General features: G+C 66.3%; 51 protein-coding genes and 3 pseudogenes (2 of these 54 only partly in view). 23 read left to right on the top strand and 31 right to left on the bottom strand.

All coding sequences use genetic code 11. The annotated features are described in order from the left end of the window. Nucleotides 1-387 carry the 5' portion of a phosphate-starvation-inducible PsiE family protein gene (locus U5S82_12230; GenBank protein ID MDZ7752410.1) on the bottom strand. 36 nt of this gene lie to the left of the window's left edge, so the window shows 387 of its 423 coding nt (coding positions 1-387); it begins with the start codon at nt 385-387; the stop codon falls past the left edge of the window. Between the two features lie 403 nt (nt 388-790). Here U5S82_12230 and U5S82_12225 point away from each other — a divergent pair, with 403 nt between their 5' ends. Together U5S82_12225 and U5S82_12220 are read left to right on the top strand one after the other, a co-directional pair. After that, on the top strand, nt 791-1,066 hold the full coding sequence (locus tag U5S82_12225) for a cupin domain-containing protein (protein MDZ7752409.1): 276 nt from the start codon (nt 791-793) through the stop codon (nt 1,064-1,066). Between the two features lie 9 nt (nt 1,067-1,075). Next, nucleotides 1,076-2,065: a lytic murein transglycosylase gene (locus tag U5S82_12220; GenBank protein MDZ7752408.1), complete on the top strand. Its 990-nt coding sequence runs from the start codon at nt 1,076-1,078 to the stop codon at nt 2,063-2,065. Between the two features lie 414 nt (nt 2,066-2,479). On the opposite strand, the gene U5S82_12215 is transcribed toward U5S82_12220, so the two are convergent. The 5 genes and pseudogenes from U5S82_12215 to U5S82_12195 form a co-directional block, all read right to left on the bottom strand. Beyond that, a complete protein-coding gene (locus U5S82_12215) occupies nt 2,480-3,538 on the bottom strand; it encodes an esterase-like activity of phytase family protein (GenBank protein ID MDZ7752407.1) in 1,059 nt (352 codons plus the stop codon). 1 nt (nt 3,539) lies between these two features. Continuing rightward, nucleotides 3,540-5,513, bottom strand: a complete 1,974-nt coding sequence (locus U5S82_12210; protein MDZ7752406.1) for a bifunctional aldolase/short-chain dehydrogenase — start codon at nt 5,511-5,513, stop codon at nt 3,540-3,542. Between the two features lie 346 nt (nt 5,514-5,859). Then, nucleotides 5,860-6,747 carry a formyltransferase family protein gene (locus tag U5S82_12205; GenBank protein ID MDZ7752405.1) on the bottom strand — a complete coding sequence of 296 codons (888 nt, stop codon included), beginning with the start codon at nt 6,745-6,747 and terminating at the stop codon, nt 5,860-5,862. Nucleotides 6,748-6,751: 4 nt separating this feature from the next. Next, on the bottom strand, nt 6,752-7,309 hold the full coding sequence (gene def / locus U5S82_12200) for a peptide deformylase (protein MDZ7752404.1): 558 nt from the start codon (nt 7,307-7,309) through the stop codon (nt 6,752-6,754). A 22-nt stretch (nt 7,310-7,331) separates the two neighbouring features. Next, nucleotides 7,332-7,451: pseudogene (locus U5S82_12195) on the bottom strand (SAM-dependent methyltransferase). 61 nt (nt 7,452-7,512) lie between these two features. Here U5S82_12195 and U5S82_12190 point away from each other — a divergent pair. After that, entirely contained in the window at nt 7,513-7,857 is a 345-nt protein-coding gene (locus U5S82_12190; GenBank protein ID MDZ7752403.1) for a hypothetical protein, read from the top strand. A gap of 126 nt (nt 7,858-7,983) precedes the next feature. Here the strand turns inward: U5S82_12190 and U5S82_12185 are convergent, their stop codons facing one another. Next, nucleotides 7,984-10,899: an insulinase family protein gene (locus U5S82_12185; protein MDZ7752402.1), complete on the bottom strand. Its 2,916-nt coding sequence runs from the start codon at nt 10,897-10,899 to the stop codon at nt 7,984-7,986. Nucleotides 10,900-11,031: 132 nt separating this feature from the next. Between U5S82_12185 and U5S82_12180 the strand changes: the two genes are divergently transcribed. The 3 genes from U5S82_12180 to U5S82_12170 all read left to right on the top strand — a co-directional run bounded on the left by U5S82_12180 (nt 11,032) and on the right by U5S82_12170 (nt 14,175). Then, nucleotides 11,032-12,474 carry a protein kinase gene (locus tag U5S82_12180; protein MDZ7752401.1) on the top strand — a complete coding sequence of 481 codons (1,443 nt, stop codon included), beginning with the start codon at nt 11,032-11,034 and terminating at the stop codon, nt 12,472-12,474. Nucleotides 12,475-12,650: 176 nt separating this feature from the next. Next, on the top strand, nt 12,651-13,445 hold the full coding sequence (locus U5S82_12175) for a GNAT family N-acyltransferase (GenBank protein ID MDZ7752400.1): 795 nt from the start codon (nt 12,651-12,653) through the stop codon (nt 13,443-13,445). Next, nucleotides 13,429-14,175 (top strand): lysophospholipid acyltransferase family protein, encoded by a 747-nt coding sequence (locus tag U5S82_12170; protein ID MDZ7752399.1) that lies wholly within the window; start codon nt 13,429-13,431, stop codon nt 14,173-14,175. Before U5S82_12175 ends, U5S82_12170 begins: the two co-directional genes overlap by 17 nt. Nucleotides 14,176-14,265: 90 nt before the next feature. Here the strand turns inward: U5S82_12170 and U5S82_12165 are convergent, their stop codons facing one another. Beyond that, the gene (locus U5S82_12165; GenBank protein MDZ7752398.1) at nt 14,266-14,754 is read right to left on the bottom strand and encodes a hypothetical protein; all 489 of its coding nucleotides are present in this window, start codon (nt 14,752-14,754) and stop codon (nt 14,266-14,268) included. A gap of 258 nt (nt 14,755-15,012) precedes the next feature. Here U5S82_12165 and U5S82_12160 point away from each other — a divergent pair, with 258 nt between their 5' ends. Together U5S82_12160 and U5S82_12155 are read left to right on the top strand one after the other, a co-directional pair. Then, entirely contained in the window at nt 15,013-16,404 is a 1,392-nt protein-coding gene (locus U5S82_12160) for a PAS domain S-box protein (protein MDZ7752397.1), read from the top strand. A 115-nt stretch (nt 16,405-16,519) separates the two neighbouring features. Continuing rightward, nucleotides 16,520-17,743, top strand: a complete 1,224-nt coding sequence (locus U5S82_12155; protein MDZ7752396.1) for an argininosuccinate synthase — start codon at nt 16,520-16,522, stop codon at nt 17,741-17,743. Between the two features lie 167 nt (nt 17,744-17,910). Here the strand turns inward: U5S82_12155 and U5S82_12150 are convergent, their stop codons facing one another. The 3 genes from U5S82_12150 to U5S82_12140 form a co-directional block, all read right to left on the bottom strand. Further along, complete coding sequence (locus U5S82_12150; protein MDZ7752395.1) at nt 17,911-19,329, bottom strand: cytochrome c peroxidase; 1,419 nt, start codon at nt 19,327-19,329, stop codon at nt 17,911-17,913. A gap of 288 nt (nt 19,330-19,617) precedes the next feature. Next, the gene (locus tag U5S82_12145) at nt 19,618-21,183 is read right to left on the bottom strand and encodes a cation:proton antiporter (protein ID MDZ7752394.1); all 1,566 of its coding nucleotides are present in this window, start codon (nt 21,181-21,183) and stop codon (nt 19,618-19,620) included. A gap of 545 nt (nt 21,184-21,728) precedes the next feature. Continuing rightward, nucleotides 21,729-22,727 (bottom strand): haloalkane dehalogenase, encoded by a 999-nt coding sequence (locus U5S82_12140; protein ID MDZ7752393.1) that lies wholly within the window; start codon nt 22,725-22,727, stop codon nt 21,729-21,731. Nucleotides 22,728-22,906: 179 nt separating this feature from the next. Here U5S82_12140 and U5S82_12135 point away from each other — a divergent pair, with 179 nt between their 5' ends. From U5S82_12135 to U5S82_12120, 4 genes and pseudogenes are all read left to right on the top strand, one after another. After that, nucleotides 22,907-23,755, top strand: a complete 849-nt coding sequence (locus U5S82_12135; GenBank protein ID MDZ7752392.1) for a formylglycine-generating enzyme family protein — start codon at nt 22,907-22,909, stop codon at nt 23,753-23,755. A 332-nt stretch (nt 23,756-24,087) separates the two neighbouring features. Beyond that, entirely contained in the window at nt 24,088-24,342 is a 255-nt protein-coding gene (locus U5S82_12130; GenBank protein ID MDZ7752391.1) for an AbrB/MazE/SpoVT family DNA-binding domain-containing protein, read from the top strand. After that, on the top strand, nt 24,336-24,713 hold the full coding sequence (locus tag U5S82_12125; GenBank protein ID MDZ7752390.1) for a type II toxin-antitoxin system PemK/MazF family toxin: 378 nt from the start codon (nt 24,336-24,338) through the stop codon (nt 24,711-24,713). The genes U5S82_12130 and U5S82_12125 overlap by 7 nt, the downstream gene beginning before the upstream one ends. 161 nt (nt 24,714-24,874) lie before the next feature. After that, nucleotides 24,875-25,006 (top strand): annotated as a pseudogene (locus tag U5S82_12120) (VapC toxin family PIN domain ribonuclease). A 487-nt stretch (nt 25,007-25,493) separates the two neighbouring features. Here the strand turns inward: U5S82_12120 and U5S82_12115 are convergent. From U5S82_12115 to U5S82_12100, 4 genes and pseudogenes are all read right to left on the bottom strand, one after another. After that, nucleotides 25,494-25,616: pseudogene (locus U5S82_12115) on the bottom strand (AAA family ATPase). A 44-nt stretch (nt 25,617-25,660) separates the two neighbouring features. Then, complete coding sequence (locus U5S82_12110; protein MDZ7752389.1) at nt 25,661-25,801, bottom strand: hypothetical protein; 141 nt, start codon at nt 25,799-25,801, stop codon at nt 25,661-25,663. 68 nt (nt 25,802-25,869) lie between these two features. Next, nucleotides 25,870-26,133: a type II toxin-antitoxin system RelE/ParE family toxin gene (locus U5S82_12105; protein ID MDZ7752388.1), complete on the bottom strand. Its 264-nt coding sequence runs from the start codon at nt 26,131-26,133 to the stop codon at nt 25,870-25,872. Then, entirely contained in the window at nt 26,120-26,353 is a 234-nt protein-coding gene (locus tag U5S82_12100) for a CopG family transcriptional regulator (GenBank protein MDZ7752387.1), read from the bottom strand. The genes U5S82_12105 and U5S82_12100 overlap by 14 nt, the downstream gene beginning before the upstream one ends. A gap of 87 nt (nt 26,354-26,440) precedes the next feature. Between U5S82_12100 and U5S82_12095 the strand changes: the two genes are divergently transcribed. Continuing rightward, nucleotides 26,441-26,605, top strand: a complete 165-nt coding sequence (locus U5S82_12095) for a hypothetical protein (GenBank protein ID MDZ7752386.1) — start codon at nt 26,441-26,443, stop codon at nt 26,603-26,605. Between the two features lie 315 nt (nt 26,606-26,920). Here U5S82_12095 and U5S82_12090 read toward each other — a convergent pair whose 3' ends face one another. Further along, entirely contained in the window at nt 26,921-28,198 is a 1,278-nt protein-coding gene (locus U5S82_12090; protein ID MDZ7752385.1) for a DUF1499 domain-containing protein, read from the bottom strand. Between the two features lie 185 nt (nt 28,199-28,383). Here U5S82_12090 and U5S82_12085 point away from each other — a divergent pair, with 185 nt between their 5' ends. The 3 genes from U5S82_12085 (at nt 28,384) to U5S82_12075 (ending at nt 32,799) form a co-directional block, all read left to right on the top strand. Further along, complete coding sequence (locus U5S82_12085) at nt 28,384-30,459, top strand: 3'-5' exonuclease (protein ID MDZ7752384.1); 2,076 nt, start codon at nt 28,384-28,386, stop codon at nt 30,457-30,459. Nucleotides 30,460-30,575: 116 nt separating this feature from the next. Then, nucleotides 30,576-31,451 carry a D-hexose-6-phosphate mutarotase gene (locus U5S82_12080; protein ID MDZ7752383.1) on the top strand — a complete coding sequence of 292 codons (876 nt, stop codon included), beginning with the start codon at nt 30,576-30,578 and terminating at the stop codon, nt 31,449-31,451. Nucleotides 31,452-31,566: 115 nt separating this feature from the next. Beyond that, on the top strand, nt 31,567-32,799 hold the full coding sequence (locus U5S82_12075) for an MFS transporter (protein MDZ7752382.1): 1,233 nt from the start codon (nt 31,567-31,569) through the stop codon (nt 32,797-32,799). Nucleotides 32,800-32,821: 22 nt separating this feature from the next. Here the strand turns inward: U5S82_12075 and ybaL are convergent, their stop codons facing one another. Beyond that, entirely contained in the window at nt 32,822-34,528 is a 1,707-nt protein-coding gene (ybaL, locus tag U5S82_12070) for a YbaL family putative K(+) efflux transporter (GenBank protein MDZ7752381.1), read from the bottom strand. Nucleotides 34,529-34,669: 141 nt separating this feature from the next. On the opposite strand from ybaL, the gene U5S82_12065 reads away from it, so the two are divergent. Beyond that, nucleotides 34,670-35,284 carry a histidine phosphatase family protein gene (locus U5S82_12065; protein ID MDZ7752380.1) on the top strand — a complete coding sequence of 205 codons (615 nt, stop codon included), beginning with the start codon at nt 34,670-34,672 and terminating at the stop codon, nt 35,282-35,284. Nucleotides 35,285-35,361: 77 nt separating this feature from the next. Here U5S82_12065 and U5S82_12060 read toward each other — a convergent pair whose 3' ends face one another. The 6 genes from U5S82_12060 to U5S82_12035 are packed head-to-tail and all read right to left on the bottom strand — an operon-like array spanning nt 35,362 to nt 40,369. After that, a complete protein-coding gene (locus U5S82_12060) occupies nt 35,362-36,171 on the bottom strand; it encodes a hypothetical protein (GenBank protein MDZ7752379.1) in 810 nt (269 codons plus the stop codon). A gap of 24 nt (nt 36,172-36,195) precedes the next feature. After that, nucleotides 36,196-36,513, bottom strand: a complete 318-nt coding sequence (locus U5S82_12055) for a hypothetical protein (protein ID MDZ7752378.1) — start codon at nt 36,511-36,513, stop codon at nt 36,196-36,198. After that, nucleotides 36,506-36,757, bottom strand: coding sequence for a MoaD/ThiS family protein (locus U5S82_12050; protein ID MDZ7752377.1), 252 nt, complete (start codon nt 36,755-36,757; stop codon nt 36,506-36,508). The genes U5S82_12055 and U5S82_12050 overlap by 8 nt, the downstream gene beginning before the upstream one ends. A 5-nt stretch (nt 36,758-36,762) precedes the next feature. Then, a complete protein-coding gene (locus tag U5S82_12045) occupies nt 36,763-37,992 on the bottom strand; it encodes an FAD-dependent oxidoreductase (GenBank protein ID MDZ7752376.1) in 1,230 nt (409 codons plus the stop codon). A 39-nt stretch (nt 37,993-38,031) separates the two neighbouring features. After that, nucleotides 38,032-39,882, bottom strand: coding sequence for an aldehyde ferredoxin oxidoreductase family protein (locus tag U5S82_12040; GenBank protein ID MDZ7752375.1), 1,851 nt, complete (start codon nt 39,880-39,882; stop codon nt 38,032-38,034). Between the two features lie 16 nt (nt 39,883-39,898). Beyond that, nucleotides 39,899-40,369 (bottom strand): 4Fe-4S dicluster domain-containing protein, encoded by a 471-nt coding sequence (locus U5S82_12035; protein ID MDZ7752374.1) that lies wholly within the window; start codon nt 40,367-40,369, stop codon nt 39,899-39,901. Nucleotides 40,370-40,628: 259 nt separating this feature from the next. Here U5S82_12035 and U5S82_12030 point away from each other — a divergent pair, with 259 nt between their 5' ends. Continuing rightward, a complete protein-coding gene (locus U5S82_12030; protein ID MDZ7752373.1) occupies nt 40,629-41,291 on the top strand; it encodes a protein-L-isoaspartate(D-aspartate) O-methyltransferase in 663 nt (220 codons plus the stop codon). A 54-nt stretch (nt 41,292-41,345) separates the two neighbouring features. Here U5S82_12030 and U5S82_12025 read toward each other — a convergent pair whose 3' ends face one another. The 3 genes from U5S82_12025 to U5S82_12015 all read right to left on the bottom strand — a co-directional run bounded on the left by U5S82_12025 (nt 41,346) and on the right by U5S82_12015 (nt 43,917). Beyond that, on the bottom strand, nt 41,346-41,822 hold the full coding sequence (locus U5S82_12025) for a cytochrome P460 family protein (GenBank protein MDZ7752372.1): 477 nt from the start codon (nt 41,820-41,822) through the stop codon (nt 41,346-41,348). A gap of 64 nt (nt 41,823-41,886) precedes the next feature. Next, the gene (locus U5S82_12020) at nt 41,887-42,480 is read right to left on the bottom strand and encodes a MarR family winged helix-turn-helix transcriptional regulator (protein MDZ7752371.1); all 594 of its coding nucleotides are present in this window, start codon (nt 42,478-42,480) and stop codon (nt 41,887-41,889) included. A 177-nt stretch (nt 42,481-42,657) separates the two neighbouring features. Continuing rightward, nucleotides 42,658-43,917 carry a hypothetical protein gene (locus U5S82_12015; protein MDZ7752370.1) on the bottom strand — a complete coding sequence of 420 codons (1,260 nt, stop codon included), beginning with the start codon at nt 43,915-43,917 and terminating at the stop codon, nt 42,658-42,660. Between the two features lie 356 nt (nt 43,918-44,273). On the opposite strand from U5S82_12015, the gene U5S82_12010 reads away from it, so the two are divergent. Further along, a complete protein-coding gene (locus tag U5S82_12010; GenBank protein ID MDZ7752369.1) occupies nt 44,274-44,888 on the top strand; it encodes a hemolysin III family protein in 615 nt (204 codons plus the stop codon). A 43-nt stretch (nt 44,889-44,931) separates the two neighbouring features. Here the strand turns inward: U5S82_12010 and U5S82_12005 are convergent, their stop codons facing one another. Next, nucleotides 44,932-45,837, bottom strand: a complete 906-nt coding sequence (locus U5S82_12005; GenBank protein MDZ7752368.1) for a patatin-like phospholipase family protein — start codon at nt 45,835-45,837, stop codon at nt 44,932-44,934. Beyond that, a complete protein-coding gene (locus U5S82_12000; protein MDZ7752367.1) occupies nt 45,834-46,331 on the bottom strand; it encodes a histidine phosphatase family protein in 498 nt (165 codons plus the stop codon). The genes U5S82_12005 and U5S82_12000 overlap by 4 nt, the downstream gene beginning before the upstream one ends. Nucleotides 46,332-46,680: 349 nt before the next feature. On the opposite strand from U5S82_12000, the gene U5S82_11995 reads away from it, so the two are divergent. The 3 genes from U5S82_11995 (at nt 46,681) to katG (ending at nt 50,236) form a co-directional block, all read left to right on the top strand. Continuing rightward, nucleotides 46,681-47,148: a dirigent protein gene (locus U5S82_11995; GenBank protein MDZ7752366.1), complete on the top strand. Its 468-nt coding sequence runs from the start codon at nt 46,681-46,683 to the stop codon at nt 47,146-47,148. Between the two features lie 148 nt (nt 47,149-47,296). Continuing rightward, the gene (locus U5S82_11990) at nt 47,297-47,890 is read left to right on the top strand and encodes a hypothetical protein (GenBank protein MDZ7752365.1); all 594 of its coding nucleotides are present in this window, start codon (nt 47,297-47,299) and stop codon (nt 47,888-47,890) included. 183 nt (nt 47,891-48,073) lie between these two features. Then, nucleotides 48,074-50,236 (top strand): catalase/peroxidase HPI, encoded by a 2,163-nt coding sequence (gene katG / locus U5S82_11985; GenBank protein MDZ7752364.1) that lies wholly within the window; start codon nt 48,074-48,076, stop codon nt 50,234-50,236. Between the two features lie 283 nt (nt 50,237-50,519). Here the strand turns inward: katG and U5S82_11980 are convergent, their stop codons facing one another. The 3 genes from U5S82_11980 to U5S82_11970 form a co-directional block, all read right to left on the bottom strand. Beyond that, nucleotides 50,520-51,551: a hypothetical protein gene (locus U5S82_11980; GenBank protein MDZ7752363.1), complete on the bottom strand. Its 1,032-nt coding sequence runs from the start codon at nt 51,549-51,551 to the stop codon at nt 50,520-50,522. Nucleotides 51,552-52,287: 736 nt separating this feature from the next. Then, nucleotides 52,288-55,326, bottom strand: a complete 3,039-nt coding sequence (locus U5S82_11975; GenBank protein ID MDZ7752362.1) for a cyclic nucleotide-binding domain-containing protein — start codon at nt 55,324-55,326, stop codon at nt 52,288-52,290. A gap of 364 nt (nt 55,327-55,690) precedes the next feature. Further along, a complete protein-coding gene (locus U5S82_11970) occupies nt 55,691-56,386 on the bottom strand; it encodes a rhomboid family intramembrane serine protease (GenBank protein ID MDZ7752361.1) in 696 nt (231 codons plus the stop codon). Nucleotides 56,387-56,620: 234 nt separating this feature from the next. On the opposite strand from U5S82_11970, the gene U5S82_11965 reads away from it, so the two are divergent. Further along, nucleotides 56,621-56,665 carry the start of a DUF2892 domain-containing protein gene (locus U5S82_11965; GenBank protein ID MDZ7752360.1) on the top strand. It continues 159 nt past the right edge of the window, so the window shows 45 of its 204 coding nt (coding positions 1-45); it begins with the start codon at nt 56,621-56,623; its stop codon lies off the right edge, out of view.

Below are 56,665 nucleotides of genomic sequence, written 5' to 3'. Positions count from 1 at the left end.
GCCGTACCTGATCACCAGGATCGCCACGGCGACCACCAGTGCCGCCACCGCCACCCCGATCATCTCGAGGTAGTCCATACTCTTCATGTCCAGGATCAGGTAACGGGCCAGGGCGACGATGGCGATGTAGAGCGGGATCCGCACCGGCAGCTTGCCCGACTGGAGATACACCGCCACCATGGTCAGGATCTCCAGGTAGATGAACAGCAACAGCAGGTCCGCCAACGTGACCTTGCCGGCGCTGAACATCACGCCGATCTCGTCGCCGATGGCCACCACGGTTGCAATGGCAATGATCAATAGCCCAATATCCTGGAGCCAGGTCAGCGCCACCCCGCCTGCAGTCTGGAAGGACTTGATGCGATTACCCGAAGTCTTGGTGTCCATGGTGCTGTTACCTGTTCGTTAACGTGAAAGTCGCGAAGCACGATCTCCCCCTCTCCCTTTGGGACAAATCCGTCGGGAACGGATTTGAACGCGCCTTGGCGCGGCCCGCAGGGCGAAGGGCAGGATGCCCGGAGTATAGCGATGGGGTGAGGGAACGAACATGGCGATACGCGCTCCTCTTTGATCATTTCGGGTGGCGCGTATCGCCATGAGAGTTAACGGTTGGATTCTTATTGATTGCAGCGGCAACGAGCCCGTTGCCCCGGAAGGGGTAAAGGCGTGAGCTGCCGCGCCCCCCGAGCCCTGACCCTTCAGCCGGTGACCCTTGCCAATCCGGGCTTTTCCGCCGCACTGGAACAAGGGACACTATGCCCCCTGACCGATAACCCGCTGGAGCAGGATGATGGACAGCATTACCGTCGAGAGCAAGCCCTCCCCCGCCAAGCTCGACGTGATGGGCGTGGAAGACTGGCCACTGTGGGAAAAAGAGATCTCGGTGTTCCCCTGGACCTACGACGAAGCCGAGACCTGCTACATCCTGGAGGGCGAGGCCGTGGTGACCCCGGAGGACGGCGCGCCGGTGACCCTGAAACGCGGTGACCTGGTGCGCTTCGACGCCGGGCTCGCGTGTACCTGGGACATCCGCTCCCCCGTCAAGAAACACTATCAACTGGGTTAGAGGCCGCTCATGTTCCGTCCCTTTATCGTCAAGGCCCGCCCGCTGCGCGGGCTGGGCCTTATCCTGCTACTGGCGGCCCTCAGCGTCACCGGCCACGCCCAAGACTTCGACACCTGGGTCGCGGGGCTCAAGCAGGAGGCCCGTGAAGCGGGGATCTCCGAGTCCGTGCTGGAGGATGCCTTCGCCGGCGTCGCCCCCATTCCCCGGATCATCGAGCTGGATCGCAGCCAGCCGGAGTTCACCCTCACCTTCGAGGAATACCTGGAGCGGGTGCTGCCGCCGCGGCGGGTGCGCATGGGCCGCGAGCGGCTGGAGGCCCACGGGCCGTTGCTCGAGGCCATCGGCAATAAATACGGGGTGCAGCCCCGGTTCATCGTCGCCCTGTGGGGCATCGAGACCGATTTCGGCCGCATCACCGGGGGCTACCCGGTGATCGCCGCCCTCGCCACCCTCGCCCACGACGGTCGCCGCAGCGCCTTCTTCCGCGGCGAACTGCTGAAGGCCCTGCGGATCCTGGACCAGGGGCACATCGACGTCGCCGCCATGCAGGGATCGTGGGCGGGGGCCATGGGGCAGGTCCAATTCATGCCCTCCAGCTTCCTCAACTTCGCCCAGGACTACGATGGCGACGGCCGCAAGGACATCTGGACCACCACCGCCGATGCCTTCGCCTCCGCCGCCAACTATCTGGCGCGTTCCGGTTGGAACCCCGAGCAGACCTGGGGACGCAAGGCCCGCCTGCCAGCCGACTTCGACCCGGATCTGGTGGGGCGGGATATCGGCAAGAACCTGCAGGAATGGCAGGCCCTGGGCGTGCGCCGGGCCGACGGCCGGGATCTCCCCGCGGTGGACATCAGGGCCTCCGTGGTCCAACCCGGCGGCCCCGACGGCCCCGCCTACGTGGTCTACAACAACTACCACGTGCTCCTGAAGTGGAACCGCTCGGACTACTTCGCCACCACCGTGGGCACCCTCGCCGATCGCATCGCCGAACGGTAGGACCGCGCTTGCGTGCGAACCCCGGGCTCTGCGGGCTGTCGGGCTGAAGCCCGACCTACAGGTACGCCACCACCGCACGTTCCCGGGGCACGAATGTAGGTCGGTTGCTCCTGGCAACCGACATCCGCGCCCGCAAAGCGCCGAGTTTCCGTCGGCTGCCAAGAGCAGCCGACCTACGCCTCTGTCCTTCTCCCCAGGGGAAATGGGAAATGGGAAATGGGAAAAGATTACCACCCGCGCGTCCGCTCTGCTGACGCCGAAACGGTGGATCCGCTGCGCCTTTTCGAACTGCCACTCCTCCCGGACCTTCTCCCTTTTCGCGTCATTTCGCGTCTTTCGCGGTTACGCTTTTTGTAGGTCGGGATTCATCCCGACATCCAAACCCCGCCGCACGCACCCCGGGCCGGGTGGGCTTCAACGGCGCTCCTGCGGAGGGTTGTCCGCGGCGACGTGGGGCACCTGGTCCGGGCGCGCCAATAGCTCGAAATACACCAGCAGGGTCTTCTGCAGGCCGCGCTCGTTGTCGTCGCTCACCATGAACCAGCGATTATCCCGATGATGGGCGAGGCCCTCGAAGTTGTCGATATTCCAGCCGCGATGGCTGTCCAGCAGGGCCACCTCCTCTACCGCCAGGGTGGTTCCGTCGGCGTGATCCGGGAGTTCGGCGCGGCGCAGGCGGATGCGCAGGGGGTGGAACGGCGATACGAAGCTTCGTTCCAGGGTGAGAAGGTCCCGCTCCGGCAGGTATTCCATGGCCACCAGGGAGGCGTCGGTGTCCGGGGACAGGGGGTAGCGCCAGTGATTCCCCTCGAGGTCGTAAAGCCTCAGCCCTTCCCCGGCCTCGTTCCAGAAGGGGCGCTCCGGTCCCGTCAGCGGCCCTACGCCCGCGACGAAGGCCACGGCCTCCAGAGCCCGGTTGGGATGGTTGTAGTTGTCCACCAGCCTGAGGGGGGTGGGCAGGGCATAGCTGGCGGCCCAGTGGCCGTCCGGCCTGAACACCATCAGGCGCGGGGTCTGTTCGAAGCCGATCACCAGCCGCGTATCGCCGCGCACGCCGTTGTCGGCATTGAGGGCCACCATGCCCTCGGAATCGGCGTGACGCCGCGGGATGTAACGCCCGTTGGCATTGCGCAGGTGAAACCCTCGCAGCCCCTCCACCGCCTTCAGCATGCCGTCCGCCATGTGGGGCCGCAGGTGGAAGATCCGCCCCCGGTCGGACAGGGCGTAGAGCAGGTCCTCATCCGCGTCCCAGGCAAGCGCGGAGAGGCCCGCCACGCCGACGCCATCGAGGTCCACCGCCTCCAGCTCCACGGCGCCCCGCAGCCTGATCCCCTCGAACTCCTCCCCCGGCCCCAGCTCATGGTGTAGGACATGGGACCGGCTGATGACCTCCCCGGCCACCGCTGCCGCCAGCCAGGGCAGGAGCATCAGGGTCGTCAGAGCACGTCCCGGCCATGGGGCCACCGGCGCCATGTCAGATGACCCGCTCGTTGCCCCCGTCCACCGGCAGCTGGGCACCGGTGGTACAGGCGTAGTCCTCGCCGCACAGGTTCGCCGCCAGCTCCGCCACCCGCCGGCTGGTGATGTCCGTCTTCAGCAGGTTGCGCCGACGGTAGGCCTCCACGGACAGGCCGTAGTGGGCGGCCCGCGCCGCCAGCACCTCGGCGGTCCACAGCCCGGTGTCGAAGACAGCGTCGGGGTGCAGCATGTTGACGCGGATGCCATCGGGCGCCCACTCCAGGGCCGTGACCCGGGCCAGTTGCAACAGGGCCGCCTTGGAGGCGGAATAGGCGGCCGCCCCCAGTCCCGGCGCCGCCACGTTGCGGGAGCCCATCACCACCACCCGGCCATGGCGGGGCGCGAGCCTGAGGAGCCCATGGGCGTGCTTCAACAGGAACAGGTTGGCGTCGAGATTCACCGCCATGACGCGGCGCCACTGCTGTGCCGTCTCGGCGGCCACGGGGGTGCCCCCGGGGAATAAGCCGGCGTTCAGCACCAGCATGTCCAGGCCTCCGAAGGTACGTTCCGCCAGGGCCAGGGCGGCGGCGACCGCCGCCTCGTCGCTGACATCACAGCGCACGGCGAGTACCCCCACGCCGTCGTCCAGCGCCTCCACCGCCGGCGCCACATCCACCGCCACCACCGCCGCGCCCCGGGCCCTGAAGGCCTCCACGCAGGCCCGGCCGATGCCGGATGCCGCGCCCGTCACCAGCACCACCTCGCCACGGAAGGCGGGCCCGCCGGCACCCCGCGCCAGCTTGGCCTGCTCCAACTCCCAGTACTCCATGTCGAACAGGTCCTTCTCCGGCAGGGCGCGGTAGCCGCCCAGGGCCTCGGCGCGGCCGATTACGCCCATGGTATGGCGATAGATGTCCGCCACCGCATCGGCCTCGCCGGCATCACGGCCCACGGCCACCAGACCCAGTTCCGGGTCCAGCACCACCCGCGGCGCGGGGTCCAGCAGGGTGACGGGGGTGCGCGCGGCGCCGGCATGGCGCTCGAAGTAGGCGCGGTAGGCCTTGCCATAGGCAGCCACGTCCCGCCCCCACAGAGGCACGGCCTTGGTGCGGATGACATGATCCGGCGTGGCGGGCCCGCGCTGGGTGATGCGCTCCACGTCGGGGCGGGCCAGGAAGGCGGCCACCGCCGGCCCGGCATCGCGGCGCAGCACGCAGGGCCGGCCCATGGCGTCCGCCACATCGCGGCGCAACCGGGCCAGGGCCAGGAACGGCGGCGACGCTAACCCTGCGGGTTCGGCGGGCGGCCCCGCCCACGCCCCTCTGGCCTTCAGGAATGCCTCGGCCCGGCTCACCAACTCGATCATGGTGTCGTAGGAGTCCCGGGCGCTGGCGCCGAAGCTGAAGATGCCATGGTTCATGAGAACCATGCCACGGGTGGCGGGTCCGGCCCGGCGGGCGAACTCGGCGGCGCAGCGGCGGGCCAGGTCGAAACCCGGCATGACATAGGGGATGACCACCACCTCGTCACCGTAGACCTCTCGGATGTGCCCTTCGCCGCCGGGGGTGTTGGTGATGCTCACCACGGCGTCGGCGTGAGTGTGGTCCACATAGCGGTGGGGCAGCACGGCGTGGAGGATGGCCTCCACCGACGGCGTGGGCGCCTCGGCCCGCAGACACAGGCGCTTGAGTTCGGCCATCATGTGCAGATCCGAGAGACGCTCCAGGGTCGCCAGCCGCGCCGTGCCGGCGAGGTCCAGGGGCGCGAAACCGGCGGCCTCGATGCGGGCCAGGTCCCAGCCGCTGCCCTTGACATAGAGCACTTCCCGGGGCTCGCCGTAGAGATCGGGCTCCGTCACCTTGACCGAGGTGTTGCCGCCACCGTGAAGCACCAGCTCCGACTCCGCGCCCAACAGCCTGGAGCTGTAGACCCGCGGCCCGAGGGGCCCTTCGAACGCGACCACAGACTCATCGTCCCATTGGTTTTGCATGATCTCCCGGTTCGTCAGCAGAATTCATGAGTGTATATGAAAAGAATTTTTCTCTCGCCGAGGCGCCAAGATCGCCAAGTTAGCCCATCATCCTTGGTACCGGATGCCGTACTCCTTGCTCCCTGGGCCACCGGATATGGAACAGGTCACGAATACAACGAAAACAATTGGCTAAGGTTTTCTTGGCGTTCTTGGCGTTCTTGGCGAGAGTCTGTTGTTCGTGGCGGAAAGACCAACCCGAAGGTCCCCACGCCGCTACCATTTATACATGCCCATCATATGCTTGGCGCTCGCGGCCATTATCAACCAGGCCACGGCGGCGAAAAATGGCCCGTCCTGCGCAGGTCTAACGAGCCCCCGCCCTGGGGGGCTCGGGCACGGCCCGCAGTATCCCCGGGGCGCACTGTACCAGCACCGTGTCCCCCGCCGGCCGCCACGGCATCCCCAGGGCCCCCGTATCCCGGAAGGACACGGCGCGGGACAGCAGCAGATCGCCCGCACCCCGCACCCGAAACGGCTGGCGCCAGTCGCCACATCCGGTCATGAAGGTATAGGCCCGCCGCGCGCTGCGGGATGCGTCCACGGCGAAGTCTGGGGGTGCGGGCCAGGGCTGGCGGGTGGCCGCCGCGGGATCCTGACGTTCGTCGCTAAAGGCGCCGTCGGGGTGGGCCGCGAGCAATCCCAGGAGGCCGGTCACTCCGAGGGCGACCAGTCGGCGGTCCAGGGCGGCGCCGCCGGCACCCATGGGCAGGGGTCCCGTCTCCCGCGCCACCACGTCTCCGGCATCCAGCTCCGGCACCACCCGATGCAGGCTCACATGCAGCCGCTCCACGCCGTCCCGCAGTTGCCAGAACAGGGGCGCCGGCCCCCGGTACAGGGGCAACCGCGAGGGATGGATGTTGAGGGTGCCCCAGGGCGGCAGATCAGCCACGGCCATGGGCAGGGGGCGCGGGAAACAGGCCATGATGCCGAGCACGGGCCGTAGTTCCGAGACCCGCTCTACCGCGCTCTCGGGGGCATGGGGTGGCAGGTGGATCAGGGGGATCCCCCGGCGGCGGGCGAGTTCGGCCGTGGAGCCAGCGGCGCAGGCGGGCTGCTCGTAGAAGGTCCCCGCCTGTCCCGGCAGCACCAGGACCCGGGGGATCAGTCCGCCGCCGATCAGCCCCTCCAATACCGCGGCGGAGAAGCGGCCGTTGGTGGCAAACAGCACCAGGGGCGGAAAAGGACCCGCCATGGCATCACTCGGGGGGATCGTCGCAGGGCGCGCCGCCGCTGAAGCGACCCGCCCGGGCCAGGGGGTCCGAGAAACCGAAATCCTTCAGGTCCTGTACCCGCTGGGGATAGAGCACGCCGTCCAGATGGTCGCACTCATGCTGCACCACGCGGGCATGGAAATCCGTGGCCTCGACCTCGATGGGCCGCCCACGCTGGTCGAAGCCCCGGTACCTGACATGCAGATGACGTGGCACCAGGCCGCGCATGCCGGGCACGCTGAGGCAACCCTCCCAGTCCGTCTCCATGGCCTCGTCCAGGGGCTCGATCTCCGGGTTGATGAGGATGGTGGGGGGCACGGGGGGCGCGTCCGGATAGCGGGGATTGATATCGTAGCCGAACACCACTACCCGCAGGGGCACGCCGATCTGGGGGGCTGCCAACCCGGCGCCGTTCTGGGCCGCCATGGTGTCGTGCATGTCCACCAGCAGGGCCCCCAGTTCCGTGGAACCGAAATCGGTCACCGGCCGCGCCACCTCCGCCAGCCGCGGATCGCCCATTTTCAAGACCTCGCGTACCGCCATCGCCGTCTCGCTCCTGTTCGGGTTATAGCTCTCGCTTGCGGGCCAGGGCGTGGCCGTCGCCGATGGGTACCAGGCTGATGTCCACCCTTGTGTCGTCCCGCACCCTCTCGTTGAAGGCACGGATGGCCATGGTGTCTTTATCGCCCGCAATCCCCCGGCCACTGCTGGTAAAATGCCCGGCCCATCGCCATTATCCTGAAATCATGCAGATCAAGATCCTCATCAACGAACGCCAGTTCGACATCGACGTCACCCCGGAACACATCGCCATGGGACGACCCATGTTCGCCAAGATGGACAAGGACATGGACCGCGGCTGGCGCATGGGGCCCCAGTTCATCGAGCACCCCGACCGCGTGACGCGCGCCCAGATCGTCGCCGACCGCCTGCTCACCGCCCTGGAGACCGGGGACGACAACATGACCAAGGCCATGTCCGCCTACATCGCCGATCGCCTGCCCGAGGTGCGCACCATCCACATCGATACCGGTGGCGAACCCCTCAATACCTCGCTGCAGGACGAGCGCGGAGGAGAGATCCGGACCTGACGGTTCCTCGAATCAGGGCCGGCGCCAGGGGGTTGCGACAGCGTTCCCCCTGAAGAGGCCCGGGCCGGGACCCGGGACAAGGCACCCGGGAGTCCACCGCCATCGTCCGCAGCGTCGCCGCGCCTGTCACAGGGACTGAATGTTCAGCCCCAGCTGCGGGGCCACCCGCTCCAGGGTACCGCGGTCGCTGACCACGGCGGTATGGGCGGCGGCGGGCGTCAACCAGGTCTGCGCCACGCGCCTGAGATCCTCCAGGCTCACATCGAGCAGGCGCGAGCGCAGGCGTCGGCGCTGCCCGGCATCGCGGCCATGGAGCTCGCCATAGAAGGCCTTCACCGCCTCGCCGGCCGGGGATTCGGGCCGGTCGATGGCGCCGATGACGCCGAGGATGGCCTCCTCCACCTGGCGCGGCTCGTGCCTGGCCGACAACAGCCAGTCCACCGAGCCGTCGAAATCGGCCAGGGTGCCTTCCAGCCGCGGATCACGATAGGAGAAGAAGCGGAAAGCCCCGGCATCGGAATCGTAGCCGGCGCCGGAGCCATAGGCCCCGCCCTGCTCGCGGATGGCGCGGTGCAGGAAGCCATTGGTGAGAAAGCGGCCCAGCACCATCAGGGCGGCGGCATCGGCGTGGTCCACGGCCACCGTGGGATAGGCCTTGGCGCAGAAGTTCACCTGGGTGTTCACCGCCCAGCCCTCTTTGACCACACCCTCGGGCTGGGGTGGCACCAGGGGGCGGAAGGAGCCGGTCTCCACCGGTCCGCGCCACACCCGGCTCACGGTCTCCAACACCTCGTCCCGGACCCCGTCCTCGGCCACCACCAGCAGGCGGCGCGGGCCCGTGAGCAGGGTGTCCCGGATTGCCTCGAGATCTGCGGACAGGCGTTTGATGCCGTCCTGCTCCTTGAGGGCCGTGTCCAGGCGCTTGAGGGTACGGATCCCCTCGAGACCGTTCCAGCGGTGGGCCAGGGTGGCGGATGGGGACAGGCCCGCCGCGGCGGCGGTCATGGCCAGGCCGTGACCGTGGTCGGTGATCCCCATCTCCCGCTGCAGGCGCAACTGGGACACCAGTTCCTTGAGGCGCGCCAGCTCATCGAAGCGGGGCCGCTCATAGACCGCCTGCAGCATCTCCACCATGGGCGCGGTGTTGCGCACCAGGGCCTTGGAGCTCAGGGTGTAGAAGCCGCGGGCGCGGGACACGTCGTCCACCGCGCCGCGCATGGAAAAGCCGGCGTTCAGACTCCCCGTGACCGCGGCCTGGCGTCGTTGGGTCTCGAGATAATCCTGCTCCCCCGCCCCCACCTCGGTGACACAGTCGCAGAACACTGGCAGGAGATCTTCCTGGGCCTTGGAGAGTTCGGGCAGCTCCACCACGACATGGCTGTATACCAGGCCGTTGGTGCCCTGACCGAACCACGTGGCGGTAAGGTCCCCGACGCGCGCCTCGCTGCCCTCGGCCACCACGAGGTCGGGGGCCACGTCCTCGAGGCCCACCTTGGGCAGCAGAGACGGGTCGTCCTCCTTCATCTGCCGGGCCTCCAGGGCAGCGGTACGTTCGATGACGGCCTGGCGGGCACGTTCGTCGAGGGCCTCTTTCATCAGGGCCAGTCGCGCCTTCTCCCGCTCCTGCTGATGGCGGACCAACTCCTTGTCCGGTGCCATCACCACCCGCACCCGGTGGGGGTTGTCCAGCAGCAGGCGGCGGGTGAGGAGGGGAATGAAATCGGTATCCTTGATGTCCTCCCGCAGGGTGGCCAGGGCCCAGTCGAGGTCCAGCACCGCCGCCGCATCGCCACCGTGGATGGCGGCCCCGAGGGCGTTGATCATCAGGCGCAGGCCGTAGGGGAAGCGCCCGCCGCTGATCTCCCGCTGGGAGAGTTCCAACTGGTGGAGCACCGATTCCACCATATCCTGCGCCACCCCTGCGGCGGCCACCTGCTCCAGCACGCCGAGGATGAGCCGCTCCACGGCATCGGCGGACTCCGGGTTGGAGCCCTCGAGACCGCACATGAAAGCGCCCTCCATGGTGGAATCACTGAAGCCGCAGAGTTCCGAAGGCGCCGCCCCCAGGTCCGTGGTCTCCAGGGCCTGGCGCAGGGGCGAGGCGCTGTTGTCCAGCAGTACACCGGACAACAGATGGGCCTCCAGGGTGGCCTTGAGATCGGTGGTGCGGTCCAGCAGCCAGCCCATGACGATGTGGGTACGGTCGCGGGTGTCCTCCTCGCCCTCCAGGGGGTAGGCAGATTCCACGGCGACGGGCGCGGTGTAGCGCTGCTCCGCCGGCACCCTCAAGTCGATGTCGAGGCGGTCGAACTCCTTGAGGGCCCGTTCCTCGAAGCGCTCCTGGTGCCAGGAGGCCGGCAACGTGCCATAGGTCAGAAAGATGGCATTGGACGGATGGTAATGACGGCGGTGGAAGGCCAGCAGGTCCTCATAGCCGAGATCCGGGATGTGCTCGGGCTCACCACCACTGTTGTAATGGTAGGTATTGGTGGGAAACAGATGCTCCTGCAGCAACTGCCACAGGCGACTCACAGCGGAACTCATCGCCCCCTTCATCTCGTTGTACACCACCCCCTTGAACACCAGATCGGAGTCGGGGTTGCGGGGCTCGGCGAATTCCACCCGGTGGCCCTCCTGGGCGAAGTCCAACTCGTGGAGATTGGGAAAGAAGGCGGCGTCCAGGTAGACCTGGAGCAGGTTGTCGAAGTCCTTCTCGTTCTGGCTGGCGAAGGGGTAGGCGGTCCAGTCGCTGCTGGTGAAGGCGTTCATGAAGGTGGACAGGGAGCGCCGGGTCATCATGAAAAAGGGGTCCCGCACCGGATAATGGCGGCTGCCGCACAGCGCCGTATGCTCGAGGATATGGGCCACCCCTGTGGAGTCCTGGGGCACCGTGAGGAACGCCACCATGAAGGCGTTGTTGGTATCTTCCGAGACCAGATGGAGATGGCGTGCGCCGGTGCGGGCGTGCCGGTATTCCTCGAAGGTCACGTTGAGTGACGGGATGTCACGGCTGCTCAGTTTCTCGAAGGTGGAATCATTCATAATGCGGGTCCGCGTCGAAACTTCTGGTGAGTGTCTGGAACCGATCTTTATAACAGTTCCGGAGAGGGAGATTTACCCGTTCTTAATGGGTTTCATGGGTAATTAGCACCATGTTCCCCCTATAATCCGCCCATGGAAATCCCAGGCTACAAGATCGAGCGCCAGATCGGTAAGGGGGGCATGGCCACGGTCTATCTGGCCACCCAGCAATCCCTCAAGCGACACGTGGTGCTCAAGGTGATGGAGGCCCGTTCCGACGACGGCGCGGAATTCGCCCGGCGGTTTCTCAACGAGGGTCATCTGCTGGCGGCGGTGAACCACCCCAACGTCATCACCATCTATGACATCGGTATCACCGAGGACTTTCCATACATCTCCATGGAATACCTCGGCGGCCAGGATCTCACCGGCCGCCTGGCCACGCCCATGCCACCGGCCATGGCCCTGGACATCGTCTACCAGATCGCCGGCGCCCTCGCGGTGGCCCACGCCAAAGGCATCATCCATCGTGACGTCAAGCCTGCCAACATCCTGTTTCGCGACGACGGTACACCGGTGCTCACGGATTTCGGCATCGCCAAGCACCTGGGGGATACCGAACTCACCTCCACGGGCACCATCCTCGGCAGCCCGTATTACATGAGTCCGGAGCAGGTAGAGGGCAAAACGGTGCTGGACGGCCGTTCCGACATCTACAGCCTGGGAGTGATCCTCTACGAGATGATCATGGGTCGACGCCCCTTCGAGGGCGAATCGGCCATCAACATCGTCCTCCAGCACCTGCAATCCCCGGTCCCTCCGCTGGACCGGGAGCTGAGGCCCTATCAGCCGCTAATTAATCTCATGCTGGCCAAGAACCGGCACGAGCGCTTCCCCGATGCCGAACGCCTGCGCCAGTACATCCGTGATCTGCGTCCTGCCTCCGGGGCCTACACCCACCGCGATGAGGACTCTCGCGCGGATACCGGTCAAGAGGAAAGGAACGGCTCCCCGCGCCGCTATATGGGCGGTCATGTCACCCAGCAACTGGAACTCGTGAGGCGCCGGCGGCGCGTCACCTGGTCCATTCTCGGCGTTGTGGTGCTGGCCATTTCCACAGTATTGACCTGGTATTTCATTACCGAACTCGAGCGCTACGAGAACATCTCCGTGGCCCCCATCGACAGGCCGGTGCGGCCCGCCCCGGCTACCGAAGGTCTCTCCGCCGCTGACGGCCAACTCGCCCATCTGCGTTCCCAGGTGACCACGGCCCTGGGCTGGCTCGCCCGGCGCAGCCTCGCCGACAAGCGGCTGACCTCGCCACCGGGAGACAACGCGTACTATTACTTCAACCGCCTGCTGGAAGTGGAGCCAGGCAACCCCGTAGCCCTGCAGGGCATCGCCCAGGTAGCCTCCGCCTATGCCGACATGGCGGAGCAGGCGGTCAAACAGCGCGATTACCCCAAGGCCGAGCAATACCTCGCGCTCGGTCTCCAGGTGGACCCCGACAACAAACGGCTGCAGGTTCTTCGATCGAACGTTCAGTTACGCGAACGGTCGATTTTAGAGAGCTTCTTCGGGCTTCTCGGCGAGTGAGAGCAATGCCCGGTGCGGCACATATCCGAACCGGTCCGGCTTATCAATCACTGACGCGTGTAGCGGGTTAAATCCGCCGCGTTGTCATGATAATGTCATAATCCATTCATTCCTTTGACACGGCGAAGACATACACTCGTAGCAACTCCAAACCCACCTTCAGGAGATCCCGCCCGATGTCGAGCGAACAAATGGAAAAATCCGGCGTCTCCCGTCCCAGGCTGCAGGTCAAACTGGCCCACAGTGACGAAGAGATCCTCGCGACCCAACGCCTGCGCTACCGGGTATTCGCCGAGGAAATGGGGGCGGAGGTGCACACGGTGGCCCCGGAAGTCGAAGCCGACGGCTACGATCCCCACTGCCAGCATCTGCTGGTGCTGGATGGAGCCTCTGGGAGGGTGGTGAGCAGCACCCGCATCCTGACTAGTCAGATGGTGGCACGCACGGGGGGCTTCTATTCCGAGAGCGAGTTCGACATCGGCGGCATCCTGCGCATGCCCGGCAACTTCATGGAAATGGGGCGCACCTGCGTGGATCCCGACTTCCGTAGCGGGGCCGCCATCGGCATGCTGTGGGCCGGGCTGGCCCAGTTCATCGAACTGAACCGGATCGACTACCTCATCGGCTGCGCCAGCATCCCCATGCAGGACGGCGGCGTGCTGGCCCATGGCATCATGAGGGAGTTGCGGGCACATCATATGGCCCCGGACCACCTGCGGGTGACGCCCAAGAGGCCTCTGCCGGCCATGGACGACGCCCTCCTCGACGGCCCCGCCCCCGCCATGCCCCCGCTGTTGAAGGCCTACCTGCGGGTGGGGGCCTGGGCCTGCGGAGAGGCCTGCTGGGACCCCGACTTCCAGGTGGCGGACGTGTTCGTCATGCTGGACGTTGACAACCTGCAACAACGCTACGTCCGCCACTTCCTGCGCGGCCAGGGCAACCAACGGCCCGCCTATGCCCTGGCTTCGTAGGCTGCTGCGGCTACCGGTCCTCGTTCTTCATCTGCTCCTCGGCGTCATACTCAGCGCGCTGCTCTTCCGTGGGGCCCCGGCGCGGTGCCCCCCACGGGATCGCCGCATCGTGCGCTGGTGGCTGGGCGCCATCCCCCCCATTCTCGGCATCCGGGTGTCGGTCCGTGGCCGCCCGACCCCGGGACCGGTGCTGCTCACGGCCCCCCACCTCTCGTGGCTGGATATTCCGGTGCTCGGCGGCACCGGTGAAGGCGTATTTCTGTCGAAGGAGGAGGTCCGCCACTGGCCGATAATCGGCTGGCTGGCCGCCCGCTCCGGTACGCTGTTCATCGGTCGCGGGCGCCGCGAGTCCATGGAGCAGGCGATGACGAGCATCGCCGATGTCCTGGACCAGGGCGGCCAGGTGCTCGTATTTCCGGAGGGCACCACCACCAGCGGCACCCTGCGGCGCTTCAAGGGCCGGCTGCTCGAGGCCGCCATCCACGCCGGAGCCCCGATCCAGCCCGTGATGCTGCGCTACCCCCACCCCGACGGTACCCACCCGCTGGTCCCCTTCGTCGGTGACACCGGGCTGGTGGAACACATCTGGGCCCTCAGCGCCGCCACCAAGGTGGAGGCCGAGGTGGCGTACCTGGCCCCCATCCCGGCGACCAACCGCACATCCAACGAACTGGCCCGGGCGGCGGAATCCGCGGTACGCCAAGCCCTGGGCCAAGAGCAGGCGGCCTGACCCGGGGCGGAGGTGACAATGATCCGGCGCCAGGCGGAACCTGCCCGCGCCGCCATGCGCTGGAGCCACGCCCGCGCATCCAACCTCCTTCTAAGGCTTGGCGCCCCCACCGTTGGTGGCGCGTAAGGTCTCGTCTTCATCCGCGGCGGCCTTGAGCTTCGCCTTGTAGAAACGCTCCAGCAGATCATCCGCCAGGGCCCTGATGACCTCCGGTTGCTGGGCGGCCGCCAGGTCATCCGCGGCCTGTTCCTCTTTCGTCTCCTGCCCCTGTTCCTGCTTCTCCTCGAGGCGCCGGGCCACCTGACGTTGGGCCTCGGCCTCCTGGCGGGCGCGCTCGGCCGCCACGGCCTGCTCGCGCAGAACCCGCTGGCGCTCAACGTCCGCACGCCAGCGGGTATCGTCCACCAGCTTGCCGTCCTCGAACACCTGCACCCGCGGCCCTCCCCCCGCGGATCGATACCAGGCCGGCGGCGACCCGGACAGGTAAGGGGTGCCGGTGTCGGGATCTACCCACTGGTACATCCGGGCCGCCACCACTTCGGTGACCAACAAAAGGGCAACCACTACAGACCAACGCATCGCGCGTATCCTCCCAATGCCTGGGGTCAGGCTTGCGTAATTGCATTATGCGCGCGCCCCGCGAGCGGCGGCACTCTATATACTCATTACCATTGTAGGCGCCGGGGCATGAATTGGGAAAACCGCGGTCCATTCGCGGGATGAGTAACCGCCGCTGTTTCCACCCGGTATCCGGCGGCCGACGTGGAGGCGGGTATTGCCGCAGGACACCGGCTCGCCGTTGCACGGCGGACCGGGCAGGTTTAACGTCGTCAGGTTATGACAGACCAGAATCGGACATCTTCGGCCGCTTTCGTCACCGTAATCCTCGGGGTGGCGGTAGTGCTCCTGGTGTGGAACGGCATATCGCGTTATCACGACAACCTGTCCCTGCACCACCGTCTGGTGGAACGGGTCACCAACGCGGCGGCCAGCGAGGTCTCCCAAGAGATCCGCGAACTCAAACGCCGGGTGGCCCTGTTCAGCGAGATAGAGAGCGACCTGTTGTCCCGGGTGGTGTTGGACCCCCTCGACGACATCAGCTACCAGACCCTGGTCAGCCTGGTGAACCAATATTTCACCGGCCAGATCGGCTTCGCCGTCACCGGGCCCCAAGGTGAATTGATGGCCGCCACCGAGCCCGGCATCGATAATCCCGAACTCCTGGCGGACCTGGCTGACTTCGCCCAGGGCGCCCACAGCCATCGCCCCCACCTCTACCGGCTGGGCGACGGTTATCACTTCGTCATCATGACGCGCTGGGCCACCCTCGGCGGCGCCCGCGGCGCCTTTCTGGTGAGCTTCCGTCCCGAACGCGTGGCCGTGCTGCTGAAGAAATACGAGATCGACAACCACAGGCTGTTGCTGGTGCGCTCCACCGATCCCGGCCTCATCGAGATGACAGGGGTCGGCGCCCGGGAGACCCAGGGGTCGCCTTCCCGCCTCGGTGCCGATAACCGGGAGCGTCTCATCACCTCGCGGGAGGTACCCGGCACCGGCTGGGTGGTGGTCGACCGCCCGTCCGAGGCGGTCTACAACGAGATCAAGGGGGACATCGCCCGCAACACGGGGCTGTTCATCAGCGCGCTGATAGCCATGACCGTGGTATTGCTGCGCTATCTCCGCAAGGCCGAGGAGCGCCGCATGCGCACCGAGTCCATGCTCCAGTCCACCCACCACGAACTCGAGCTGCGGGTACGCGACCGTACCCGCCAGCTCACCGAGGTGAACCAGGAACTCCACGATGTGGTGGAGCGCCAGCGCGTGGCCGAGCATACCCTGCGGGAGCGGGAGGCCACCCTGCGAGCGGTGCTGGAATCCACCGTGGATGCCATCGTCGTGATCGACGAGCATGGCAGCATTCGATCCTTCAACGAGGCGGCCGAGGGGATGTTCGGTTACTCGGCAGAGGAGGTCATGGATATGAATGTGAACATGCTGATGCCCTCGCCCCACCGCGAACAGCACGACCAATACCTGGCGCGCTATCTGGAGACGGGCAAGCGCCATATCATCGGCATTGGGCGGCGCGTGGAAGGACGGCACAAGGACGGCTCCACCTTTCCCATCGATCTGGCGGTGAGCGAGGCCCGCATCGGCAAGCACCGGGTATACACGGGGATCCTGCGCCGGCCGATGGAGGCCAGGCAAGACCAGGCGGACGTAGCCTGAGGCGCCGGCCGCCCCGCACCGGCGCGCCCCTTCCGGCATCCGCGTTCCACTGCCCGGCCTGCTAAACTTCGCACTTTGCCCGCAGGACCTGTGGGCCAATCCATGAGGACAGTACATGAGCACGGTCAACAAGGTGGTCCTGGCCTATTCGGGCGGACTCGACACCTCCATCATCCTCAAATGGCTGCAGGATACCTACGGCTGCGAGGTGGTCACCTTCACCGCCGACATCGGCCAGGGCGAGGAGGTGGAGCCGGCGCGGGAGAAGGCCCGGGCCGCGGGGATCCGGGAAATCTACATCGAGGACCTCAAGGAGGAATTCGCCCGGGACTACGTGTTCCCCATGTTCCGCGCCAACACCCTCTACGAGGGCGAGTATCTGCTCGGCACCTCCATCGCCCGCCCCCTCATCGCCAAACGGCTGGTGGAGATCGCCAACGCAACCGGGGCGGATGCCATATCCCACGGCGCCACCGGCAAGGGCAACGACCAGGTACGCTTCGAGCTGGGGGCCTACGCCCTCAAACCCGATGTGCGCATCATCGCGCCGTGGCGGGAGTGGGACCTCAACTCCCGGGAGAAGCTCATGGCCTACGCGGCGGACCACGGCATCGCCGTGGATTTCGCCAGACAGGGCAAGAAGTCCCCCTACTCCATGGATGCCAACCTGCTGCATATCTCCTACGAGGGCGACCTCCTCGAGGACCCCTGGGCGGAGCCCGAGGAGGACATGTGGCGCTGGACCACCGCCCCGGAGCAGGCCCCCGACAGTCCCACCTACGTGACCCTGGCCTTCGAACACGGCGACATCGTGGCCGTGGACGGCGAGGCCATGGGCCCGGCCGCGGTCATGAGCCATCTCAACGCCGTAGCCGGCGCCAACGGCATCGGGCGGGACGATATCGTGGAGAACCGCTACGTGGGCATGAAATCCCGCGGCTGCTACGAGACCCCGGCGGGCACCGTGATGCTGAAGGCCCATCGCGCCATGGAGTCCCTGACCCTGGACCGCGAGGTGACCCACCTGAAGGACGAACTCATGCCCCGCTACGCCAAGCTCATCTACAACGGCTACTGGTGGAGCCCCGAGCGCCTGATGCTCCAGCAGATGATCGACGCCAGCCAGGCGCGGGTCACGGGTGAGGTGCGCCTCAAGCTCTACAAGGGCGGCGTCGCCGTGGTGGGCCGCCGCTCAAGCACCGACAGCCTGTTCGACGCCTCCATCGCCACCTTCGAGGACGATGCCGGCGCCTACGACCAGAAGGATGCGGAAGGCTTCATCAAGCTCAACGCGCTGCGCATGCGCATCGCCGCCAGGCAGCGCCTCCCCGCCTCCTGACATCCTGCCCGAAACTACGCCCGATGGATGAACGGCGGGCGCAGGGAGGCGGCCGCCCACGGCCGATCCCTTCGGCAGGAGACGCGTCACGGGTTCGCGTCCCGCACACTCCCCGGAAATCGTAAAAATCCGACGGGTGCCGGTCCACGAACCGGCACCCGCCCCCCTCAATCGAACAGGGGCAGACCGCTCGGCAGCGCCGTCGGCACGTCGCCCCGCAGGTCGATGCTGCCCGGATCCGTGAGGGCGTGGAGGAAGGCCAGGAGATCGTCCACCTCGTTGGGGCGCAGGCGCACGGGCTCCAGGGTGTTGGCGGCGGCGATATCCCAGCGCCGGGTCGGGTCGTTGTGGACCACGAAATCCAGGAGGTCCAGATCGTCGCGCCGCGGCATGACCACCTGATCAGTATCGTAGCCCTCCAGCCCGGCGGTCGGGTCGAGGTGATGCTCCACTACGGCCCGCAGGGTGTTGTAGGCACCGCCGTGGCCCCAGGGGCCGGTGAGGGCCACGTTGCGCAGGGGCGGGGTGCGGAACCGGTAGCGGTCCTCGATATCGCCGGTCACCAGTTCCCGGCCGAAGTCGTCATGACCGTCCGGTCCGTTGCCCTTGCCCGGGCCGATCTGGGGCATGGCAATGGCGTGGAAGGCCATGTCCGTCTGGAACTTACCGCTATGGCAGGAGCTACACCGCGCCTTGCCGTAGAAGAGCCGCATGCCCGCCACCGCCTGCCGGCTCATGGCCTCCCTGTCGCCACGCAGATAGGCATCGAAGGGGCTGTCGTCGGCGCGCCAGGCACTGGCCTCGAAGGCGGCAATGGCATTGGCCGCATGGACGAAGGTGATGTCACCCGCCTGCTGGATGTCGTCATAGGCGGCGATGAAGAGTTCCACGTAGGCCGGTATGGCCTGCAGCCGGTAGGCCAGCTGGTCCCAGACACCGTCCGGGCCGGCCAGGTTGTCCACCGCCGCGGCGTTGGCGATGCTATTCTCCCCGAGCTGCCCCGCCATCTCGGTACCGGAGGTGACAGGGAACATGGCCTGGGCCGCCAGCACGTTGTCCAGGCCCGGCGGCAGGTCGTCGCCGGCGGGGGAGAAGAAGCCACTGGGCCGGGACGGATCGATGGTCACCCGGCCGTCATGGAACATGTGGGTCATGCTGCCGGCCCCCAGGTTGAACACGGGCGGTGCATTGCGCGGCACCCGCTCCGGAATGGCGTGGACGCCCTGGCCGGTGTCGCGGGTGACCCCCAGGCCACTGCCGCCCTCCCCCACGGGCAGGGACAGGCCGTCCCCCGTATCCGTCAGGGAATGATGGCAGGTGGCACAGGAGATGTTACGGTTGCCGCTCAGCTCCTTGTCGAAGAACAGGAACCGGCCCAACTCCACCTTGGCGGGGTCCGGCCGGCCCTCGTCATGGAAATCGCTATCCCTTACGGGCCCCGGCAGGCGGCCGTTGCCGTGGCCCTGGCCGTGGGCCCTGCCCTGATCCGCCGCGTGCCCATGGCCCCGGTCATTGCCCTTGCCGGCCGCAACCGCACCGCCGCTCAACGCCAAGACCGCACCGATAACGATGATTAGTGAGCGCATGATTCTCCCCCTCGATTCCCGAATTTGACCCCACAAGCGTGAGGCAACAATGGATGTTCTAACCACTGCGGTCCATGCGGCCCATCGGTGGATCGACGGGCCTTTTATTGGGTTGTTTCCCGTGGCGGCCGCAAGCTTCGACGCGGATCGCGCTCAAGTCCACTCGATGACTAAGGAAATGTGATCCAGTCGTGCTATGGCCGCGGCTTGGCGGTCTCCGGCCCGGCCACTGGAGCAGACCAGGCCGCCGGCACTACCCCATGTCCGGTGGAAGGGTACTGGCGGCCCTCAGTCCGCGGTCGACCTCACGGGGTTGCCGAGGGCCTGGCACACGTGCTCCGCCAGGCCCACCCCCGCCTCGTGCATCGTGAGGTAGGTCTCGTCCGCCCCCGCCTGCTTGATCAGCCCCACATGGTCCTCGTGGAGGGCATGGGAGATGATGGGGCCGGCGAAGCCCCTGGCCCGCAGTTGGCGCGCGGCCATAACCTTGGCATCCACGTGGTCCATGGCCAGCACCACGGCGCGGATCCCCGCCAGGTCCACGCCGTGCCAAAAGTTGGAGTCCTCCACGTCCGTATAGACGACGTTGCGACCCGCCGCCGTCTGGGCGGCCACGGTATAGGGATCGGCGTCCAGACCGATCACCCGCGGGTTTCGTGGCACCATGAAATCGTAGGCGGCGCTGCCCGTACGTCCCATGCCCATGATGAGGATCTCCGCGTCGCCGAAGGCCGCCGGCTCCTCATCGGGATGCCTCTGCGCCTGCTCGAAGCCCTCGAGGAACGACCCGAAACGCTCATACAGGGGATGGGCCAGCCGGTTCAGGGGCGCGGCGATGACGAAGGACAGGGCCACCGTCACCGCCAGGGGCACCAGCCACTCGGGCAGCACCGCCGCCGCCACGATGAGACCGAACTCGCTGTAGGCCGCGAGGCTGAGGCCACCGAGGAAGGCGTTGCGGGCCCGCAGACGGAACAGCACCAGCAGAAAGAAGAACAGGATTCCTTTTAACGGCAGGATAACGGCAAAGGCCAGGGCGAAAGCCAGGTCCCCTGCATCCGGCAGGCCCTGCATGCCGATCTGCAGAAAGAAGCCCACCAGGAACACCTCCTTGAGGCTCCACAGGGCCTCCGACATCTCCTTCGCCCGCTCGTGACTGCCCACCAGCACCCCCATGAGCAGGGCACCGATCTCGCCACTCACCCCCACCGCCTGGAAGGCATACCCCCCCACCACCAGGGCCAACAGCATGCCCATGAGCACCAGCACCTCGTCATGCCCGCTCAGGTCCAGCAACCGGTACAGCAGGGGACGCAGCAGGGGCAGGGTCAGGATCCACAAGGCCCAGATGGAGGGCGTGTTGCCACCCCACACCGCGATGACCCCGAGGGCCACGATGTCCTGGATGATGAGGATGCCGATGGCGGCGCGGCCATGGAAGGCACCGAGTTCCCTTTTGCCCTCGAGGATCTTGGCCGCCAGCACGGTGCTGGAGAAGGACAGGGCGATGGCCAGCAGCAGGGCGGTGTTCCAGTCCACGTCCAGCACGAAATGGATGCCCGGGGTGAACACGCCTACGGTGATGGCGAAGTGGGCGAGGCCGCCGCCGATGACATGGGGCTTGACTAGCTGACCGAGCTTCAGCTTGAGACCCACGGTGAACAGCAGCATGAGCACGCCGATATGGGCCATGTGCTCCAGCACCTCGCCGCTGTAGGCCGGCAGGCCCAGGGCACCCCCCGTGGCATTGAGGGCAAAGCCCGAGGCCAGAAAGCCCACCAGGGGCGGCAGGCCCACCTGGCGCGCCGCCAGGCCGGCGATGAAAGCGAAAGAGATTACGATGACCTCGAACATCACGCCCCCGGTATGTCTTTTTTATCCCCTATGGATTGATTGAACGCACGCCTGTCATGCCCGGCATCACGCCCTCGCGCGCCGAACCGGCAAAGCGTCCATCGGGATAGGGTAGCGCTGGCCTCGAGGTCCCGCGTTCAGGACGGGGATGATACTACAGGCGCCCGGCCAGGCCGGACATGAACGTCGGGCAGACCCGGAAACCAAGAGTCAGCGCTGCGGCCCCGGGATCTCATATTACGGGGTGTAAGGAGCAGGGAAGGGGCGCAGCAAAGCGCCCTCAATACGTTGAGGTGCGTCACCCAGCCGTGCCTGGCACGGCCCGCTGCGCTTGACCCACCCTACGCCGCTGGCACGGCAGGTTGGGTGCCGTCATGCCGGGCTCGACCCGGTAGCCAGAGAATATATCACCAGGCCCGACCCCACCGCGGGCTTCGCCGTGCCATCCACCCCTGGTTTTCTTGCCGTGCTCGGCCTTTGGGCCGACCTGATGGGCGTTCAACACACCATGCACTATCGGCCGCCAAAAGACAGCCAATGGCCGTTCAAGGTGACAGACGCCGGTACCAGTCGGCGATGGCCCGCCCGATGGCCTCGGGCTGGTCCTCCTGCAGATAATGCAGCCCCTGGCCCACGTAGACGGTCTCGATGTTCTTGGTGTGCGCCACCATCCACTCCGCTGCGGCGGGACCATTGAGGGCGCCGGGCCTGGCATAGAGCATGAGTTTGGGCTTGTCGGTGGTCATCAACCACTGGTTGTAATTGCCGATGACCCGTGTGGTATGGGGTGGGCGATTGCCGATGGGGATCTGGTTGGGCCAGGGGACGATGACGCGGCGCCGTGCGTCCCGGGTCCGGAACGGTTCCCGATAGGCATCCATCTCCGCCTCGGTCATGTCGCGCATCACCATGTCCGGCAGGGCCTTCTCCACGAAATAGTTCTGCTCCACCATCAGTTCGCTTCCCTTGGCGGAACGCAGGGTGGTGAAGAACTCTTCGAGCATGGGCGGCAGGTCGTCGTAGTTCGCAGCCGGGAACATGGGCGCCACGATGGCCTCGAAGAACGCCACACCCTTCACGTTATCGGTATACCGTGCGGCATAATCGAGGGCGAAGGCCGAACCCCAGTCGTGGCCCACGACGGTGACGTTCTCCAGACCCAGGGCCTCGATGAAGCCCTCGATGTAGCTGACGTGATTCGCATAGTTGTAGTCGATGTCCGGACGCTCGGACTTGCCGAAACCGATGTTGTCCGGCGCGATGACCCGGGCACGGTCCGCGAGGTGGGGGATGACATTGCGCCACAGATAAGAGGACGTCGGCTGGCCGTGGAGCAGGAGAATGGGATCTCCTTCGCCCTCGTCCACGTAGTGCATCTTCGAGCCGAGCACCTCCACGTAGTGGGATTCGTAGGGAAACTCCGCCGATATGACCGGCGATGATGGTTCGGCCGCGACGGTGGTGTAAAGCAAAGAGACGGCAAGCAACGCCGCCGACAGAACAGTGATGGCCCGACTGCGACCCGGGTCCGGTAAAAATGACATTATTCTCCTCCTGTGGTCGGATCGATGGCGCGAGAGCGTGATGACGCTCCCGCCGACGAGTCCCTGAAGGGGACCATCCATGGCGCGCTAAACTTACCGGACCGACACTCCGAATGCCGGCGCCCGACAGATCCCGACTCACGGGACGGTCCCTGAGTAGCTAAGCCAAGGAGAACCCCATGAGCCCCAAGCCCATCCACACCACCGCCCTGCTGGTCTCGGTCCTGGCCCTGACCGGCGCCCCGTCCATCATGGCTCGGGAGATCTTGGCCGGGAAGATCATTGAAAACGTCCTCGGCATGCGCTTCGTGCACATCCCTGCCGGCAGCTTCGTCATGGGCACAGCGGATCCGGCGGCGGCCGCCGCCGAGGTGGCCGACCCGGACCCCGCCTACGCCGAGGACGAGACCCCCGCCCACGAGGTCACCATCTCCCGCCCCTTCTACATGGGGCAGACCGAAGTCACCCAGGGGGTATGGCTCGAGGTGATGGAGAACCAGCCCGGTCCCGCCGCGTGGTGGGAGGGCGACGACTGGGCACGGCTGCCGGTGGCGGCGGTGTCGTGGAACATGGCGGCCCGTTTCGTGGAGGAACTGAACCGCATGGATCCCGCCCACCGCTACCGCCTCCCCACCGAGGCCGAATGGGAATACGCCGCCCGCGCCGGCACCACGGGGCTACGGCCCGTGGCCACGGAGGCCCTGCCCGACCATGCCTGGTACATCGCCAACTCCGGCGACCACCCCCATGCCGTGGCGACCCGCGAGCCCAACGCCTTCGGCCTCTACGACACCCTCGGCAACGTGTGGGAATGGGTGGCGGACGACTATGCCCCGGACACCTATACCGCGGCGCCCCGCCGCGACCCCCAGGGCCCGACTACGAGCCGCTCGAAGGTGCGCCGCGGCGGCTCTTACCACTGCCCCGAGCACCAGATCCGCCCCGCCTACCGGGGAGCCAATGCCCCCCATGTCCGCTATACGGTGCTGGGCCTGCGGGTGGTGGCCGAACCGCGGCATGGGCCCTGACGGCCGGCCCGAACCCGACAACCTCTCGCCCCTGACGCGCCTGGCTCAGGGCTAAACTGGCAAATCCCGGACCGCCGCTGGCAAAACCGGCCACCAGCCAAAGGGTATGGTTAACGTGAAAGTCGCGAAGCACGAACTCCCCCTCTCCCTCTGGGAGAGGGATGGGGTGAGGGAACGAACATGGCGATACGCGCTCCTCTTTCATCATCTCGGGCGGCGCGTATCGCCATGAGAGTTAACGAAGAGCGCGCCCTAATGCCCTTGATTCACTGCGTTTGCCCGCACGGCGGGCGGCGTTTATACTTTGTTTAAACGTCGAGCTTGAGGTTGACATGGCCGAGACCGTCCTTGACATCAAAAAATGGGGCAACAATCTTGGCGTGCGTTTGCCTGCGGCCGTGGCCCGTGCTGCGCACCTGCATGCTGACCAACGCGTGCGCATTACCGTAGAAGGCGAGCGGATCATTATCACGCCGCTACATGACGAACCCCTGAGCCTGGAACAGCGCCTGGCCCGCTTTGATCCCGAGCGCCACGGTGGGGAGGCCATGTCCGTCGATGAAAGGCTGGGGGCAGAAAGGTGGTAAAACCGGCCAAGGGCTGGATACCCGATCGCCAGTACATCATCTGGATTGACTGCAACCCCCAGCGTGGGAGAGAAATGCGCGATGTCCATCCCTTTCTCGTCCTGTCTCCCAAAGTGTTCAACGAGCGCACTTCCCTGGTGATTGGCCTGCCCATGACCACAGCCGCCTACAACGCCGACAATCCATTCGCGGTAGCCGCCGGCATTGCCGGCAGGCGCAAGGCCGGGCGAACCAGTTACGTCCTTTGCCACCAGCCCAAATCCTTCGACTGGCGCTTGCGTGGCGGCGCGCCCCATCCAATGAAACGCATTACTGATGCCCGCTTTGCCGAGGTACTGGCTTTGCTCAACCAGATCGTGCAGTTGGCCTGAAGCCAGACGTATCACAGCCGGCCTATCCCGGCGCGCTGCGCACGCGCGACGTGGCCCAGCGCCTCGGCGAGGCCACGGCCGGGCCGGCCCACGTTTTCTGGCCCGATGACATCGCCCCCCTGGCCGACGACCGGCTGCGCTGGGATCGGATCCTGGGGCATCGCCAGGTGACCGATGCCTATCTGCTGGCGCTGGCCGTGCGCCATGAGAGTCGTTTTGTCACCTTCGATCAGCGTATCGGCATTGCTGCGGTTCAGGGCGCCAGCGCGCAGCATCTGGTAACCCTCGCCTGAAATGCAGAGGAGGCGTTTCCAGATGCAGCCCGAAATGGAACGGGAAGATAAATCCGATGCCCGCGTGACTGGCGGCTGCAAGGTCGGGTGAACCAGGGAGAAAATCACGTTCGATCCATAGCAAAAGCAACGGAGTTTCCGGGATCGGTCGACTGACTGAACTTGCCAGCAAATGCTTTGACATATGCCCAGTCAACCTAAAGAAATTGGAATACCAACGTCTGAACGCCACGTACGCCTCTTTCGCAACGGGCGTAAGCAGGCACTACGCATTCCCCCGCGAGTAAGAGATGGAGGGTGATCGACTGATCATTGACCCATCCGTAAAGGCAGACTGCTGGCGCTGCTCACCACTCTCGATCCCTTGGCGGAATCCTTCTCCGATATCGATACTGAAGCTCCAACCCGGCGATCGTGGTTGTACGGAGTTCCCTTCGGGCGAGTGCGAAATAGTATGATGCACTACACGAGTGTGCCGATCGGGTAATTCGCAGACCTTCTGAGCGAATTTCGGCAGTTCGGTCGATTTCTCAATGTCGGCAATGTTTTTGAGGTCGCGCGGCAGTACCGCCGTCAGATAAGAGCGAGCCCAATCCTGGCGTCGGCGCTTGGGCGCGATGATCCTAGTCGGCTTTGCTGACTGTGCAGCCGTAATTACTTTTCCACCACGGTCACCCAGTAGCGTGTGCCGGCATTGACCGATACCGGGAAGAATTTGCTCAGGGCGCGCAGGGCCTGATCGGTGTTGCCTACCCTGAAGGCACCCGGATATTCAATTCGAAGGGGGCGTGCCATATGCCATCAATATCACCATCACTATATATTGCAAGACTTGACCCTTTTTCCGCAGTTGCGTGGCCTGGTTAGCTGCGCTTGTAGACATGTTTTCGGTGACCCACCTTCACAACCGTTACGACAAGAAGCTCATCTGCCACTTCATATATGATTCGGTACACACCCTGTCGAATCCGGTAGCGCTCCTTCCCTGAAAGCTTTTCACTGCCGACCGGGCGGGGATTCTCCTGCAGTTCATTCATGCGCTGAAGGATACGGGCAATATCTTTGTTTGGGATTGGCCGCAGATCCTTGGAGACAGATTTCTTGAAGACAATCTTATAGTTTCCCATGGGCCTTCAAATCGTCCAGCAAGGCCTCATAGCTCATTGTTGGTTCGGAAACCCGTTCCTCGAACGCCGCCAAATCTTCCTGGTCCTCTGCCAATGCCGCACGAACAGCATCGTTGACGATACCTGATAGGGAACGGTGCGTATGCGCGGCCTTCAACCGCAGCGCGGCGTGTAACTGAGGGTCAAAATAAATCGTGGAACGCTTTGATGTCTCGCTCATGGCATGCTCCAAATATCATTAGATAGGCATTGTGGCGTCAAAACATCATAGCGTCCATTATTGTCAACGGCGAAATCCAAATCCGGGATGGAAACGATCATCGCCACCAAAGCGGCACGCCAATTCTCGGACCTGCTCAACCGGATCGCCTATTCACCCACTGAAGACGCCCATCACCAATCCAGCACGCTCGCCTTGAAGGTCTGGTTCCAGCGCCCGGCGCCTTCACCCGGCACGGTGATGCGGATGTAGGCGTGCTCGGTCGCCGCGTGGCAGGCGTTGCAGGCCGCCACCAGATCGCGGTAGCGGGCACACCCCGCGCCGGGTCGGTACCACCCGCAGGCTGTCGGGCTGAAGCCCGACCGACCTACAGCCCGACCCGCACGACAGCCCCCTGCCCATTCCCTGGGCACGGATGTAGGTCGGGATTCATCCCGACATCCGGCCCGGGCCCGTGCAACCCGGGCCGGGTTGGGGTCCGCCGGCGGTCGGTGTCGGGCTGAAGCCCGACCTACAGTCCGACGTACAACCCACCCCACAGGAGACCGGCAGGCGTCCTGTTGCAGATTAGGGGCCGGATTCCATCCGCGCTTCATAACGGGCTCTCAGGGCAGCCACGCGCTTGCGGTTGACGCCGCCATCGCCGTAGCCCACCCGGGAGGCCGAGCGCGGGTGGATCACCCCCCGGGGCTCGTCGACACGGACCTCCAGATCATCCACGAAACCGAACAGCCGTGACGAGAACTCCGCCGCGAGGTAGCCCTCCTCCCGGGCGCGGATGCGCCCTCCCATATCCTTTATCTCCGCCTCGAGGACGGTCATGGCGCCTTCCCGGAAGACCAGGGGCTCCACGTGGTGCCGGGGGTCCGGCGCCCCCTCGCTGCTGACGCAGTTGGGCCGGTCGGGGCACGGTGCGAGGCGGCCATCGGCCAGACCCGGTGGCTCGCCCTGCCGGGATACCACGCCGAGGATGGCGAACAGCACCGCCACCCCCACCGGCAGCAGGACCAACAGGCTCCAGATGATCGTCATGGCATGCCTCATGGGTGTGCGGGGGATTGCCGGGCCGCAGCGGCGGCCAGATGGAACACTGCCATCTGGCTGGCCCCGCCGTGGAGGGGATCCACCCAAAAGATCGGAACAGGTTACCTGGTAGCCGTTGCGCCGGGCCACGCCCTGGCACCAATGGCGGAACTTCGCGCGGCCCCACTCGAAACGGTGGCCGGGGTGCCGGAGGCCGTCGGGCGGCAGCCCGAGCAAAGGGTTGAAGTCGGCGTTGGGGGTGGTGATCACCACCGCACCCGGGCGCATGTGTTCGAATACCGCGCGCTCGAGCACCGACAGGCGCCGGGGATCCACGTGCTCGATGGTCTCCACCAGCACGGCACAGTCGAAACCCGACAGGGCGGCCGTGGCCTCGGTCATGGAGCCGTGAACCAGTTCCACGCGCTGCGCCATGGCAAGGGGCGCCATGCCGTCCAGGCGGACGCGGAGCTGTGCCAGGGCCGCCCGGGAGGAATCGACCCCCGTGAGCCGCTCGAAGCGCCCATCAGCCACCAGGCGGGCGAGCAGGTCGCCATCGCCGCAACCGAGATCGAGGACGCTGCGCGCCCCACAGGCGTGCACGGCCTGGTGCACGGCATCGAGGCGCTCTTCGTGGAGTTCGGAAGTCATCGGCCTGCCAAGGGAGTCAATAATCGGCTCATGGGGGCGGCGCAGGGTGTCCTGCTGCCGTGAATGGACTCGCAATGCTACCAGCAACCCGCCCCTCCCGCCCCGCCGGGAGACGCCGCGGACCGGCGGCGGGTGGGGCCACTCCCGCTGGTTGCCGTCATGAAAACACACACCGGCGCTCCTCGGCCCTCAAGGTCGGTCGCCATTTCCGTTACACTACGCCTCCGGTCATGAGGGGCTTATCACGCCGGCTGCGCCAGCGACCCGGCACCTCCCCGAGCCCCCTCGACAAATCCTCGTCCGGCCACGGTCCCGCCCGTGGCCGGACCCAGCAAGTAAGACGAAACCCCGCAACCATGAAAGCAGCCGAACAGCACGAACGCGCCCATCTCTCCGAGGTCAAGAGGCGGCTGCGCGCCGCCCTCGAGACCATCGACACCCGGCTGGAGGAATATCGCCAGGACATCCAGGCCCAGAAGACCTATCTGTGGGAGAGCCGGGCCGAGATGGACCACGTAGAGAAGATCGCCAGCCGCCAGTCCATCGAGCAGGCCCTCATGAGCGGCGACCAGCTGCTGGCGTCCCGGAAGCGCCTGCTGAAGCTGGCCGGCTCACCCTATTTCGGCCGTTTCGACTTCGTCCCCGCGGACGGGGCTCATGCCAACGCCATCTATATCGGCGTCCACGGCTTCCACGACGACGGCGACAACAAGGCCATCGTCCATGACTGGCGCGCCCCCGTCGCCTCCATGTTCTACGACCACGAGACCGGCCCCGCATGGTACGAGGCCCCGGCCGGCCGGGTGCACGGCGAGATGGTCATGAAGCGCCAGTTCCGCATCCGCGACGGCGAGATGGAGTTCATGCTTGACAGCGCCGTCAACATCATGGACGACGTCCTCCAGGAGGAACTGAGCCGCACCTCCGACGAGGGCATGAAGAACATCGTGGCCACCATCCAGCGGGATCAGAACGCCATCATTCGCGACGAGCACGCATCGGTCCTCATCATCCAGGGCGTGGCCGGCTCCGGCAAGACCTCCATCGCCCTGCACCGCATCGCCTTCCTGCTCTATCGCTTCAAGGATACCCTGAGTTCCGAGGACATCCTCATCATCTCGCCGAACCGCGTGTTCGCCGACTATATCTCCAACGTGCTGCCGGAACTCGGCGAGGAGACCGTCAGCGAGGTCCAGATGGAGACCCTGGCGGCCGAGCTGCTGGAGCACGAGTATCGCTTCCAGACCTTCTTCGAGCAGACCGCCCAGTTGCTGAAAAAACCGGACGAGGCCCTGCAGGAACGCATCGCCGTCAAGTCGTCGGCCGATTTCCTCGCCACCATCAACGCCTACGCGGCCCATGTGGAGAAGAACAGCTTCATCGCCGGGGACCTGTGGATCGGGCGTCGCCTCGTGCCGGGCTGGCTGCTGGAGGAGACCTTCCAGAAAAACCGGGGTTATGCCCTAACGGAGCGCGTCAACCGCACCGCCGCCGCCATCGAGCAGAAGATCGGCATCCAGTACCATTACGACCTCAGGGCGGACGAGCGCGCCGAACTCAAGCAGGCCATCAGGGGCATGTACCGCCGTTCCACCCTGCGCGAGACCTACAAGGGCCTCTTCACCTGGATGGGCAGGCCGGAGTTGTTCAAGGCGACGGGCGGCAGGCTCGAATACGCCGATGTGTTCCCCCTCATCCATCTCAAGATGCGCCTGGAGGGCAAGAGCACCTCGCCGCGGCGGGTCAAGCACCTGCTGATCGACGAGATGCAGGACTACACGCCGGTGCAATACGCCGTCATCGCCAGGCTCTTCAACTGCAAGAAGACCATCCTGGGGGACGCCAACCAGTCGGTGAACCCCTACGGCTCGTCCACCGCCACCACCATCCGGGACGTCTTCCAGCAGGGCAGCTGTGTCCAGCTCAACAAGAGCTATCGCTCAACCTGGGAGATCACCCGTTTCGCCCAGGGCATCTCCCCCGACCCGGAGCTGGTGGCCATCGAGCGCCACGGTGAGCCCCCGCGGGTCATCCGCTGCAGGAACAAGGCCGAGGAGACGGCCCACATCGCCGCCATCGCCGCGGGCCTGGCGGACTGCGGCCACCATACCCTCGGCATCATCTGTAAGACCCAGGCGCGCGCCGAGGCGCTGGCCGGCGCCCTCGAGGAGGCCGGCCTCGACCCCCACCTGCTCTCCGCCTCCAGCACCACCTTCAGCCAGGGCATCATGGTGTGCACGGCCCACATGGCCAAGGGCCTGGAGTTCGACCAGGTCATCGTCGCCGAGGCGACCGCCAGGAACTACCACACCGCCCTGGATCGCAACCTGCTCTATGTCGCCTGCACCCGTGCCATGCACCGCCTGACCCTCACCCACGTGGGCAAGGCGACGGCACTGATCCCCGACACCGCTTCACCGGCCGTCCCCTGAACGGACAAGGGCCGGCGGCACGGGGCGACGGCGCGGCTTGCCGTTGCCGCCGGAGCGGGGGATCATGCGCCCCTCCCGCCGGCCGCCCGGCATTCCCCCCACAAAGGAGCCCCGTCATGATCGAAGACCTGCAGCGCCGTTTCCCCCACCCCGAAATCCGTTTCTACGAGCGGGACCAACTGGTCATGGTGGAGCTGGCCAACCGCCACGGCAACGCCACCCTCACCCCCTTCGGCGCCACCCTGTTGAGCTATGTTCCCCGGAACGGCGCAGAGGTGATCTGGGTGAGCGAGACCGCCCGCTACGACGGCGCCAAACCGGTGCGCGGTGGGGTGCCGGTGTGCTGGCCCTGGTTCGGCCCCCATCCCGATGACGCCGGCCAGAAGGCCCATGGCGTGGCCCGCTACGTCACCTGGGAGGTGGAGGCGGTGGAGTCCGTGGACGACGCCACCCGCGTGGTGTTCCGTCTGGAGCCGGACGACGACATCCGCGCGGCGTGGCCGGGGGACTTACGCCTGCGCCTCGCCGTCACCCTGGGCCAGCGCCTGACCATGGAACTCAGCGGTGAGAACCTCAGCGACCAGGACTGGACCGTGTCCGAGGCACTCCACACCTATTTCCGGGTGGCCGACGCCCGGGACCTCGAGGTGGAAGGGCTGGAAGGGATCACCTACGTGGACAAGGTGGCCGGGGGACGCGGCGTGCAGCACGGGGCCTTACGGGTGAAGGCCCCCATGGACTGCGTCTACCTGGACCACGACGGCGCCGCCATCCTCCACGACGGCGGCCGGCGCATCCATGTACACAAGTCCGGCAGTGCCAGCACCGTGGTGTGGAACCCCGGCCCCGAGGGTGCGCGGGGCTTCGCGGACATGCCCGACGAGGACTGGGTGTCCATGGTCTGCGTGGAGGCGGCCAACGCCCTGGACAACGCCTACACCCTGAAGGCGGGCGCCTCCCATACCCTCACCATGACCATCGGCGTGGAGTAGGCCCCTCGCGTCATGGTCCCGCGGAGGATGGCGGGGTCATGGCGAGAAGCGCCCCTTCTCCTCCACTTCCGCACGGCCCCGGCGCACGCCCGGGGTATCCTTGGGATCCATCGGCATGAACGTGGTGGTGTTTCACGCCCTGCGCGATTATGCGCGCTTCGTCCTCCGGCACCGTCGGCTGCTGGCCTTCGGCCTGCTGGCGGCTGCCCTGTCCGGCTTCGGCCAGACCTTCTACATCGGCCTGTTCAACACCGCCCTGCGTGCGGACTTCGGCCTCAGTCATAGCGAACTGGGGCTCGTCTATGGCGGCGCCACCCTGGCCAGCGCCACCCTGCTGCTGGGCGTGGGACGGCTCTACGACCGTCTCGATCTGCGGCTGTTCCTGAGTGGCGCGGTGGCCATAGTGGCCGCCGGCTGCCTGCTGCTGGCCGCTGCCGGTGGGATGATGGCGCTCATGGCCGCCCTGTTCCTGCTGCGCCTCGGTGGCCAGGGCCTGATGGGCCACATCGCCATGACCACCATGGCCCAGCGTTTCCACCACGGGCGCGGCAAGGCCGTGAGCCTGGCCTCCATGGGCTTCCCCCTGTCCGAGGCGGTGTTCCCGGCCGTGGCGGTGGCCGCGCTGGCCCTGGTGGAGTGGCGCGGCCTGTGGCAGATCAGCGCCGCCGTGGTGGCGGGACTGTTCCTGCCCCTGCTGTTACTGCTGTTGCGCGGGCAACCCGGCGGCGAGACGCCGGCCGCACCGGCGGCAAAAAATCACCCCGACTGGCGCGTCGGCCAGGTGGTGCGGGACTGGCGCTTCGTCCTCATCCTGCCCACCGCCCTGGCGCCACCCTTCGTGGTCACGGTCGCCCTATTCCACCAGGTGCCCATGGCCCTGCTCAAAGGCTGGTCCACGGAGCTGGTGGCCTCGGGGATGGCCCTGTTCGCGCTGGGACACGTCAGCGGCCTGCTGGGGGCCGGCCCCCTGGTGGATCGCTGGTCGGCGACCCGGGTGTTCGTACCCGCCCAACTGCCCCTGGCCGGGGCCATGGCGGTGCTGGCCCTGGTGGAGGCCCCGTGGGGAGCGCTGCTATGGCCGGCCCTGCTGGGGCTGGGCCTGGGGCTGGCCTCCACCGCCCTCACCCCCCTGCTGGCGGAGCGTTACGGCGTGATGCACCTGGGCGCCATCCGCGCCCTCGTGCAGGCCCTGATGATCCTGTCCACCGCCATCGGCCCGCCCCTGCTGGGATGGCTGCTGGACCTTGGCTTGCATACCACCACCCTCGCCGGTGGCATCGCCCTGACCATCCTCGCCGCGGCCCTGGCGGCGCGGCTCACCCTGGCCGGCACCCCTCTCCGAAACTGACGCTAGCCGTCGGCCCCAGGGTTCAGCGGCGCGCGGCCGCGACGTCCATCACCCGTTCCACGATGCGCGTAGCCAGCGCCTCCTCAGCGGTGAACAGGGTGGCGGAGCCATCGTGGCCCAGCGGGTCCGCCCCATCCTCCTGGCTCGCACGCACCAGGGCGACGACATCCGGTTTGAGGGTGTGGGCGATCTCGATCATCCGCCGCACCGCCAGCAGGTCCGGTGTGGTGGTGACGAGGAAAGCGGCGCGGGCGATGTGGGCCTGGATGAGCACCGCCGGATCGGCGGCGTCACCGCTCACGGCGGCGATGCCCTCGGCCCGCAACTGCTCCACGATCTCGCGATTCTGTTCGGCCACCACCACCGAGATCCCGCGGGCACCCAGGGCCTTGCCGATGCGCTGCCCGAGACGGCCGTAGCCCACGAGCACGACGTGGCCGCTGAGGCGGTGCTGGGCGATGCTCATGGGCAGCTCCGCCAGGGGATCCGCCGGCCGCTCCAGGGCGCGTGCCAGCTTCGAGCGCGCCCGGATCCACGCCTGCAGCGGCTCCACCGCCTGGAACACCAGGGGGTTGAGGGCGATGGAGATCAGGGCCCCCGCCAGGATCATGTCCTGACCCGCCACCGGCAGCACCTGCAACATGACCCCCAGTCCGGCGAGGATGAAGGAGAACTCGCCGATCTGGGCCAGGCTGGCGGAGACGGTGAGGGCCGTGTTCAGGGGATAGCGGAAGGCGAGGACGATGACGAAGGCCGCCAGGGACTTGCCCAGCACGATGATGGCCACCACCGCCACGATCTTGAGGGGTTCCTCCAGCAGCACCGCCGGATCGAACAGCATGCCCACCGAAACGAAGAACAGTACCGAGAAGGCATCCCGCAGGGGCAGGGACTCCTCGGCGGCGCGATGGCTGAGGGCCGACTCCCGCAGCACCATACCGGCGAAGAAGGCACCGAGGGCGAAGGAGACCCCGAACAGCAGCGAGGACCCATAGGCGATGCCCACGGCTGCGGCGATGACACAGAGGGTGAAAAGCTCCCGCGAGCCGGTGCGCGCCACCTGCCACAGCAGCCAGGGGAAGAAGCGCCGGCCAGCCACCAGCATGAGGACCACGAAGACGGCGATCTGGCCCAGAGTCCAGGCGAGGGTGGACAGCAACCCGCCGCCCGATGCCCCACCCGCCGCGGGCCCCGTACCGCCGCCCAGCCAACCCGCCAGCGGCGGCAGCATCACCAGCACCAGCACCATCACCAGGTCCTCCACCACCAGCCAACCCACGGCGATGCGACCGTTGATGGAATCCAGCAGGCCGCGGCTTTCCAGGGCCCGCAGCAGCACCACGGTACTGGCCACCGACAGGGCGAGGCCGAAGACCACGCCGGTGCCGGGGGGCCAGCCCCAATAGGTCGCCAGGGCCAAGCCCAGGGCGGTGGCCACGGCGATCTGCACCAGGGCCCCCGGCAGGGCGATGCGGCGCACCGACATCAGGTCGTCCAGGGAGAAATGCAGGCCCACGCCGAACATCAGCAGCATGACGCCGATCTCGGCCAACTGGGCCGACAGTTCCATGTCCGCCACGTAGCCGGGGGTGTGGGGCCCCAGGATCACGCCGGCCAGCAGATACCCCACCAGGGCCGGCAGCCTCAGCTTGACGGCGATGAAACCCAACACCAGCGCCAGCCCCAGGGCGGCGGCGATGGTGGCGATGAGGGGCACGCTGTGGGGTATCACTGATGATGCCTGCCTGCCGTAAAATCCATGGGCCGAAGGGTAGCACCCGGAGGGTCCGTTCACCCTCACCAGCTTTCATGGTTTAACCTGCTGCTGGAAGGCATCCCTTTTATTCATAAAAATCGGAGGAGTCCCACCATGCGACCCGGATACAAGACCCTGGCTTTCCGCCTGCTCATGACCGCCGCCCTGACGGCAATACCCGCATCCACCCTGGCGGCGCCGCCCCAGGAACTCATCGCGGCCCTGGCGGAGGGCGGTAAGGCGGTCATGATGCGACACACCCAGACCCAGGAGGCGGAACCCGAGGTCTCCATGCACCTCAGCGGCGACTGCGAGGAAGAGCAGAATCTGGATGCCACCGGCCGCGCCCAGGCCGAGGCCATTGCCGCGGGCTTCGCCGCCCACGGCATCGCCGTGGCGGAGGTCTACAGCAGCGAATTCTGCCGCGCCCGCGACACCGCGCGCCTGGCCTTCGGCGAGTTCGAGGCCTGGGACGCCCTCAACCTGGTGGAGATCCAGGACCCGACGGATCTGGCCTTCGTGATGGCGGACGTCGAGGAACGCATGGGTGAATTCGAGGGCGAAGGCAACCTGGTGCTGATTAGCCACCGCAGCACCATCAACACCGTGACCTTCCAGCAGACCGAGCCGGGCGACATGGTGGTGCTCCAGCCCGACGGCGCCGGCAGCGCCGAGGTCCTCGGCATCCTGCCGGTGGCGGCGCTCACCGGCGCTGAAACGGCGCCGTAGCGGCTCTGAATCACGTCGCCACGGAAGGCACTCCAAGGATTCAAGCCGGAACCGACCGAGGCACGCCCACGCTTGACTCAACCACCCCTTACAACAGGGCTCGTCGGGCGCCGGTGCAACAGCGAGTGCAACACCCACAGGGCCGCCGCCGCGCCCGCCAGGTGCTTCAGGGTATGGCCGCTCACGACGCCGGTCAGGCCGAAAATAAAGGCATCGAGCTGCTCGGCGGCCAGGGCCACCAGGTACAGCCCCAGCACCACCAGGGCATCGCCGCCGCGGCTGTAGCGTGAGGGATAGAGCCACAGCAGCAGGGGCACCAGCACCATGGGATAGAGGTGCACCATGCCGTAAGGCCGCAGGTCGCCGTGGCCCCGGGCCTCGGTGACGCCCCAGTACACCACCGCGGCGGCGCCGAGGAGCAACAGCACGGGCAACATCACCGCCCCCACCCGGGGCCCCAGGCGTTCGTTGAACTGGGCCGCCACCCAGGCCATGAACACCCCCACCATGGCCAGGCGGTCCCACAGCAGGCGCCCGTCGTCCGGCGCCAGGTGGTACCAGGCCGAGGCGCAGCCGACGGCGCCGAGGGCGAGGAAGAACACCCGGTAGGGGATGGCGTCCCGGGGGTCCGCGAACATCGGCCGGTCGCTCCCCAGGAGGCGTCCGAGGCCCGCCGCGGCCACCAGGATGAAGGCGAGATTGGAACCCACGTCGAGGGTGTTGGGAATCCCCAGCCACGCGCGCCGATCGGCGAAGTCATGATAGGACTGCCACTGGGGAATGGGCGGCAGGGCCGCGACGGCCGCCACCACCGCCACGGTCAGACCCGCCAGCAGGGCCACCTTGGCGTGCTCGTTCATGTCCATGGCGGCCAAGTATACCCACACGGCCCGGCGATGGACCCCCGGGTCTCAGCCCCCGCCGCGGTGGAGGCCGCGCTCGAAGCGGCGCAGGAACTCCGGTGCCGTGGCGGCGCGGCGCAGGTCGATGGTGACCCGCAGCACCGGCAGGCGCAGCGCGGCCACCAGCCGGTCCGGCAACGGCATGGCCTCGATGGTGGCAATCTCGCCCCCCTCGCCGTCCCGGACGACCCAGCGGCCGTCGCCGCCCGTCACCGGCCCGCCCTTGACTGGCCAGTCGCGCATGGCCGCCGGCAGGGCGCGGGCGAACTCCGCCATGGAATAGCCCATCTCCCGCTCGATGCGCGTCTCCGGGCCGGGCCTACCCACCGGCCACCGGCGGCCACGCCGCCAGCACATCGCCGTCCTCGAGGGCGACCCTGTCGCGCTCGGCGGCATGGAGGAAGACTCCGTTGCGCAGCACCAAGTGGGTCTGGGCCCGGGGCACGCCGCAGTGGTCCAGCAGGCCATGGGCGGTGATACCCGGGGCCACCTCCAGCCGCACCCGGTGACAGTCCGCCCCGGGGGGCAGGTAGCCCATCAGGGAGGCGTACAGTTCCAGTTGCACCTCCATGGCCGTCAGATGACCTGGGTGGTGGCCAGGTAGGCCTCCATCAGCCGCGTCGGGTCCCGCACCAGGCGTTCCTTCCACACCCCCAGGGGGGTGCGGCGCTGGATGAGGCCCCGCAGCACTCCCACGTGCTGGATGAGACCCACGGCGTGGGCGCCGATGAGGCGGTCGTCCTCGAACTGCAGGGACAGGTAGCGATGGTCCCCGGGGCTGTGCAGCTCCGCCTCCTCGCCCCCCGCCACGCCCTCCCAGCGCCCGAAGGAGCAGGACAGCAGGCCCAGGGTGTCCAGTACGTTCATATTGAGGGAGCCCTCGTAGGGGGCATCGCGACCGCTCATGTTGAGGGCGGCCAGGTGGCCGTGGTCGGCGGCGGTGGGCTGGATGGCATGCACGGCATGGCCGCCGGTGGAGAAATCGAGACCCTGGGCCACGTCGCCGGCGGCATAGATGTCGTCGACGCTGGTGCGGAAATGGTGGTCCACCAGCACTCCCTGGTCCGTATCCACGCCGCTGCCGTCGAGGAAGCCGACGTTGGGCCGCACCCCGGTGGCCGTAATCACCCGCTCGGCCGCCACCAGGGTGCCGTCCCCCAGGCGCACGCCGGCCTCCTCGATGGCCTCCACCGCGACGCCGGTATGCACCGCCACCCCCCTGGCCTCGCACCAACCTTTAAGCATGTTACCGGCCACCGGCCCCATCATGCGGGGCACCATGCGCTCGCCCTGCTCGATGACCGCCAGAGTGACACCGCGCATTGCCAGGGACTCCAGGATGATGCTGCCGATGAAGCCGGCGCCGATGAGGGCCACCCGGCTGCCCTTCGTCGCGCCGGCGGCGATGGCGCGGGCATCGGCCAGGGTCCAGCAGCTGGAAACGTGCGGGCCGTCCACCCCCGGGATGGGCGGGCTTACGGGGGAAGAACCCGTGGCCACCAGCAGGCGATCGTAGGCCAGGCTGTCGCCGCCCTCGAGGGTGACCCGGTGGGCCGCGGGGTCGATGCGCGTCACGCGGTCCCGCACCACGTCGATGTCGCGTTCCGCGAAGTGTTCCGGCCGTTCCCGCAGGTAAGTACCCGCCTCGCCGATACGCCCCATCAACAGGTAGGGCAGGGCCATGCGGGAATAGGGCGGCTCCGGCTCGTCGCCCACCAGGCGCACCATGGCCCCGGGGTCGACGTCACGCAGGGTCTCGGCTGCGTTCACCCCCGCCGGTCCGGTGCCGATGATCAGATGGTCCATGGCTGCTATCTCTCCACGGCAGGGGACGGGTGCCGCGGATTAGAGACCGAGGCGCGACCGCGTCTCCGGCGTCAGGCGGCCGTCCGCCGTCCAGCCCCGCAGGGCGTAGTATTCCGGCAGCATCTGGTGGAGGTCGTTGACCCGGCCCTTGGCCGGGCCCACGTTGGCGGCCTCCTTCAGCAGGCGCTTGGGCAGGGTGTCATCGGCGGCGGTCATGCCGGCCCGCAGGTTGTAGTCCCGCTCCAGGTTCCAGATGCGCTCTCCCGCCTCCAGCATGCGGTCGACCGTCCAGCCGCCGCCGCAGGCGGCATCCACCTGGGGGGCGATGTTCTCCAGGCTCCAGGCGAAGGTGGTGAACACGCACAGGCCCGCGGAATCCACCGCCGCGGTGGCGTCCTGGAAGGCCTTCACCAGCTCGGCCTTACCCTCGGTGGCCAGGGGATCGGTCTTCACCGGGATCCCCAGCACCTCCGAGGCCACGGTATAGCCCCGCAGATGGCAGGCGCCGCGGTTGGAGGTGGCGTAGGCCAGCCCCATGCCCTGGATGGCGCGCGGGTCGTAGGCCGGGAACTCCTGACCCTTCACCGTCATGGACAGCTCCGGCATGCCGTACTTCTCGCACAGGCGTTTGGAGCCGAGGCCGATGTCGCGGCCGAAGCCCTCGCCGCGGGCGGTGAGTTCCGCCAGCCGCACCAGGGCCTCGGCACGGTCGAAGCGCAGGTCGATGCCGCCGGTGTCGGCGGTGGTGATGGCCCCCGCCTCGAACAGCTCCATGGCCGCCGCCACGGTGGCACCGAAGGAGATGGGATCCATGCCGTCCTCGTTGCACAGGAAGTTCACGTAGGTCAGGGCATCCATGTCGTCGATGCCGGTATCCGAGCCCAGCGCCCAGGCCGCCTCGTACTCCAAGCCCCCGGAGTTGCCCCAGTACTCGGGCTTGTTCTGCACGCTGAAGTGGCCCTTCTCCACGGTGGAGATGCGCCCGCAGGCGATGGTGCAGCCGAAGCAGCCGGCATTGGTGGTGAGGTTGGGCCTGCCGTCGCCGGGGCGCGGCTCGTGCATGGCCTCGCCGGAGATGCGCTCGGCGCCCTCGAACTGCACCTCGCGCATGTTGCGGGTGGGCATGGCCCCCATGCCGTTGATGACGTTCATCAGCACCTGGGTGCCGTAGGTGGGCAGGCCCTGGCCGGTGACGGCGTTGTCCGCCAGCACCCGCTTGCCGTCGTTCACCGCCGCCATGAAACGCGGCGGATCGGCGATGTTGCCGACCCCCAGGGTGCCGCGCACCGCCACTGCCTTGAGATTCTTCGACGCCATCACGGTGCCGACCCCGGAGCGCCCGGCGGCGCGATGGAGGTCGTTGATCACCGCCGCGTACAGACACCCCGCCTCCGCCGCCCGGCCCACGCAGGCGATGCGGAGCTGCGGGTCCTGGTGCACCTTGTGGAGGTGCTCGTCCGCCGCCCACACCGACTTGCCCCAGATGTCCGCGGCGGAGCGCAGCTCGGCGTGGTCGTTCTCCACGTACAGGTAGACCGGCTCGGCGGCCCGCCCCGCGAAGATGATCATGTCCCAACCGGCGTTCTTCATCTCGGCGCCGATGAAGCCGCCGGAGTTGGAGCAGGCCACCAGGCCGGTGAGGGGGCTCTTGGTGACCACCGAATAGCGCCCGCCGGTGGAGGCCATGGTGCCCGTCAGCGGGCCGGTGACCATGATGAGCCGGTTGTCGGGGCCGAGGGGATCACAGGTGGGATCCGTCTCCGCGGCCAGGTACCGGGTGGCCAGGCCACGCTGGCCGAGGTAGGCGCGGGCCCATTCCATGTCGAGAGGCTCGGGGGTGCAGGTGCCGGCGTCGAGGTCGACGCGCAGGATCTTTCCGGTCCAGGCCATATCATTACTCCTCTGCTCAGGCCGTGCCGGCCAGGCTTTGGCCGGCGTAGGCGCGCATGCGGTCCAGCCCCGTCCAGTCGGCATCCACGTAGGTGATGGCCGCCGTGGGGCAGGCCTTGGCACACTCCGGGTCGCCGCCGCACAGATCGCACTTGATCACCTTGCCGCTGGCCGAGTTGTAGTTCACGGTGCCGAAGGGGCAGGCGATGGTGCATACCTTGCAGCCCACACAGCGGGCCTCCACCACCACCTTGGCCCCCGTCTGCCGGTCCACCTGGATGGCATCCACCGGACAGGCCTTCTGGCACCAGGCCTCGGCACACTGGGTGCAGGTATAGGGGGCGAAACGGCCCTCGTGGTGAAAGGTGAATACCTTGATGCGGGACCTGGCAGGATTGAATCGGCCCTCGTTCACATAGGAACAGGCCATCTCGCATTGCAGGCAGCCGGTGCATTTGGCCGGCGTGATGTGCAGGGCTCGCTGCATGGGGGGCTCCTCTGGAGGTGGGCCGGCGCAATCCCTGCGAGGGGTCAGGAAAATATAGACAGCCCCTTTCGCAGTGGTCAACGTCCACCGCGGCGGGCCCCGGTCGAAAAGCGGTTGCACGACACGGAAGTTGGCGCCAATCTCGTACAAAAGCCCATCGGCGGCGCCGGTGACGCATGGGTGCCACCGCAGCGACGTAACGGCGTGCGCAGGCGCCCTGCCACCTCCAGCCGGGGGGACGGACGGAACGAGGTGCGGAATGTCACAAGTGAAACAGCTGCTCAGGGAGATCGAGGCGGAGGTACGCCACACCCGCTACATGACCGGGCGCGCCACCCTCGCGCCACGGGTGCTGGAGGCCATGACCACGGTGCCCCGCCACGAGTTCGTACCCGATGGCGCCCGGGACTACGCTTACGACAACCGCCCTCTGCCCATCGGCGACGGCCAGACCATATCCCAGCCCTATATCGTGGCCCTCATGACGGATCTCCTCGACCCGGAGCCCGAAGATGTCGTCCTCGAGGTGGGCACCGGCTCGGGTTATCAGGCGGCGGTGCTGTCGCGACTGGTGCACACCGTTTACAGCGTGGAGGTTCACGGCTCCCTGTCCCGGCGGGCAGAGGCGATCCTGCGGCGCCTCGGCTATGACAACGTCATCTGCAGGGTGGGCGACGGCTACGACGGCTGGCCCGAGAAAGCCCCCTTCGACGGCATCCTGGTCACGGCCGCCGCCCCCGCCATACCGCCGGCCCTGGTGGAGCAGCTGAAGCCCGGCGGCCGCATGGTGATCCCCGTCGGTGCCCCCCTCGCCCACCAGGAACTGATGGTGGTGGCCAGGGAGGAAGACGGCACCACGTCCACCAGGAAGGTGCTGGACGTGGCTTTCGTGCCCCTGACACGGTCCGCTCCCCGCGACTGAGGGGCGCCAGCGGGTCCCCCCCGGCGCCCCTCAAGAACGGTGTCAGGTACCGTTTCAGTCCCGCAGGCGACTGAAGACGTAATCGTTATCCTTCTGCGGGGCATGGCAACCGAAACAGGCGCTCTCGGCATTGGGCCCCACAACCCGGTTGTCCCCATCGCCGCCGCCGAAACCCTCGAAGCCCCAGCCACCCGTGGCCCCATAGGCCTTGGCGTCCTTGTGCATCACCCCAAGCACCTTGCGGGAGCCCTCGGTCACCGCGTTGTCCGCATGCCGGGCCTCCAGCAGGTCGAAGGCGATAACCGACCCATCGGGGAAGCGGCCGGAACGGTAGCCCGCCAAGGCCAGCGGGTTGGCGTAGAGGTGATGAATGCCACCGAAGGACTCGTAGAGGGGATGCCCTTCCTCGATCACCATGCTCTTCACGTGGTGCCAATCCCGGTAGCCATCGGGATAGGGAACAGGGGGCTCGGCGGCTCCTGCCGGGGCGGCCAGGGCGGCGGATAACAACATCATCGTCAGCTTTTTCATAAGGACTCCTTACTATCATCGGCGTGAAAAGGCCCGTGCCCGGGGCACGGGACCCAGGCCGCCCTCAGGCGGCGGTCTGGTGTTCGGGACAGTCCACCCGCAGGTGGTGCTCCGCCATGGGGGCCCCCACCAGGGCGCAGTAGTGGGGCGTCGGACTGCCGGGTGCGACGTTCTCACGGAAGTGGCGGCAGCTCACACAGGTGCGCTGGGGGGCTATGAGACCGTGCTGCTGCAGGCGGCGGATCATCTTCACCACGAGCCCGTAAAGCACCTCCTGTTCGGCCGCGGACAGTTCCGCAATCACGGGCCCAAAAGAGGCCGGCCAGTCCCGCGCCATTTGTCGCCCCCTGGCGGTGGCCTTCAGCATCACCGCGCGCCCGTCGCGGGGATCGGCACCCTTGCTCACCAGGGCCTTGCGCTCCAGGGCGGCCACCGTGTCACTGGCCGTGGCCTTATGGACGCCGGCATGGGCCGCCGCGGCGGACAGGCGCACGCCCGCGGGACGCTCGGCGACGAAGCGCAGGATATCCGCCTGGGTGGGCGACAGACCGGCGGCCGCGGCCGCCTGCCAATCGAGCTGGCGGGCCACCACGGCCAGGCGGGCGAGGCCGTCGGCGAGGCGGCGCTCCAGGGGTTCCGAGATGACGTCGAAGTTCATAGTAAGGAATCCTAACCATTAATTCGCCAAAGTCAAGCAGGCGAGGGGTCAAGCAGGCCAGGACCACCCTTGGGGTGCGCACGGTGCCATCACGACGTGTGCGACGGCAGGGCCGGCGCCCGGGAGGCGGTGGTGGATGCTCGCAAGGCACGGGCGCGATGGCGCCCTGGGGTGGTATCAGGGGCTTCCCCCGCGGGTGAGACGGGCGGCGATCCAGGTCACCGCGATGGCCATCGCCATGAGGCCGAAGGCGATGCCCACGCGGCTGATCGCCTCAGGGGCCACCAGCAGCAGGGTTCCCAGCCCCAGCATCATCACCCCCGACAGCAGCTTGAGCAGGCGCCCTTCACGCTCCGTCAGTTTCCTCGCCCCCAGGCTGCGCACGAACAGCAGGACGATGAGCGCTAGGGGCACCACGTAGATCACGTTGTAGGCGGCCAGGTAGCCGTAACGGGCCGCCACGGACAGGTCGGCCAGAGTCAGCAGGCGGGTGAACACCATGGGAAAACCCGCGGTGCACAGCAGCTCGTAGAAGTTGGCGGCCACGGCCAGGAGGATCGTCGCCCCGAGCATGGCCGGCAGGTTTTCGGCGCTGAGGATGGTGCGGGCACGGCGGAAGATGGTGGGTTTCCTGGCCTCGGGAATGGACAGGGTGGGCCCACGCCCGAACAGAAAGAAGTCCTTGACGTTGAGCACGCCTACCAGCACCGCCAGGGCGCCGGCCGCCACGGTCACGCCCCTGAGATGCCCGAAGACCTGGAAGACGTTGAGCCACGCCGCCATGAAGGCGAAATACATGAGGCCCGAGACCACGACGAACGCCCCCCCGATGACGGCCATGCGCCGCCGGTTCTTCTGGTGCACCAGCATGGACAACAGGAACAGCAGCACGAAGAAGGCGCAGGGGTTGAAGGCGTCCAGGCCGGCCAGCACCAGGGTCAGGACCGGCAGGGAAAGGTCGCCCTGATGAATGGTGCCGAGGAGCGGCACCTCGAAGACATCGGCCGGCGCCCCCGGGCCCACCCCTGGCTCACCGCCCGCGGCCTGTGCCCGGCAGTCTTCGAGGCGCCGGCGGATCAGCGCGCCGGTGGTATCGTCGCTGCCCCAACCCACATGCATCCCGCCACAGAACAGCAGCGCCGGCACCGATCTCGCCTCCTCGCCCAGCCGCTCCGCCAGGGCACGGTAGAGAGCGACGTTTTGCGCACTGCGGGTGAGTTCGAGGTCATGCAGCCGCACCCAGGGCCGGGCCTCGGCCATGGCCCGGATGTGGGGCCGGGCCTCGGTACAGTGGGGACAGGTGAGGGCCCAGAAGAAATAAAGCTGCACCTGGGGTCGGCCGTCGGCCCCCGGTTGGATCCACAAGTCGTCGGCTTGAGCGATGGCTATACCGTTTACCAGCAACCAGAGGACGACCCCGGCGAAGAATCTGCTCATCCTTTTCCGCTTCTCCCTAACTCTGCCCATTACCCCGACGAAGGCCACGCCGCTCCGGCAGCATAGTCTTGAGAGTGCCACCATATACGCAGTATAAAACGACGTCTCCTATAGTTTGCTGAATAGGGTATTGTCGGCTCCCCTCTGTCACGTAAACATGGCGTCCATCATGGTTCCCGCACGCAACCACAGCACCGTCAGACCGGCGCAGCTTGACCGGTCCGCCGCTGACATCGTAGCGGAACACGAGAGCGTTGCCGTAAGGGTCCTCCATGGACGTGTGGCGTGCCGTCACGCCGCAATCAACCGTGGTTCGTCCCTGGTTTTCCCGCTGGTTTTCCCAGGGACTGGCTGCCATGTATCGCGGTGAACTGTTCAACAGCATCAGCCACCTCGTGGGGGCGGCCCTGGCGTTGGCCGGTGGGGTGGTACTCATCGTCGCCGCCGCCGGGACGGGCGACGCCGCCCGGGTGGTGGCCTTCGCCGTGTACGGCACCACCCTGTTCCTGCTCTACCTGATCTCCACCCTCTATCACGGCCTGCGGGGCAGCGCCAAACCCGTGTTTCGCATCCTCGACCATCAGGCCATCTATCTGCTCATCGCCGGCACCTACACCCCCTTCACCCTGGTCACCCTGGGGGGCGCCACCGGCTGGTGGCTGTTCGGCGCCACCTGGGGGCTGGCGGTCCTGGGCGTCATCCTCGATGCCGTACCCCGCGACGGCCGGCGGATCCTGCCGGTAGTGATCTATCTCGTCATGGGATGGATGATCCTATTCGCCCTGGAGCCCCTGCTTGCCGTCCTCCCCCCCGCCGGCTTCCAATGGCTGCTGGCCGGTGGCCTCAGCTACACCCTGGGGGTCGTCTTCTATGCCCTGGACCACTGGTATCCCTGGGCCCACGGCGTCTGGCACCTGTTCGTGCTGGCAGGCAGCGCCGCCCACTACTTCGCGATATTGTTTTACGTCTGAGGACCGCGGGCCATGGCTTGCCCCTGCCCCGCCGCCCCGGGATTCAACGGCAGGCAGTCAGGGCCTCGAGCCTGTCACGGAGCGTGGCGGCATCGTCCTCCACCCCCCGGACGATCTCGTCGACGCGGTCGAAATGGAGCAGACGCACCCCCGCCAATTCCGGCTTGATGTAGATGTCCGGCGCGTTCGCGTTCGTCTTCGAGCGGATGATGGATTGCTGCATGATGTCGAAGGTCTTGAACAGCAACTCGGTGATGGCCGGCGCATCGTCTCCGGACTGCTTGCGCACGCCCGTCACATCGATGGCCACCACCACATCGAAGTCCCCCAGCAGATCCACGGGCAGGGGATTGGACGTACCGCCGTCGATGAGCAATTTGTCATCGAGCCGTACCGGCGCGAACAGGCCGGGCACGGCCATACTGGCCTTGACGGCCGTGAGCAGATCGCCCTCCCTGAAGACGTGGGACTCCCCACTCCAGTAATCGGTGGCGACGATCTGCAACGGTATCTCCAACTCGCCAAAATCGCGGGCATCGAAGCTTTCGGCGATGAAATCCAGGAACCTGCCGGCATCGACGAAACCGCCGTTCTCCAGGTCGAACATCAGCAGGTCGCTCCAGCCCGGGGGCGCGTCGTCCCCGGCCAGGCCCGACAGGGGATCGAGGGCGGAGCCGCCGAATTCGCGGAACAGTGTCTGGATCTCCTCCGCCTTCAGGCCGGCGGCGTGGAGGGTACCGATGATGGCGCCGATACTGGTGCCCGCGATGCCGTCCGGCCGCAGTTCCAGGTCCTCGAACACCTTCAGCATGGCGATATGGGCGAGCCCGCCGGCGCCGCCCGAGCCCAGGGCCAGCCCGATGGAGGGCCGCGTGCAATCGGCAGCCGTGACGGCGCTGGCGGCCATGATCAGGCCCGCGGCCCATAGCGCGCGCAGGGTCTTTATCATTCCTCCAGCACCTCCACCTCCCCCGCCGCCGACGGCCGCACCAGGACGCCGGCCCCGGAGTCGGTGAAACGGCCCGTGAGGGCGGAGATGTTGACCTGATGGGTAACCAGGATCACGGGCGGGCCGGGCGGCAGGGCGTGCAGGAATTCGCGGGCCGCGCGGGTGCGGGAGGGGGCGATGCTGCGTTGCTGGAAGAAGGAATCCAGGGCGGGCAAGGCCTGAACGGGCCCCAGGTCCAGCAGCCGCGCCGTCTCCAGGCAACGGCACCAGCGGCTGGAGTAGACCCGGGCCGAGGAGACACCGAGGGCACGCAGGCGCTCCCCCAGGGCCCGCGCCTGCGCCCGGCCGGCATCCGACAGGTTGCGCTGGGTGGAGCAGTCGTCCAGCTCGAAACCGGGCGGGTCCCCGACACCGGGGGCCAGGGCATGGCGCAGCAGCAGGGCCGTGCCGGGCTCCCGCAGAACTGCCAGGGGCTCCGACTGTTCAGCCGCCACGGCGGCCCACGGACCCGCCAGCAAAATCATCCAAGGGACAAACCAACAGAGACGAACGTTCATGGCTGGCTTTTCAATGACGTAATAGCCTGATTTTGGCTCTTTCGTCGGATCTATGGGTCGATGGGCTATCAACGAATGGCCGGCCCTCGAGACCGCCCCCGCTGCCACCGGCCCCTGGATGCCGGGTCAAGCCCGGCATGACGAGGGGGTAGTGCCCTCTCTCCAGGACCTCGTTCCGGCCTCCCTCGTCACCCACGGTGGCGCGAAACGGTTTGCATGCGGGCCATATTATGCCTAATCCTTCAATCCTCACCTCTTGCCGGATGCAGAACGTCCCTTTGAGCCCATGAAACTATTTCCTCCAGCCGCCATTACACTGCTCTCGACCACCCTGATGTCCACGGCCGCGGCCGAACCTTGCGCACACGGGTGGACCACCATCGCCGATGCGCGCACCAGCAAGGCCCGGGGCGTCGACCTCGGCGAGCCCGGCGACTCCACCGGTGACCTGCTCACCTTCGACCAGCCTCTGCTGAACGAGACCGGCGAACCCATCGGCACCAACAGCGGCTTTTGCGTGCGTACCCGCATCGGCCACAGCTACCAGTGCCAATGGACCCTCAGCCTGCCCGACGGCACCATCCAGGTGGCCGGCCGCGAGTTCGATGAAGGGGCCACCATGATCCCCATCGTCGGCGGCACCGGCGCCTACGCCGGGGCCGCAGGGGAGATGCGAACCGTCAACAACGGCGACGGCACCTTCACCCAGACTCTGTACCTCGATAACAACCGCCAGACCACGGGCAACCGGTAGGTTGGGGTGAGGAACGAACCCCAACAGCCCTTTCCAGCGAGACACGACGATGTAACAAAGGAGGCCTGGCCCGCTTCGAAAGCGCAAAAAGTATACCGTCCCTGAAATTCCTGAAATTCCCAGGTCTCGAAACTGAAGAGGAACCGAGATGGAAAAGGCAAACGATCCATATTACGAATTGGACGCGGTGGTGGAGAACCTGGCCGCCGCATGTGCGAGCAATGAGCGCCGGCTGCGCCGGACCGAGGGGCTGTTGCGGTGGACCACCGGAGGGCTGGTGCTGGCGTTGGTCCTTCTGCTCTACGACAACACCGCATCCCTCATGGGCCAGGCCCACGCCGAGGCCCGGGAGACGCCTTTGCAGGAGATGGAGCGGGATATCAAGAAGGATGCCGGGGACGAGGTGGCCAAGGTCGAAAGGGCCACGGATGACGCCCGGGCGGGCTTCGAGGGCCGGATGAAGGCCCTGAAGGGCAGGCTCGCGGGCCTGGAGGCGGACGCCATGGAGCCGGGCCACGCCATCGCCGTCATCCTTCACGATTTGAAGGAGACCCTGGAGGTGATGCCGCGCATAGGCGCGGATATGGATCGCATCGCCAGCATCATGGACCAGATGAACGTGAAGATGAACGGCGTGCCGGTGATGGCGGGCGAGATGCAGCAGATGAACCACAAGATGGGCATCATGACCTACGGCGTCGATTCCACCATGGGCCGGATGGGTCGCATGATGCCCTGGTGAGGGCGCGCGCCGGCTCGCCGGCCCGGGGATGAACAGCCCTGACGGCGTTGCGGCTGGGTTCAGGGAGTTATTGATTATGGCTATCGATATGTTTGTTTTAATTCATTAGATAAATCATACCCGAACAGCTATACCTGTACCCGTAACACGGAAAAACCCACTGGAACCCTAGGAGGTGACAAGATGTCCGAAGCCAGCACATGCCCATTCAACCACGCCGCCGGCAGCGGCAAGTCCAACGAGGAATGGTGGCCGAACCGTCTGCCCCTGGAGATCCTGCGGCAGCATTCATCGAAGTCCAATCCCATGGGCGAAGACTTCGACTACGCAGAGGCCTTCAAGGGACTGGACCTCGCCGCCGTGAAGCAGGACCTCCATGCCCTGATGACCGATTCCCAGGATTGGTGGCCGGCGGACTACGGCCACTACGGCCCCCTCTTCATCCGCATGGCCTGGCACAGTGCCGGCACCTACCGCACCAACGACGGCCGCGGCGGCGCCGGGACCGGCAACCAGCGCCTCGCGCCGGTAAACAGCTGGCCCGATAACGTCAACCTCGACAAGGCACGCCGCCTGCTCTGGCCCATCAAGCAGAAGTACGGCCGCCACATATCCTGGGCCGACCTCATGGTCCTCGCCGGCAACGTGGCCCTCGAATCCATGGGCTTCAAGACCTTCGGCTTCGCCGGCGGTCGGGAGGACGTCTGGGAGCCCGAGAAAGACATCTACTGGGGCGCCGAGGAGACCTGGCTGGATGACAAGCGCTACTCCGGCGACCGCGAACTGGAGAACCCCCTGGCGGCCGTGCAGATGGGCTTGATCTACGTGAACCCGGAAGGACCGAACGGCGAGCCGGACCCCGTCGCCTCCGGCCGGGACGTGCGGGAGACCTTCGCACGCATGGCCATGAACGATTACGAGACCGTCGCCCTCACCGCAGGCGGCCACACCTTCGGCAAGTGCCATGGTGCCGGTGATGCCGCGCTGGTGGGCCCGGAGCCCGAGGCCGCCGGTATGGAGGAACAGGGCCTCGGCTGGAAGAGCAGCCACGGCAGCGGCAAAGGCGGCGACCAGATAGGCAGCGGCCTCGAAGGCGCCTGGACCCCGACGCCGACAAAGTGGGACATGACCTATCTGGAGATGCTGTTCGACAACGAGTGGGAGCTGACCAAGAGCCCGGCGGGGGCGTGGCAGTGGACGCCGAAGGAGACCACCGACAGCAACCAGGCGCCGGCGGCCGAAGACGCCGCGCAAAAGCGACCGATCATCATGACCACCGCGGACATGTCCATGCGCATGGACCCGGCCTATGAGCCCATCGCGCGACACTTCCGGGACAACCCGGAGGAGTTCGCCGACGCCTTCGCCCGCGCCTGGTTCAAGCTGACCCACCGGGACATGGGGCCGCGCCCCCGCTACCTGGGCCCGGAGGTCCCCGCCGAGGAACTCATCTGGCAGGACCCCATTCCGGCGCTGGACCATGAGCCCATGGACGACGGGGACGCCGCCGCCCTGAAGGCCCGGATCCTCGATTCCGGTCTGTCCGTCGCCGATCTCGTCTCCACCGCCTGGGCCTCCGCCTCCACCTTCCGTGGCTCCGACATGCGCGGCGGTGCCAACGGCGCCCGCATCCGGCTCGCACCCCAGAAGGACTGGGAGGCCAACCAGCCCGCGCGGCTGGCAAAGGTGCTGCAGACCCTCGAAGGAATTCAAAGCGGCTTCGAAAAGACGGTATCCATGGCCGACCTGATCGTGCTGGCGGGCTGCGCGGGCGTCGAGCAGGCGGCGAGGAAGGCCGGCCATGACGTGACGGTGCCGTTCACGCCGGGGCGCATGGATGCCTCCCGGGAGCAGACCGATATCGACTCCTTCGCGGTCATGGAGCCCATCGCGGACGGCTTTCGCAACTATGAGAAGAAGCACTACGGCTGCCCGGCCGAGCAGTTGCTGGTGGACAAGGCACAGCTCCTGACCTTGACCCCGCCCGAGATGGCGGCCCTCGTCGGTGGCATGCGTGTCCTCGGCGCCAACTCCGGCCAGAGCCCGCACGGCGTGTTCACGGAGCGTCCGGAAACCTTGAGTAACGACTTCTTCGTGAACCTGCTGGATATGGACACCGCCTGGACCGCCACCTCCGAGGACGAGAACCTGTTCGAGGGCCGGGACCGCAAGACAGGCGAGATGAAGTGGACCGCAACCCGCGTCGACCTGATCTTCGGCTCCAACTCCGAACTGCGTGCCCTGGCGGAGGTCTACGGCGCCGCGGACGGCGAGGAAAAGTTCGTCAACAACTTCGTGGCGGCCTGGACCAAGGTGATGAATCTCGACCGCTTCGACCTGGCTTGACGCCATGAAACCCGTGCTCCGAAGCCGCCGACCGCTGCCCTGAACGCCCTCCGAGCCCGCGGGCAACCCACCGGCGCCGTTTCAGTCAAGGCTGAAACGGCGTTTTTTTTATCGTCCATATCGGATATCCACAAGGCCGATCCCTCGTCCGCTATCGAGGTACCACCAGATGAAAGGTGCGGCACCGGATAGGACGGGTTACGGCCGTGGCAGTCTGTCCTTTACCCTATCCGTTCCGCGCCCCATTGCTTCGATGTGACGGAGCCCGCGTCGTCTTACACGCTTACTTTTTCGTGATGGTAAGGCACCGGGGATGCAATAGGTGTTTGGCGAATTTCCCATATTTCCGTCGCGCATTCAGGCATTCAATCGGTTCCACGGGACAACGCAACCCGGGGGCAATTTCGCTGACCCGGGTATCGACCTTTCCCTCGATGGTCGGATCGGCGTAACTGTTGCAGTTGTTTCCTTCGTCCCACGCTCCATCAACGAACTCCGAAAGATCGAAGCGTTTGTTCAAACGCCATGCTTTTACGATCTTTCGGTGCTTTAATGAGGAGATAAGCTGTACTTCACATTCTACGTAAGGGTCACCGAAAAAATTACTTATAAGCCCTTTCAATGGATCATCCTGGGTGCGCAGGATATCGTTCCAGAAACGCCACCCATTGAAGTTGGCCGTCAGATCGGCAAAAGAATGGATGCCGGTCGTCGTGTAACCGAACGTGCCGGCCTCTTGTCGTCTTCCCCATTTCATCGCGTCTTCAATCGATTCACCCTCATATCGTGTTCGTTCGAAATACGCCCAACCCTCGGCGAAAAAATGTCCAATCTTGTCTGTGCCGATCAAATGGCCATCGGCATTGATTACGTCACTGAGTTTCTTGAGATTGAGAGAAAAGCCCTCCATGTAATCGATATCGCGATAAACTGAATCTCTCAAGGACAAGGTATAACTGTGCTCGGAAAGCAATTCGCGCAGTTGCAGGTCCAAGTCGTAGCCCCTTAATCCCCACTGGGGAATAAAGGAATGGAAGACACCTTTTCGGAGTTCTGAGTACAGGCGCTCTTCGTCGCAGAACTCACTGGCATCCGTGTTCTCGATGTCCTTGGCATTAGCGTTCTCTACCCCTTCCCTCAGGCGCTCATTGAAAATCTCGTTGACGGCTTCCACGCTGTCGTCGAGCGCGATCCTTCGGGTGGTTATGCTGTCGACCTCGCCGGCAAGGGTCGAAGCGGCGGCCATGGCACTGCACACCACGGCCAGGACAGTCAGGAACACGGGACGATGGCGTGCTACTCGCATGGTCTTCATGCACATACCAATCAGTTCAGTATCGATTTGAGTCTGATGATGTCCATGGACAAAGCCGCCTGTCGGGCTGAAGCCCGACCTACAGCCCGACCTACAAATACCCCCACCGCTCGTTCCCGGGGCACGGATGTAGGTCGGGATTCATCCCGACATTCAAACCCGCCGCGCATACCGCGCGCGGGGTCGGTACCACCCGCACGCTGTCGGGCTGAAGCCCGACCTACAGCCCGACCTACGAAGAGAAGACACCGCCTGTTCCTGCGGCACGGCTGTAGGTCGGTTGCTCTCGGCAACCGACATCCGTGCCCGCAAACCGCCGAATCTCGTCGACTGCCAAGAGCAGCCAACCTACGCCTCTGTCCTTCTTCCCAGGGGAAATGGGAAAAGATTACCACCCGTGCGTCCGCTCTGCTGACGCCGCAACGCTGGCTCCGCTGCGCCTTTTCAAACTGCTACTCCTCCCTGACATTCTTCCTTTTCGCGTCATTTTGCGTCTTTCGCGGTTACGCTTTTTGTAGGTCGGGATTCATCCCGACAATCAAACCCGCCGCGCATACCTCGCGCCGGGTGGGTACCACCCGCCGGCGTTGGGTGAATGTTTCGTTCGCGGCGAGCGCCAAGTATAGGATGCACCCGACGGACCCCTGGGCGTTGGAGGTCGATCTGGGCGCTCCAGCTGTCCCACCTTTTTATTTCGTATCTTTCGTGTGTTTAGTGGTGGAGATAAAGGGTTTATTCAGTCCTTCTCCTTGGACTGGCGCTTCAGGAGTTCGCGGCGGCGCTCCATGAGTTCGCGGATCTTGGCCGGATCCACGAGGCGGTTCTGATCGTCCGGCAGATCTTCCTTCCTGGGCACCACCTCGCGGGTCTGGCGCAGCTGCTCCTCGGCGGCCTCCCGGGCCACTTCTGCAGACCTCAAGGCATCCTTCGTCCGTTCCAGTTCTTCGCGGCTGGTGGCGAGTTCCGCCTCCAACCGATCGACTCGTTCATCGCCGGCCATGAAGGCGGCCACGTCCCCGGCGGTATCCACCCCCACGTCCGCCTGCCAGGATTGCTTGGTCTTGGCCAGACGCTCGTCGAATTCCCGTTCCAGGCGTGCCCGCTCGTTTTCCAGGGCCTCTTCCGCCTCCCGCCGCAGGGTCTGCTCCAGGGAGTCGAGTTCCTGCTCCTGGCGTTCCGCCGCCTCCTGCACCGCCCGTCGGCCACTCTCCATGTCCTCCCGCAGCTTGTCGAATTCGCCCATCACGGCATTGGCCTCTGCCAGCTGGGACTCCAGGGCGACCCGTTGTTCTTCCCATTGGCTCCGGGCCTCGGTCAATGTCTCCTCGGCCTGCCGAGCCCGCTCGCCGGCGTCCCGAGCCGCCGCATCGCCGCCTTCGCGGGCAGCGGCCAGGGATTCCTCAAGGGTCTTCACGCGCCCGGCCAGCTCATCCCGTTCCCGGGTCAGGGCATCCTGCGCGACGGCAACGGCGGCCTGCTCCTTCTCCAATTCCTCCCGTAAAGTGGCGAGTTCCGTTTCCAGCGCCTCCGCACGCTGGCAGGCGTCGTCCCGCTCTGTGGCCAGGACGCGCTGCTCATCCTCCCGTTCCTGCCGCAAGACGTCGATTTGCCGTTGCGCCTCCTCGGCTCGTTGCCCGGACGTGTCCCTTTCCTGCCCCAGGGCCTCCAATTGCCGCTCCAACTCCTCGACTCGTTGCCGGGCCGTATCCCGCTCTCCAGTCAGGGCCGCCTGCGCCTCGTCCCGTGACGCACGCTCGGCCGCCAGTTCGTCCTCGAGGGCCGCCAGGCGCTCGTGGGCGGCGTCCCGTTCCTCCGTGAGCCGGTCCAACTGAGAGGCATCCTCGGCGTTCCGGGCCCTGGCGGACTCCAGTTCTTCGGCCAAGGCCTGCCGTGCCTCTTGGAGGCTTTCGACCTCGTCACGCAACCCGGCCATGGCAGTGGCGCCCTCGTCCCGCTCGCGCGTGAGGTCCTCCACCTGACGCCCGGCTTCGGCGCTGTGACCGCGCAGAGCTTCCAGTTCCTCCTCGAGGCGCGCCTTGTCTACGTCCACGGTCGCGAGCTGTTCCGTGAGGGATGCCAGCTCCGTCGCGCGGGACGCCCGTTCCTGCTCGGCGGCCTCACGGGCCTGGCTCACCACCTCCTCGAGGTCTGACGCCGCCTGCTCGCGGGCATGGTTGAGTTCCTGCCGCAGCTGCTCCAACTCCTGCTCCAGGGCCTCCCTCTCCGCCGTGAGCCGGTGTTCCTTCTCGTCCCATTCGGCACGCGCGACCTTCATGTCTTCCTGGAACCGGACCTCCAGGCTGCTGCGCTGTTCGTCGAGCTGGGCGGCATGGTCCTCCGCCAACTGGCGCAGCTTGTCCCCTTCCGCGGCCTCGCCGCGGGCCGCTTCCAGTTCCCGACCCAGGCGTGCGGCCTCCTCCCTGGCATGGGCGGCCTTGCCCGCTTCGTCCCTGATCTTCTGCTTCGCCAGGTTGAACTTCTGCTCCACCATCTTCTCGAAGGCGCGCCTGGAGGCGTCCGCCTCGCGTTTCATATGCGCGGCCTGTTCGAGCTGCGTCCGAGTCTTTTCGAGTTCCTCCCTGAGACGCTCCAGGGCCTTGTCGTTGGTAGGGGCAGCGGGGGCTGCCGGGGAGGGTGCTACGACCTCGGGGGCCGACGCAGCGGGCGCTTCGGAAGCAAGTGCCGTGGTCCCCGGCACGGTAGGCGTGTCGACATTCTGCGCCGCCAGCCGCCCCGCCAGGGGACTGTTCTCCAACCCCCGATCCAGGAAACAGACGTCGAAGCCGCGCTGGATCAGCAGGAATGCCGCCACCGAACTGCGCAGGCCGTTGTTGCAGTAGGTGATATAGCGCGTGTCCGGGTCCAGTTCCTCCCGCCGCAGGCGCAGCACGTTGAAGGGGATGTTCAGGGCACCGGGTATGGAGACTTTCTCGAAGTCCTCGACGAAACGCACGTCCAGCCAGCGGGCGCCCTCGGCCACCATGCGCTCGGCCTTGTCGAAGCTTACAGACTCCAGCAGCACGTCCCGGATGAGGGCCTGGAAGTCACTCTTACCGAGGCGCAACAGCTGCCCCGGGCTGGTCATGCGGATGGTGGCATTGCGCGCCGCGTCGGTGACCAGGGCCTCCTCGCCGAAGCTGTCATTGGGCTTGAGGGTGGCCACCCTCACCTTCTTGCCCCCGGACTTGGGCTCCACCAGCACATCGCAGGTGCCCTGGTGGATGATGTAATAGAAGTCCCCCGGGTCCCCCTGGGTGATGATTTCCTGGCCCGCCTGAACCTCGATGTAGTCCACCGCGGCAAACAGGCGCTGGAGGTTGGTGGCGGGGATACGCGAGAACAGCTCCGACTGGAGCATGCTGCTCATCCAGTCGCCGCCGCCGGCGGCCTCCTCTACCTGGATGACGCCGCCGCCGGAGGCATGGCGTCGCTGCAGTTCATCCAGATGATGGCGATGGACCCGAAATACCATGGCCGGCTTGGCCACCTGGGCCGAGAACTTGCGCGGTCTCAGCTGTGCCACGGGATAGCGGCAGGTATCGGAGCCCCCGACGTAACGATTGGTCACCGTGCCGTGGGTGGACATCTCCAGTTCACCTTCCAGCAGATAATAATTGTAGTCGTCGGTATCCCCTTCCCTGAACACGAAACGGCCCTGGGGATATTCGACGATCTCGGCGCGTTCGAATAGCTCATCCTGGAGGGCGGGCGACAGGCCCTCCACCGGCACGAGATCGCGCAGCCGCTGCTGGTATTTTTCGATTTCGGGACTCATGGTTCCCTTCTACGGACGGCGGGGTCGCGGCAGAACAGGGCTTACGGCACCGCCGTCCGCTCCGCGACACGGCAGCCGCCGGGACGGCGCAGGAGAACGTGAACCGTCTTCATGATAGGGTGAATGCCCCTCATCCAGACCCTCCAGGGACGCCGCCCGATACCCCGGGTCCTTCGGCAGTCCTGTCATGGACGGCGAGCCGGACAAGGGAAAGTGGGGAAGCGGGTTTGGCTCATGCATGTCCTGTTCGGCGCCCTTTCCGGGACTCTTGAATACGCTGAATCCGGAGTGTGACCCAGGACTCCCGACTTTACTCAACTGGCCGTCGCTACTCCAGTACCTTGTTTCGCATTGTTCGCGGCTGTCAATGGGGCACACCACGGTCGAAGAGCACGACGCCGGAGCGGCGAAAGGTAATCACCAGCACCGCCCCCGCCATGAATCCCGCCACGTGGGCCCACCAGGCCACGGCATGGCCGTCTCCGGCCGCCATGGGCATCACCAGTTGGAACAGCAGCCAGGCGCCAAGGATGAGATAGGCAGGCAGATACAGAGGCAGGCGGCCCACCACCAGGATCAGGATCCTGACCCGCGGGTGGAGCATCACATAGGCGCCCATGACCCCCGCCACCGCGCCGCTGGCGCCGATGAGGGGCTTTATGGAATAGGGGTCCGCCAGGCCATGGGCGAGGGCCGCGAGCACTCCACACAGGAGATAGAAGGCCAGGAACCGCAGGTGCCCCATGGCCTCTTCCACATTGTCACCGAACACCCACAGGAACAGCATGTTGCCCAACAGGTGGGGTAGATCCCCGTGCAGGAACAGGGTCGTGAGCAGGGTGGCGCCGGCGGGCACGCGAGCCAGTTCGGACGCCAGTTCCGCGTGACCGAACAACACCGCCGGCACCATGCCGTAGGCCACCACGAATGCCCGCCCTTCGATCCCGGCCGACGGATTCTGGTATAAAAAGACCAGGGTGCACAGGACGATGAGGGCGGTGGTCGTACGCTGAAAGGCGATGACCCGCAGCGGGTTGGCGTCATAGAGTGGCAGGAACACGAGGTGTTTTGCTCCGCTGGCGGATTACCATGAGGCGATGAATGAGGCGATGATGAACTCCTTCGCGAAACCCTTCACGCGCGATATCGGTCCAACACGCAGGTACCACCCCCGGTTGGGGTGCCGACAATGCCTCGGCGTGAGATTCCCCCGCCACCGGACAGGTGATAATCTCACGGGACAACATTAGAATATTAGGCATCTTTAATCTTCAATTAATCTGAGGTTGCCCAAATGACCATCGAACGCATCGTACTCGCAGTGGCCGGCACCATGGTG

The organism is Gammaproteobacteria bacterium, from assembly GCA_034522055.1.
In the GTDB taxonomy this organism is placed as follows: Bacteria; Pseudomonadota; Gammaproteobacteria; order JAABTG01; family JAABTG01; genus JAABTG01.
This window is presented reverse-complemented; position numbering and strand designations above follow the sequence as displayed.

Excerpts from the sequence above, each read along its gene's own strand:
- U5S82_12225 (MDZ7752409.1), top strand. The coding sequence starts at position 791 with ATGGACAGCATTACCGTCGAGAGCAAGCCCTCCCCCGCCAAGCTCGAC.
- U5S82_12220 (MDZ7752408.1), top strand. The coding sequence starts at position 1,076 with ATGTTCCGTCCCTTTATCGTCAAGGCCCGCCCGCTGCGCGGGCTGGGC.
- U5S82_12215 (MDZ7752407.1), bottom strand. The coding sequence starts at position 3,538 with ATGGCGCCGGTGGCCCCATGGCCGGGACGTGCTCTGACGACCCTGATG.
- U5S82_12210 (MDZ7752406.1), bottom strand. The coding sequence starts at position 5,513 with ATGCAAAACCAATGGGACGATGAGTCTGTGGTCGCGTTCGAAGGGCCC.
- U5S82_12205 (MDZ7752405.1), bottom strand. The coding sequence starts at position 6,747 with ATGGCGGGTCCTTTTCCGCCCCTGGTGCTGTTTGCCACCAACGGCCGC.
- def (MDZ7752404.1), bottom strand. The coding sequence starts at position 7,309 with ATGGCGGTACGCGAGGTCTTGAAAATGGGCGATCCGCGGCTGGCGGAG.
- U5S82_12190 (MDZ7752403.1), top strand. The coding sequence starts at position 7,513 with ATGCAGATCAAGATCCTCATCAACGAACGCCAGTTCGACATCGACGTC.
- U5S82_12185 (MDZ7752402.1), bottom strand. The coding sequence starts at position 10,899 with ATGAATGATTCCACCTTCGAGAAACTGAGCAGCCGTGACATCCCGTCA.
- U5S82_12180 (MDZ7752401.1), top strand. The coding sequence starts at position 11,032 with ATGGAAATCCCAGGCTACAAGATCGAGCGCCAGATCGGTAAGGGGGGC.
- U5S82_12175 (MDZ7752400.1), top strand. The coding sequence starts at position 12,651 with ATGTCGAGCGAACAAATGGAAAAATCCGGCGTCTCCCGTCCCAGGCTG.
- U5S82_12170 (MDZ7752399.1), top strand. The coding sequence starts at position 13,429 with ATGCCCTGGCTTCGTAGGCTGCTGCGGCTACCGGTCCTCGTTCTTCAT.
- U5S82_12165 (MDZ7752398.1), bottom strand. The coding sequence starts at position 14,754 with ATGCGTTGGTCTGTAGTGGTTGCCCTTTTGTTGGTCACCGAAGTGGTG.
- U5S82_12160 (MDZ7752397.1), top strand. The coding sequence starts at position 15,013 with ATGACAGACCAGAATCGGACATCTTCGGCCGCTTTCGTCACCGTAATC.
- U5S82_12155 (MDZ7752396.1), top strand. The coding sequence starts at position 16,520 with ATGAGCACGGTCAACAAGGTGGTCCTGGCCTATTCGGGCGGACTCGAC.
- U5S82_12150 (MDZ7752395.1), bottom strand. The coding sequence starts at position 19,329 with ATGCGCTCACTAATCATCGTTATCGGTGCGGTCTTGGCGTTGAGCGGC.
- U5S82_12145 (MDZ7752394.1), bottom strand. The coding sequence starts at position 21,183 with ATGTTCGAGGTCATCGTAATCTCTTTCGCTTTCATCGCCGGCCTGGCG.
- U5S82_12140 (MDZ7752393.1), bottom strand. The coding sequence starts at position 22,727 with ATGTCATTTTTACCGGACCCGGGTCGCAGTCGGGCCATCACTGTTCTG.
- U5S82_12135 (MDZ7752392.1), top strand. The coding sequence starts at position 22,907 with ATGAGCCCCAAGCCCATCCACACCACCGCCCTGCTGGTCTCGGTCCTG.
- U5S82_12130 (MDZ7752391.1), top strand. The coding sequence starts at position 24,088 with ATGGCCGAGACCGTCCTTGACATCAAAAAATGGGGCAACAATCTTGGC.
- U5S82_12110 (MDZ7752389.1), bottom strand. The coding sequence starts at position 25,801 with ATGGCACGCCCCCTTCGAATTGAATATCCGGGTGCCTTCAGGGTAGGC.
- U5S82_12105 (MDZ7752388.1), bottom strand. The coding sequence starts at position 26,133 with ATGGGAAACTATAAGATTGTCTTCAAGAAATCTGTCTCCAAGGATCTG.
- U5S82_12100 (MDZ7752387.1), bottom strand. The coding sequence starts at position 26,353 with ATGAGCGAGACATCAAAGCGTTCCACGATTTATTTTGACCCTCAGTTA.
- U5S82_12095 (MDZ7752386.1), top strand. The coding sequence starts at position 26,441 with ATGGAAACGATCATCGCCACCAAAGCGGCACGCCAATTCTCGGACCTG.
- U5S82_12085 (MDZ7752384.1), top strand. The coding sequence starts at position 28,384 with ATGAAAGCAGCCGAACAGCACGAACGCGCCCATCTCTCCGAGGTCAAG.
- U5S82_12080 (MDZ7752383.1), top strand. The coding sequence starts at position 30,576 with ATGATCGAAGACCTGCAGCGCCGTTTCCCCCACCCCGAAATCCGTTTC.
- U5S82_12075 (MDZ7752382.1), top strand. The coding sequence starts at position 31,567 with ATGAACGTGGTGGTGTTTCACGCCCTGCGCGATTATGCGCGCTTCGTC.
- U5S82_12065 (MDZ7752380.1), top strand. The coding sequence starts at position 34,670 with ATGCGACCCGGATACAAGACCCTGGCTTTCCGCCTGCTCATGACCGCC.
- U5S82_12050 (MDZ7752377.1), bottom strand. The coding sequence starts at position 36,757 with ATGGAGGTGCAACTGGAACTGTACGCCTCCCTGATGGGCTACCTGCCC.
- U5S82_12045 (MDZ7752376.1), bottom strand. The coding sequence starts at position 37,992 with ATGGACCATCTGATCATCGGCACCGGACCGGCGGGGGTGAACGCAGCC.
- U5S82_12040 (MDZ7752375.1), bottom strand. The coding sequence starts at position 39,882 with ATGGCCTGGACCGGAAAGATCCTGCGCGTCGACCTCGACGCCGGCACC.
- U5S82_12035 (MDZ7752374.1), bottom strand. The coding sequence starts at position 40,369 with ATGCAGCGAGCCCTGCACATCACGCCGGCCAAATGCACCGGCTGCCTG.
- U5S82_12030 (MDZ7752373.1), top strand. The coding sequence starts at position 40,629 with ATGTCACAAGTGAAACAGCTGCTCAGGGAGATCGAGGCGGAGGTACGC.
- U5S82_12025 (MDZ7752372.1), bottom strand. The coding sequence starts at position 41,822 with ATGAAAAAGCTGACGATGATGTTGTTATCCGCCGCCCTGGCCGCCCCG.
- U5S82_12020 (MDZ7752371.1), bottom strand. The coding sequence starts at position 42,480 with ATGAACTTCGACGTCATCTCGGAACCCCTGGAGCGCCGCCTCGCCGAC.
- U5S82_12015 (MDZ7752370.1), bottom strand. The coding sequence starts at position 43,917 with ATGAGCAGATTCTTCGCCGGGGTCGTCCTCTGGTTGCTGGTAAACGGT.
- U5S82_12010 (MDZ7752369.1), top strand. The coding sequence starts at position 44,274 with ATGTATCGCGGTGAACTGTTCAACAGCATCAGCCACCTCGTGGGGGCG.
- U5S82_12005 (MDZ7752368.1), bottom strand. The coding sequence starts at position 45,837 with ATGATAAAGACCCTGCGCGCGCTATGGGCCGCGGGCCTGATCATGGCC.
- U5S82_11995 (MDZ7752366.1), top strand. The coding sequence starts at position 46,681 with ATGAAACTATTTCCTCCAGCCGCCATTACACTGCTCTCGACCACCCTG.
- U5S82_11990 (MDZ7752365.1), top strand. The coding sequence starts at position 47,297 with ATGGAAAAGGCAAACGATCCATATTACGAATTGGACGCGGTGGTGGAG.
- katG (MDZ7752364.1), top strand. The coding sequence starts at position 48,074 with ATGTCCGAAGCCAGCACATGCCCATTCAACCACGCCGCCGGCAGCGGC.
- U5S82_11980 (MDZ7752363.1), bottom strand. The coding sequence starts at position 51,551 with ATGAAGACCATGCGAGTAGCACGCCATCGTCCCGTGTTCCTGACTGTC.
- U5S82_11975 (MDZ7752362.1), bottom strand. The coding sequence starts at position 55,326 with ATGAGTCCCGAAATCGAAAAATACCAGCAGCGGCTGCGCGATCTCGTG.